Below are 57311 nucleotides of genomic sequence, written 5' to 3' on the forward strand. Positions count from 1 at the left end.
GTGGGGTCAACCGAGCAGATGGCGGGCTGGCTGGCGGAAATGCGCCCCGATCTGAGCTTCCCGCAGCAGGTTGGCGAAGCGGCGGACGTCAATATCGCCTACTGTCCGGAGCGCGTGTTGCCGGGGCAGGTGATGGTTGAGCTGATTAAAAACGATCGCGTGATTGGCGGCATGTCGCCGGTTTGCTCAGCCCGCGCCAGCGAGCTGTATAAAATTTTCCTCGAAGGCGAATGCGTGGTGACCAACTCGCGCACCGCCGAAATGTGCAAGCTGACTGAAAACAGCTTCCGCGACGTTAATATCGCTTTTGCCAATGAACTTTCGCTAATTTGCGCCGATCAGGGGATCAACGTCTGGGAACTGATTCGTCTGGCGAATCGTCATCCGCGCGTCAATATCCTCCAGCCGGGGCCGGGCGTTGGCGGCCACTGCATCGCGGTCGACCCGTGGTTTATCGTGGCGCAAAACCCGCAGCAGGCGCGGCTTATCCGGACCGCGCGTGAAGTCAACGACCACAAACCAGAATGGGTGATTGATCAGGTCAAAGCGCGGGTCGCCGACTGCCTCGCCGCCAGCAACAAACGCGCCAGCGAGCTAAAAATCGCCTGTTTTGGCCTCGCGTTTAAGCCGAATATTGATGACCTGCGCGAAAGCCCGGCCATGGCCATTGCCGCGCAGATCGCCCGCTGGCACGGCGGCGAAACCCTGGTCGTTGAGCCAAATATTCATCAGCTGCCGAAAAAGCTCGACGGACTGTGCGCTCTGGCGTCGCTGGACGAGGCGCTGGCGAGCGCCGATGTGCTGGTGATGCTGGTCGATCATAAAGAATTTAAAGCGGTTGGCGGGGAGAGCGTTAGCCAGCAGTTTATCGTCGATACCAAAGGGGTGTGGCGGTGAGAGAGCGTCTGGTAAAAGATGAAAGTGTTCGCAGCTTCGCGCGCTTTCATCGTGACCAAAACTTAACAGATCTATTTTATGTTCGCCCGCGCCAGTATTGAGCCCCTTGAGTGGGAAAACCGCTTCTTCGGCGTCAATAGCGCCATTCTCCGCTTTGGCGACGATGCGCCGCCGCTGACGGTGCAAGCGCTGGCGGGATGGTCGCGGGTGCAGGCGAAAGTCGCGGCGGATGATGCCGCGCGCCTGGATGCGCTGCAGGCATTAGGCTTCCGGCTGGTGGAGGGCGAGGTCGATCTTGCGCTTTCGCCCGCGGCTTCTGATGATATCGGCGCCGAGCCGGCGACTGAGGTGGATATCCCCCGGCTGCGCGAACTGGCGGCGCTGGCCTTTGCGCAGAGCCGTTTTCGCGCCCCGTGGTATTCCGACGATGCCAGCGGTCGTTTCTATGCCCAGTGGATTGAAAATGCGGTGCGCGGAACCTTCGATCACCAGTGTCTGGTGCTTCGCGCCCCTGACGGCGATATTCGCGCGTTTGTCTCCCTGCGCCAGCTCAGCGAGCGCGAGGCGAGGATTGGCCTGCTGGCCGGACGCGGCGCCGGAGCGGAATTAATGCAGGCGGCGCAGCGCTGGGCCGCGCTGCGCGAGCTGACGACGCTGCGGGTGGCGACCCAGATGGGCAACACCGCCGCGCTTAAACGTTACATTCTTAGCGGTGCCAATGTCGAAAGCACCGCGTACTGGTTATACAGGTGACATGATGATTCCATTTAACGCGCCGCCGGTGGTGGGTACCGAGCTTGATTATATGCAGTCCGCGATGGGGAGCGGCAAGCTGTGCGGCGATGGCGGTTTTACCCGCCGCTGCCAGCAGTGGATGGAGCAGCGTTTCGGCACCGCGAAAGCGCTGCTGACGCCATCCTGCACCGCTTCGCTGGAAATGGCCGCGCTGCTGCTGGATATTCAGCCGGGCGATGAAGTGATTATGCCGAGCTATACCTTCGTCTCCACCGCCAACGCCTTTGTGCTGCGCGGCGCGAAAATCGTCTTCGTTGATATTCGTCGCGATACCATGAATATCGATGAAACGCTGATTGAAGCGGCCATCACCGAGAAAACCCGCGCGATTGTACCGGTCCACTACGCCGGCGTGGCCTGCGAGATGGACACCATTATGGCTATCGCCAGCAAGCATAATCTGTTTGTGGTGGAGGATGCCGCTCAGGGCGTGATGTCGACCTATAAAGGCCGGGCGCTCGGCACTATCGGCCATATTGGCTGCTTCAGCTTCCATGAAACCAAAAACTACACCGCGGGCGGTGAAGGCGGCGCAACGCTGATTAACGATCGCACGCTGATAGAGCGCGCGGAGATCATTCGTGAAAAAGGCACCAACCGCAGCCAATTTTTCCGTGGCCTGGTGGATAAATATACCTGGCGCGATATCGGCTCCAGCTACCTGATGTCCGATTTACAGGCGGCCTATCTGTGGGCGCAGCTGGAAGCGGCGGAGCGGATTAACCAGCAGCGTCTGGCGCTGTGGCAGAACTACTACGACGCCCTGCTGCCGCTGGCGCGCGCCGGGCGTATCGATCTGCCCATCGTGCCTGCCGACTGCGGGCAAAATGCGCATATGTTCTATATCAAGCTGCGCGATATTGACGATCGCAGCAAGCTGATCGCCTGGCTGAAAGAGGCGGAAATTCTGGCGGTATTCCACTATATCCCGCTGCACAGCTGCCCGGCCGGGGAGAACTTCGGCGAGTTCCACGGGACGGATCGCTACACGACCCAGGAGAGCGAACGCCTGCTGCGCCTGCCGTTATTCTACAATTTGTCGAACGTTAACCAGCGCACGGTGATTAACTCGCTGCTGAGCTATTTCTCCTGATATGTCGCTGGCAAAAGCGTCTCTGTGGACCGCGGCGTCCACGCTGGTCAAAATCGGCGCCGGTCTGCTGGTGGTAAAACTGCTGGCCGTGTCGTTCGGCCCGGCTGGCGTGGGGCAGGCGGGTAACTTCCGCCAGCTGGTGACCGTGCTTGGCGTGCTGGCGGGGGCCGGGATATTCAACGGCGTCACGAAGCTGGTGGCGCAGCATCATGACGATCGCCGGCAGTTGAACAACGTCGTTGGCACCGCTTCAGCGATGGTACTCGGTTTCTCCACCCTGCTGGCGCTGATCTTCCTGCTGGCGGCCGCGCCAATAAGCCAGGGGCTATTCGGCCATCAACATTACCAGAATCTGGTACGGCTGGTGGCGCTGGTGCAGATGGGGATTGCCTGGGCGAATTTCCTGTTAGCGCTGATGAAAGGCTTTCGCGATGCGGCGGGTAATGCGCTGTCGCTTATCGCCGGGAGCCTGATTGGCGTGGCGGCATACTATGCCTGCTACCGTTTTGGCGGTTATCAGGGCGCATTGCTGGGGCTGGCGCTGGTGCCGGCGCTGGTGGTGGTGCCGGCTGCTATCGTACTGTGGCGTCGCGGCAATATTCCGCTAAGCGCGCTGCGCCCGCGCTGGGACAACGGCCTGGCGGGGCAGCTGTCGAAATTTACCCTGATGGCGCTGATTACCTCGGTGACGCTGCCGGTCGCCTACGTGATGATGCGTAACCTGCTGGCGGCCCACTATGGCTGGGACGCGGTGGGGATCTGGCAAGGGGTGAGCAGCATCTCCGACGCCTATTTGCAGTTTATTACCGCGTCATTTAGCGTTTATCTTTTACCGACGCTGTCCCGTCTGACGGCGAAAGCGGATATCACCCGCGAGATTGGCAAATCGTTAAAATTTGTCCTCCCGGCGGTGGCGGTAGCGAGCTTAACGGTGTGGCTGCTGCGTGATTTCGCTATCTGGCTACTTTTTTCCGACCGCTTTACGGCGATGCGCGATCTGTTTGCCTGGCAGCTGGTGGGCGATGTGTTAAAGGTCGGGGCTTATGTTTATGGCTATCTGGTGATCGCCAAAGCCTCGCTGCGTTTTTATATTCTGACGGAAATCAGCCAGTTCACGCTGTTGACCGCATTCTCGCACTGGCTTATCCCGGCGCACGGCGCAATCGGCGCGGCGCAGGCGTATATGGCTACCTATATTGTTTATTTCGCCCTCTGCAGCGGCGTGTTTTTACTTTGGCGTAAACGGGCATGACAGCACTGATACATGTACTGGGATCGGATATCCCGCACCACAACCAGACTGTGCTGCGGTTCTTTAATGATGAGCTGGCCGTGGATGACGAACAGGCTCGCCTGTTTATGGTCGTCGGTGATGCGACAGAAATTTGCGCCGCTTATCCCGCACTCTCCATTCGCTGCTATCCGGGGAAAAAGTCGCTGGCAAAGGCGGTTATCGCGCTGGCAAAGGCGAACCGGCAGCAGCGCTTTTTCTTTCACGGCCAGTTTAATACCGGCCTGTGGCTGGCGTTGCTCAGCGGCGGGATCCGCCCGGCGCAGTTTAACTGGCATATCTGGGGAGCGGATCTGTACGAGAACTCCTCCAGCCTGAAGTTTCGCCTGTTTTATCCCCTGCGGCGCCTGGCGCAGGGCCGGGTAGGTCGTGTGTTTGCGACCCGGGGCGATCTGAGCTGGTTCGCCGCTCGCCATTCTGGCGTAGCGGGAGAGCTGCTTTACTTTCCGACCCGCATGGATCCGGCGCTGAATTCGCTCGCCGATAGCGCGCCGCGCGGCGACACGCTGACTATCCTGGTGGGTAATTCCGGCGACCGTAGCAACGAGCATATCGCGGCGCTGCGTGCGATTCGCCAGCAGTTTGGCGATACGGTTAACGTTGTCGTGCCGATGGGTTATCCGGCAAATAATGGCGACTACATCAACGAAGTCCGCGCGGCCGGCGCGGCGCTGTTCAGCCCGCAGCATTTCCAGGTATTGAGCGACAAGCTGGCGTTTGATGACTACCTTGCCCTGCTGCGCCGCTGCGATCTTGGCTACTTCCTGTTTGCCCGCCAGCAGGGTATCGGCACGCTGTGCCTGCTGATTCAGGCGGGGATCCCCTGCGTGCTGAACCGGGAGAATCCCTTCTGGCAGGATATGTCGGAGCAGCATATTCCGGTACTCTTTACCAGCGATACGCTGGACGTGAGCGTTGTGCGTGAAGCGCAGCGCCAGCTGGCTGGCGTGGATAAAAATCAAATCGCCTTCTTCCGGCCGAATTACCTGACGGGCTGGCGACGAGCGTTGCGAATTGCTGCGGGGGTGGACGCATGACATTAATGCAATTTAGCGGGCTGCTGCTGGTCTGGCTGCTGTCGACGCTATTTATCGCCACCGCCACGTACTTTGAATTTCGTCGCGTACGCTTCAACTTCAACGTCTTTTTCTCGCTGCTGTATCTGCTGACGTTTTTCTTTGGCTTCCCGCTGACCAGTATTCTGGTGTTCCGCTTTGACGTCGCGGTCGCCCCGCCGGAAATTCTGCTGCAAACCCTGCTGGTTTCCGTCTGCTTTTATGCGGTTTATTACGTGACTTATAAAACGCGGCTACGGTCGGCGACGCACGGTCATCCGCATCGTCCGCTGTTTACGATGAATCGCGTGGAGACCCACCTCACCTGGGGCATTTTGCTGGGGCTGGCGCTGCTTTGCGTCGGCATCTTCTTTGCGCATAACGGCTTCCTGTTATTCAAGCTCAACTCCTACAGCCAGATCTTCTCCAGCGAAGTCTCCGGCGTGGCGCTAAAGCGCTTCTTCTACTTTTTCATCCCGGCAATGCTGGTGGTCTATTTTCTGCGTCAGGATTATAAAGCGTGGATATTCTTCCTTGTCAGCACCGTCGCCTTTGGCCTGCTGACCTACGCCATCGTTGGTGGCACCCGGGCGAATATCATCATCGCGTTTGCCATCTTCCTGTTTATCGGCATCATTCGCGGCTGGATTAGCCTGTGGATGCTGGCGGCGGCGGGCGTGCTGGGCATCGTTGGTATGTTCTGGCTGGCCCTGAAGCGCTATGGCATGAACGTCAGCGGCGATGAGGCGTTTTATACTTTCCTCTATCTGACCCGCGACACCTTCTCGCCGTGGGAGAATCTGGCCCTGCTGCTGCAAAATTACGACAAGATTGAGTTCCAGGGGCTGGCGCCAATCATCCGGGATTTTTACGTCTTTATCCCCAGCTGGTTGTGGCACGGTCGTCCGACAATGGTGCTCAATACCGCGAACTATTTCACCTGGGAAGTATTGAATAATCATTCTGGTCTGGCGATTTCGCCGACCCTGATTGGCTCGCTGGTGGTGATGGGCGGCGTCTGGTTCGTCCCGCTGGGCGCGGTGGCGGTTGGGCTGATTATTAAATGGTTTGACTGGCTGTACGAGCTTGGCAACCGGGAAACGAACCGCTATAAAGCGGCGATTCTGCACAGTTTCTGTTTTGGCGCTATCTTCAACATGATCGTGCTGGCGCGTGAAGGGCTGGATTCATTTGGCTCTCGCGTGGTTTTTTTCCTCGTTATCTTTGGGATCTGCCTGCTGGCGGCAAAACTGCTGTACTGGTTCCTGGATAGCGTGGGGCTGATTCACCGGCGGGCCAAACCGCTGACGCAACCTCAAGTCTGATAAGGGTGTACATGACTGAGACCACATCCGCGCCGTTGTACCTGCTGAGAGGGCTACAACTCATTGGTTGGCGCGATATGCAACACGCTCTGGATTATCTGTACGCCGATGGTGAGATCCGCACGGGAACGCTGGTGGCGATTAATGCAGAGAAGATGCTGGCGGTAGAAGACAGCCCCGAGGTCCGGGCGCTGATTGAAGCGGCAGAATTCAAATACGCTGATGGCATCAGCGTAGTACGTTCATTACGTAAAAAATACCCTCAGGCTCAGGTCTCGCGCGTCGCCGGAGCCGATTTATGGGAAGCCCTGATGGCGCGCGCAGGCGCTCAGGGAACGCCGGTATTTCTGATCGGCGGCAAGCCCGAGGTGCTGGCGCAGACGGAGCAGCAGCTTCGCCAGCGCTGGAACGTGAATATCGTTGGAAGCCAGGATGGCTATTTTGCCGCTGACCAGCGTCAGGCGCTATTTGAGCGTATCCGCGATAGCGGGGCGAAGATCGTCACGGTGGCAATGGGCTCGCCGCGTCAGGAGATCCTGATGCGCGACTGTCGGGACGTTTATCCGCAGGCGCTGTATATGGGCGTGGGCGGCACCTACGATGTCTTTACCGGCCACGTCCAGCGGGCGCCGAAGTTCTGGCAGGACCTGGGTCTGGAGTGGTTCTATCGCCTGGTTTCGCAGCCGAGCCGCATAAAAAGGCAGGCGCGCCTGCTGCGCTATTTACGCTGGCATTACACCGATAAGCTGTGACATTCCACTGCAAGCGGGCGGGTTTACCTGGGTATTCTGTGTAATGTCTTCACTCGCCTGATACTTTATTTGCCATTTCCCTCAAATTCATTAACCATTCGCATGCTTAAAACGCGACGGTCAGTTTACCGTCGCGCAGGCAGGGCTATTTATTCAATAAAAATAACCGGCATAGACACATCCCTGTTGGGATGCGCTTAAACCCGGAGCAGGGCAAACACAAGAGGCTATATGACTGAGAAAAAAGCGGAACTTCAGCGGGGACTGGAGGCGCGGCACATTGAGCTAATCGCTCTTGGTGGGACAATTGGCGTCGGGTTATTTATGGGCGCGGCCAGTACGCTGAAGTGGGCCGGACCTTCGGTTCTGCTGGCGTATATTATCGCCGGGCTCTTTGTCTTCTTCATCATGCGTTCGATGGGCGAAATGCTGTTCCTCGAACCGGTAACCGGATCGTTCGCCGTTTACGCACACCGCTATATGAGCCCATTTTTCGGCTATCTCACCGCCTGGTCCTACTGGTTTATGTGGATGGCGGTCGGGATATCGGAGATTACGGCTATCGGGGTTTATGTGCAGTTCTGGTTCCCGGATATGGCGCAGTGGATACCGGCGCTGATTGCCGTCGGGCTGGTGGCGCTGGCGAACCTCGCGGCGGTACGGCTGTACGGCGAAATTGAATTCTGGTTTGCCATGATTAAGGTCACCACCATTATTGTGATGATCGTGGTGGGGCTGGGCGTTATTTTCTTTGGCTTTGGCAACGGCGGGCACGCCATTGGCTTTGGCAATCTGACCGAGCACGGTGGCTTCTTCGCCGGCGGCTGGAAGGGCTTCCTGACGGCGCTGTGCATCGTGGTCGCGTCTTATCAGGGCGTCGAGCTTATCGGGATTACCGCCGGTGAAGCGAAGAACCCGCAGGTTACGCTGCGTAGCGCGGTTGGCAAGGTACTGTGGCGAATCCTGATTTTCTATGTAGGGGCGATTTTTGTGATCGTCACTATTTTCCCGTGGGATCAAATTGGCTCCAACGGCAGTCCGTTCGTACTGACCTTTGCCAAAATCGGCATCACCGCGGCGGCGGGCATTATCAACTTTGTGGTGCTCACGGCGGCGCTTTCCGGCTGTAACAGCGGTATGTACAGCTGCGGCCGCATGCTCTACGCGCTGGCAAAAAACCGTCAGCTGCCCGCGGCCATCGCCAAAGTCTCGCGCAACGGCGTGCCGTCAGCGGGCGTGGCGCTGTCGATCCTGATTCTGCTGGTCGGCTCGTGCCTGAACTACATTATCCCTAATCCACAGCGAGTTTTCGTCTACGTTTACAGCGCCAGCGTGCTGCCGGGGATGGTGCCGTGGTTTGTGATTCTGATTAGCCAGCTGCGTTTTCGTCTCGTGCATAAAGAAGCGATGGCCAGCCATCCGTTTCGCTCGCTGCTGTTCCCGTGGGCGAACTATTTGACCATGGCGTTCCTGATTTGCGTGCTGATAGGGATGGGATTTAACGACGATACGCGTATGTCGCTCTTTGTCGGAATGATTTTCCTCGCCGCCGTGACGCTTATTTATAAGGTATTTGGCCTTGGCCGACGCGGAAATGTTGATAATGTGGCGCAATAAGCAACAAAACGCACAAAGCATGAGCAAACAATAATTTTCTTTAAAAAGGCACTAGACAGCGGGGTAGGAAGTCCGTATTATCCGACCCCGCAACGGCGCTAAGCGCCCGTAGCTCAGCTGGATAGAGCGCTGCCCTCCGGAGGCAGAGGTCTCAGGTTCGAATCCTGTCGGGCGCACCATTTACCCGGTGCTGGAGCTGCGGTGGTTTCAATACCGCGTAAAAGATTTGCAGTGGTGGCTATAGCTCAGTTGGTAGAGCCCTGGATTGTGATTCCAGTTGTCGTGGGTTCGAATCCCATTAGCCACCCCATTATTTAGAAAGTTGTGATATTGCGAAGGTGGCGGAATTGGTAGACGCGCTAGCTTCAGGTGTTAGTGTTCTTACGGACGTGGGGGTTCAAGTCCCCCCCCTCGCACCACGACTTTATAAAGAATTGAACTAAAAATTCAAAAAAGCAGTACATCGGCGAGTAGCGCAGCTTGGTAGCGCAACTGGTTTGGGACCAGTGGGTCGGAGGTTCGAATCCTCTCTCGCCGACCAATTTTGAACCCCGCTTCGGCGGGGTTTTTTGTTTTCCGCTTTTGCAAAAACGTTCCTATCTCCCTGATATCGCAAAAAATATCTCGCTAATCAGCATGCGATTTATTGTCCAGAATAGTCCCAATTCCTTGTGCGGATAGATGCATTTTCTACCGATCCTGTGCGATAATAAACGGGTAGATGCTCATTCCATCTCTTATGTTCGCCTTAGTGCCTCATAAACTCAGGAATGATGCAGAGCCGTTTTACGGTGCTTATCGTCCACTGACAGATGTCGCATTTTATATGCTAAATCATTCATGATGTGTCGAGACGGCCAGCACGGGAATCCCCCGGAGCTTACAAAGGTAAGTGACTGGGGTGAGCGTGTGCAGCCAACGAAGAGACAGCGTGAAGGATGAAGCATATAGCCTCATCAAACACCATGGACACTACGTTGAGTGAAGCACCCAATTTGTTGTCAAACAGACCTGTTTTAACGCCTGCCCTGGTTTCAGAGCAGGCGTTTTTTTCTTTTCAGGGATAGAGAAACGCTCAGGCGGGAAGAGAAGAGATTCTCGCCCCCGATGGAGGCGAGAAGGGCATTACTGCTGCGGGTTGTTTTGCAGGGTTAACAGCAGGCCGTCGCGACGCATCGTCGCCGCTTCTTCCGGCTGATGCAGGCGGTCAAGTGTATCGGCCAGCCACGCGTAGTCAAACGCATCCGGGCGCTGCTTGAGCGCTGCGCGGAACGCGATGCTGGCTTCCTGCCACTCGCCGTGACGCATGAGCGATTGTCCCAGCGTACTCCACAGCAGCGGACGGTCGCCGACCATTTTGATCTGCTGGCGCAGCACCTTTTCCAGCTGTTCCGGATTATTCGTTTTCAGCCGCGGGATCGGCATCACCAGACGATCGTCGTAGTGCTTTTTCAGACCTTCGATAATAATCTGCTGCGCGGTATCATGGTCGTCGCTTTCGATAAGGCGATTAGCCATTGCCACCTGTAGCGCCACCTGGCTGCGGGTTTTTCGGTTCTGGCTTTTCCACCAGTCGCGCAGACCTTCGCTGCCGCCGTCGGCCAGCGTTTTATCCATCAGGCCAATCCACGCCAGCTGTTCCAGTTCGGCACGGTGCTCCTCATCGCTGACGTTGGCTTTCGCCATTGATGGAATGATATCCAGCAGCGAATTCCAGGCGCCGGTACGAATGTAGGCCTGCTCGGCGAGGCGCAGGACCTCCGGATGACGCGGCGTGATCTCCAGCAGCTTGTCGATGCCGTGGCGGGCGGCGTGGTTTTCATTACGCGCCAGCTGCAGGCGTACGCGGGTGATTTCGACAGGTATCAGGTCGTCGCCGGCGAGCTCTGTCGCGCGCTCCAGATGCTGGTTGGCGCGGGCTTCATCGCCACGCTGCTGGGCGGCTTCTGCCGCCAGCAGGTAGTTCACAACGGGCTGCTCAGCGTGATCGGCATTTTTCGCCATCAGCTTCTCAACCTGCTGATAATCGCCCTCCGCCAGCTTCAGCAGCGCCTGCTCGGTTTGCTTACGCGCGCGGCGACGCTTGCGGCCCACGAACCAGCCGCGGGTATGCGCGCCGGTGCGGAAAATGCGCCGCAGCAGCCACTCAATGGCAAACAGCACCACCATGGTGAGGATCATGATGATCGCTAACCCGGTGACGCTGGTTTCAATGTTGTAATTATCGGTCTGGATCAGGACGTAGCCCTGATGACCCGCGATCATCGGACCGACCACGATCCCGGCAAGCAGCAGCGCGAAGAGTAAGAGAATTTTCAACATGCGTTACTCTCCTTGTGGCGCAGGCGTTGGCGCGTGGGCAGCAGGTGCCGGCGCGGGAGCCGGGGCGCTGGCCTGGGTTTCAGCCGGCTGCGCCATCAGATTACGTACCCGCGTTTGCATCAGTTTCTCAAGCAGCGCCTGGCTCTGCAGGCTCTCCGGTACGTTCATGGTGATGCTTTGCTGGCTGAGCTTATCCACGTCCTCAAGGAAGGCTTTGGTGGTGGCATCTTCAGTGTCGTAGTAAGCACGAACCCACGTCGAGACGTTATCCAGCGCCTGTTTGTAGGTTTCTTCCTGATGACGCGGAACCGCCTGCGCCGCGACCAGCAGACGGGAGCGGATGTTTTCGCGCAGATAGACGTCCTGGTTTGGCGCCAGCAGCGGCACGGCGGTCTCATCGCGGCGGCGAACGGTAATAAAGCTGTCCATAAAGTTCTGCCAGCTTTTTTGCAGGTTTACCCGCCACTCGCTAATGGAGCTGGATAGCTCATCGCTATCGGAATCCATCGGGGTGTCATCGTCGTTGTTGTCCGCCAGGCGTAAATTATCGATCTGGTTGGCGAGCTGGTTCACTTTCAGAATGATGCCGTCGTAGTCGACCTGACTCACGGCGGAAAGCGAAGCAATATCGTCGGTAATGGCGCGACGGGCGGAAATCAGGCTCGGATCGTTCATATCGGCGAGGCTGGCATCAGCGCTTTTCAGCAGTGCGGCGGCGGTCGTCACGTCCTGATCGCTCCACAGCTTACGTCCGGCCAGTTTTACGAGGAAATCAGCCTGCGCGAGCAGCCAGGTTTTTGCATCGCTGCCGGAAATGACCGCGACCTTCTCCTGCACTTCTTCCAGCTTCTTCGCCAGAGAATCCTGCTGACGCTGCGCTTCCGTCAGCTGGTCGGCCTGCTGCTTGATGATGCCTTCAAGCACGCTTTTTTGGCTCTCCTGCGCTTTTTGCAGCGCGGCGATCTGGCTGGATAGCCCGGCGCTGGCTTCGCTCTGGCGGGTTGCCTGAGTCTTCGTCAGACCATAAAGGCCTACGCCAGCGGCGAGGGCGATAGCGATAGCTATAGCGCTCAGGGCGAGGCTGGTTTTACTGCCGCCGTTTTTCTTTTCGACATTCTTCTCTGGCTGTGGCGTCGTTTCCACGGCCTCCCTGGTCTCTTCAACCACGGCGGATTGATTCTGTTGTTCCGTCATTATGGCTTCCAATGTTGAGAGTTATTGTAATGCGCGTAGCAGCGCATCGTTGTCGGCGCTATCGGCAACCTGGATATCCTGCCAGCCCAATTCCCTGGCCTGCTCGGCCAGACGTTCACTGACAACGAAAATGCGACAGATCAGGAGCCAACGTTCGCGATACCACTGTGGTATTAGCGTCCAGAGCTGCTGCAGCATCTCGCCGCTGGTGATGACCAGCGTCGAAACCCCGCGAGACTGCCAGCGCATTGCTTCTTCTGCGCCATCGTAGTGCCTTGCACTACGTTGATAACATTCACAAAAAGTGACATCAGCACCGCGTTCGCGAAGCGTGTCACCGAGTAATTCCCGCCCGCCGTTGCCGCGCAGGATGAGCGCTTTTTTCCCCGCAATGTTTTGTAATTCAGGTAATTGTAGCAAGACTTCGCTGATTTCCCGATCTAACGGGTAGCGAACTTGTCGATTACTGACCTTATGCAGGGCCAGCGCGGTGGTGCGGCCAATGGCAAAATAGTCGGGCGCCGTGGGCCAGCGCAGCCCCTGCTGCTGGAGGCGAGCGTGGGCAAACTCGACGGCATGCTGAGATAGCGCGAAGAGCAAATCGCCTGCGGCGAGGCTTGCCAGCTGGCCGCCCAGCTCAGGGAGCTGACGGCCCGGGGTAAACTCAATGAGCGGAAAGCTCCAGGCCACGCGTCCCAGCGCGCGCAGGCGGCTGACTAACTCTTCGCCTTGCGGCAGCGGACGGGTAACCAGAATGCTCATTGAGGCGCTTCTCCTGCGTAGACGACGGCGAGAATGTCGCGAGCGCCGTTATCCAGAAGTTCTTCGGCAAGGGCGACGCCCAGCGTTTCGGCATCTTCCGGGCGACCGCGCCGCTCGCCGCGTACCGTGTGTGAGCCATCCGGCGCGCCAACCAGCGCGCGCAGCCATAGCTCACCGTCGATCAGTTCGGCATAGCTGCCGATAGGTACCTGACAGCCGCCTTCAAGCCGGGTGTTCATCGCCCGTTCAGCGCGGACGCGGATGGCCGTTTCCGTATGATTCAGCGGGGCCAGCAGCGTTTTGGTCCATTCGTCGTCAAGGCGACACTCAATGCCGACCGCGCCCTGGCCGACGGCGGGCAGAGATTGCTCCGGGGACAGCGGTTGACGAATACGCGCCTCAAGGTTCAGGCGCTTAAGCCCTGCGGCGGCCAGAATAATGGCGTCGTACTCGCCGCTATCAAGCTTGCCCAGACGCGTGCCAACGTTGCCGCGCAGGGAGCGGATCGTGAGATCCGGCCGCGCGGCGGCCAGCTGACACTGACGGCGTAAACTTGAGGTGCCAACGATGCTGCCGTGGGGGAGTTCATCAATGGAAGCGTAGTGATTCGAGACAAAGGCATCGCGCGGATCTTCGCGTTCACAGATGGTCACCAGCCCCAGCCCTTCGGGAAACTCCACCGGCACGTCCTTCATAGAATGGACGGCAATGTCGGCGCGACCTTCCAGCATGGCCAGCTCTAACTCTTTCACAAAGAGGCCCTTACCGCCCACTTTTGCAAGGGGCGTATCAAGGATCACGTCGCCGCGGGTGACCATAGGCACCAGCTCAACGGAAAGCCCCGGATGACAGGACTCCAGGCGCTCTTTCACATAATGTGCCTGCCATAGCGCAAGCGGGCTTTGCCGTGTGGCAATTCTCAAAACTTTGTCTAACATGCTTGTTACCGTCATAGTCGACCACTAACCATCCTAACATTGTTGTCTTAGGGATGTTAGTTTTGTGGGGTTAAGGGTCGCGGCCATTTTTTTAGCCTTTCATGCGTTTGCGGGTTGCCGCAAACGTAGTGAAGAATTTACACGTAGTAAAGGGTGCTACACTTGTATGTAGCTCATCTTTCTTTACGGTCAATCAGCAAGGTGTTAGATTGATCACGTTTTAAACCATTTGTCAGTCAGCAGTTCATCACAACCACACCGACGACGAATGGTGACGGTTTTTGTTGAAATACTGAAACTCTCCGTACTATTGTACGTCGGGTTTTTGAACATCAGGCGATATGTCTTGTACCTCTATATTGAGACACTGAAACAGAGACTGGATGCCATCAACCAATTGCGCGTGGATCGCGCCCTTGCTGCCATGGGACCCGCTTTCCAGCAGGTTTACAGTCTACTGCCGACATTACTACATTATCATCATCCGCTGATGCCGGGTTACCTTGACGGTAACGTTCCCCGTGGCATTTGCCTCTACACGCCTGATGAAACCCAACGTCACTATCTTGATGAACTCGAGCTCAACCGTGGAATGCTGGCCAAAGAGCCGCCGAAAGGTGAGCTGCCGATCACCGGCCTTTACTCTATGGGCAGTACTTCTTCCGTCGGCCAAAGCTGCTCTTCCGACCTGGATATCTGGGTTTGCCACCAATCATGGCTGGATAGCGAAGAGCGCCAGCTGCTGCAGCGCAAATGTAGCCTGCTCGAGAGCTGGGCGGCGTCGCTGGGCGTTGAGGTCAGCTTCTTCCTGATCGACGAAAACCGCTTCCGCCATAACGAAAGCGGCAGCCTGGGCGGTGAAGACTGCGGCTCAACTCAACACATCCTGCTGCTGGATGAGTTTTACCGTACCGCGGTGCGCCTTGCCGGGAAACGTATTCTGTGGAATATGGTGCCGTGCGATGAAGAAGAGCATTACGACGATTACGTGATGAGCCTCTACGCGCAGGGCGTGCTGACGCCGAACGAATGGCTGGATCTCGGCGGCCTGAGCTCCCTCTCGGCAGAAGAGTACTTCGGCGCCAGCCTGTGGCAGCTGTATAAAAGTATCGACTCGCCCTATAAGGCCGTGCTGAAGACGCTGCTGCTGGAAGCGTACTCCTGGGAGTACCCCAACAACCGTCTGCTGGCGAAAGATATCAAGCAGCGCCTGCATGATGGTGAAATTGTCTCGTTTGGCCTTGACCCTTACTGCATGATGCTGGAGCGCGTCACGCTCTATCTGCAGGCCATCGAAGATGAAACGCGCCTCGATCTGGTGCGTCGATGTTTCTATTTAAAAGTGTGCGAGAAGCTGAGCCGCGAGCGCGCCTGCGTCGGCTGGCGCCGTGAAGTCGTCAGCCACCTGGTGAAAGAGTGGGGCTGGGATGAAAAGCGTCTGATGATGCTCGATAACCGGGCCAACTGGAAGATTGACGAAGTCCGTAAAGCGCACAACGAACTGCTTGATGCGATGATGCAGAGCTATCGCAACCTGATTCGCTTTGCGCGCCGTAATAACCTGAGTGTTTCCGCCAGCCCGCAGGATATTGGCGTGCTGACGCGTAAGCTGTACGCCGCCTTTGAAGCCCTGCCGGGGAAAGTGACCCTGGTAAACCCGCAAATTTCGCCGGATCTGTCTGAGCCGAATCTGACTTTCATCCACGTGCCGCCGGGCCGTGCCAACCGTACCGGCTGGTATGTCTATAACCGCGCGCCGGACATGGAATCGATCATCAGCCATCAGCCGCTGGAATATAACCGTTATCTTAATAAGCTGGTGGCCTGGGCCTGGTTTAACGGCCTGCTGACGTCACGCACTCGCCTGTTTATTAAGGGCAACGGGATTGTCGACCTGGCGAAACTGCAGGAGATGGTGGCCGATGTGGCGCATCACTTCCCGCTGCGCCTGCCGTCTCCGACGCCGAAAGCGCTGTATAGCCCCTGCGAAATTCGCCACCTGGCGATTATCGTCAACCTCGAATATGACCCGACGGCGGCCTTCCGCAATCAGGTGGTGCATTTCGACTTCCGCAAGCTGGATGTTTTCAGCTTCGGCGAAGAGCAAAAGTGCCTGATTGGCAGCATCGATCTGCTGTACCGCAACTCGTGGAACGAGGTGCGTACGCTGCACTTTAACGGCGAGCAGGCGATGATCGAAGCGCTGAAAACCATTCTTGGCAAGATGCACCAGGACGCCGCGCCGCCGGATAGCGTGGAAGTTTTCTGCTATAGCCAGCATCTGCGCGGCCTGATCCGCACTCGCGTGCAGCAGCTGGTGTCTGAATGCGTTGAGCTGCGTCTTTCCAGCACCCGTCAGGATACCGGCCGTTTTAAAGCGCTACGCGTTTCCGGGCAGACCTGGGGACTCTTCTTCGAGCGTCTTAACGTCTCGGTACAGAAGCTGGAAAACGCCATCGAATTCTACGGCGCGATTTCGCATAACAAACTGCACGGCCTGTCGGTGCAGGTGGAAACCAACCACGTCAGGCTGCCGCAGGTGGTGGATGGTTTTGCCAGCGAAGGGATTATTCAGTTCTTCTTTGAAGATGCGGATAACGATAACGGATTTAACATCTATATCCTTGATGAGAGCAACCGCGCCGAGGTGTATCACCACTGCGAAGGCAGCAAAGAAGAGCTGGTACGCGACGTCAGCCGCTTCTACTCTTCGTCGCATGACCGCTTTACCTACGGCTCCAGCTTTATCAACTTTAACCTGCCGCAGTTTTATCAAATCGTCGACGTCGACGGCCGCGAACAGGTGATCCCGTTCCGCAGCCAGGTGATTGCCGCGGCCACCCTTGCTGCAGGTGAGGATTCCGCGACATCATCGATGTTGCAGCACTACTCATGACCCGCCGCGTAGACCTGTCATTCGGCGCAGGTAAATTTCCCGGGGGCGCTTCGCTTGCCCGGGCTTCGGGGTGATATGGGTTTTGTCGCCCGGATACGGCGTTAGCCGCAATCCGGGGAACTCGAATCACGCGCGTTTAGCGAAAACTCACCGCTTCACCGGCCTGCGCGGTCGCCGCCTGTTCCAGCAGATCCCAGAAGGTTTCGCCGCTGCGGTCGCATACCCACTCGTCGCCTTTCAGGTCGAAATGGTAGCCGCCTTGTTTTGTCGCCAGCCACACCTGGTGCAGCGGCTCCTGGCGGTTGATAATAATTTTGCTGCCGTTTTCAAAGCTGATAGTCAGCACGCCGCCGTTGATTTCGCAGTCGATATCGCTGTCGCCATCCCAGTCGTCGAGACGCTCTTCGATGGTCATCCACAGGGTATCGGCCAGGCGATGGAATTCACTGTCGTTCATGGTTCTTTCCCGCTTTTTTGATCGTGGCGGCAGTATAGCGCAATCTACGATGACTTCGGCAGATGGCGAAGGCGGATCAGCAGTAGAGACGTCACGATCGCCATCGCCAGCAGCCCGTAACGCGCGCTCAGCATCCGGCTCTGTTGATAATGCTGAAGAAGGCCAGAGAGATCGCCGGGCGCCAGGTTTTGTGTCTGGATAAGCTGATGGAAAGTCCGATCGCTCGTCCAGGGGATAAACGTGAGATGGCCGATGACCTGTCGGGCGGCCAGGCCCATTGCCAGGTCGTGCTGTACCTGATATTTCATCAGGAAGGTCAACACCGTGAGCATGACGGTACTGATTAACGCCATTCCTAATGCCTGCCCGATATCGCGCGAGGCGGCCTGAACGCCGCCGGACTGTTCGGCGTGCCGATTCCCTGCGCCAGTGGTGACCAGTATCGGGGCATTGGCCGCGATGGTGCCCATCCCTGCGCCGATTAAACAAAGCCCTGACGCCATCAGTACAGGGGTAAACCCCGTCACGTGCAGCGCCGCGGCGGCAACCAGAGCGCCGGCGATTCCCGCCGTCAGCCCCATCTGGCACTGGCGGCGAGGGTTTCGCTGCTGAATAAACAGCGGCAGGCCCAGCGAACAGGCGGCGAGACATATCGCAAAAGGGAGTATCAGCAGCCCTGTTTCCATCGCCGATACGCTTTTAACAATCTGCGCAAAACTCACCACGGTAAAAATAGCCGAACTGTAGGCAAAAAATATCCAACCGGTGAGATAGAGCCCGTGGCGCACCAGGCGGGTTTTCAGGAAAACCGCGGGGAGCAGAGCGTGGCCGGTAGTGGCTTCAAAATGACGTTCCCAGCGCAGCATCATCACCAGCACCATCAGGCCGCAGAGAATAACGAAAGGGGCGGGGCTCAGGCCGAGAACGCTCACTGCCGGGTCGAAGGGCATAACCAGCCCCCAGACCGGGATGCGCAGAATACCGAAAATCGTCAGGAACAGCCCCAGGGTGCCTAACAGAAAGCCCGGGGTATCGAAGGCGATAGCGGCGCGTTTGTTTTCTGATGCCGGGATGATGACGGAGCAGAGCAGGATAAGCAGCGCCAGCAGGCCAAGCGAGGCAAACGCGATGCGCCAGCCGACGTGGTCCAGCAAATATCCGCATACAATTGGACCACAGGCGAATGAAATGCCGCTGGAGGCGCCCAGAGCGCCAAAGGCGGCAACCCGTCGTCGCTGCTGATACAGGGCAGAGATCAGGCCAAAAACGGCGGGGATCATCAGGCTACCGCCTATCCCGGCGGTCAGACGCGCGCCCCAGGTGAAGAGCGCGATCGATGGCGAAAAAAAGGCGCAGGCTTCGGCGAGGATAAAAATCAGGCAGCCGATGCGAAACAGCATTCGCCAACCCCAGATACACCCCAGCATTCCGCCTGCCACCATAAACGTGCCCGCAATCAACGGATACATGGTATTCGCTGTACTGACCTGCCCAAGCGTGGCGTGCAGATCGTTCATTAGCGCCTGCGTGGCGATACTTAACGTCACGTTATCGGCGGAAGCCAGAAACTGTGCGCAGCATAAGACAACCAAAGGTAACCAGTTTGTCGGTGTAGGGTTGGTGGTCACAGCGTGTTCCTTTTTGATAGAAACGACAAAACGCGCCCTTCCTCGCGGGAGGGGCGCGTTATTGTTAGTTATCTTTCGATCTTAACTCAGATTTTCGACTTCTTCGCACGCGGCTCTTCTCCTGCTGCGTCATCAGAACCCCTGGCGCGGACGGGAAGATTGCGCGTCCCGAATAAAAACAGCAGCGTCATGACCGCGGTGGCGACCATACCCGCTCGCGTGGCTTTCAGGCGGGCGGTTTTATAGACCTGGTTGAGTTCCGTTACATCCTTCTGATTCACGCCCTGGTCCAGCATCAGCGTTGAGAAACCCGTATCGCTGAGATAAGGAATAACGGAAAGATTTGCCACCTTCTGCTGTGTATCCTGGCTTAGCGAAGCGTCGTGGCTGGCCATATCCTGTACCGTCATGGTGACCGCCGTCAGCATCACCATACCGCAAACCGCCACGCCGATTGCCTGGCCGACGTTACGCGAAGTCGCCTGCACGCCGCCGGACTGCTGCGCATCGCGCGCCGGCAGGGCGCTGGTAACAATATAGCTGGAATAGGCGGAAACGATGCCCATACTGACGCCAATCAGACACATCCCTACCGGCACGATCATGCTGAAATCGGACGGGCCAAAGCCGAAGATGCACAACACGGAGCCCAGCGTGCCGATGAGCAGCGCGCTCTGGCACATCCGTTTCGGATTCGCGTTTTTCCAGACGATCGGCAGCCCCAGCGAAAAGACCACGACGCCCAGCGCAAACGGCAGAATGAGCAAGCCGGTTTCAATACCGTTCAGCCCGGCAACCACCTGTACAAAGCTCACGGTCACAAAAATACCGGAACCGTAGGCAAGGAAGATAAACGCCGTCAGATAGAGACCGTTACGCACCTGCGGCGTTGCGAGGAACGACAGCGGGATCAGCGCGCTGCCGATGGTGGCTTCGCGATGGCGCTCCCACTTCAGCATAATCGCCAGCACGATCAGGCCAAACAGGACGAGGAACGGCGCCGGGCTAAGACCCATGACGGTGAACGGCGCGTTAAACGGCGTAAACAGACCCCAGCTCGAGACTTTCAGGAAGCCGAGGATCACGCTGAACAGGCCGATAACCGTCAGGACGACGCCCGGCAGATCGAACACCACTTTGCGTTCAGGTTTTGCCGGCGTAGGGACGAGGAAAGAGCCGCTGAAGATCACGATGCACAGGCCGGCGATAGCGGCAAACGCGGCGCGCCAGCCGAGGTGGTCAACCAGCAGGCCGCAAATCAGCGGGCCGGCGGCGAAGGAGACGCCGCTAGCTGCGCCGATAGCGCCAAAGGCGATCGCCTGCTGGCGGCCTTTATAGTTACTGGCGATAAGCCCCAGCACCGAAGGGATCATAAAGCTTCCGCCAATACCGGAAAGCAGACGGGCGCCGTAGGTGAAGACCAGCATGTTCGGTGAGAAATAAGCGGTCAGCTCGGCAAGAAACAGCAGCGCGCAGCCGATGCGGAAGGTTTTCTTCCAGCCGACGATAAGTCCGGCCATCCCGGCGGCGACCATCAGAGAGCCCGCGGCCAGCGAATACATCGCGTTGGCGATGCTGATGAGATCCATTGACGCGTGCAGGTCTTTGACCAGCGCGCCGGTAGCGATGCTCAGCGTGGCATTATCGCCGGATGTCGAAAGCTGAGCGAGGCACAGCACCAGCAGCGGCAACCATTTCATCGCCGTATCGGCGGCCGCGTTGCGCGACATGCCGGGAGAGTTAATTACTGAATTTGTCGTCATGATCGTGTTCTGTGGTTAATTTCAGGCAATCTACACATCATCCTTCAAGCTGCCTCTGTGCTGGCTGCCTGCGTTCACCCCGGTCGCTTACTGTAATAAGTGACCGAGGATTCTCTCAGGTGCCGCCTTGATGCAATGTGAATGATTTTGTGCAATAGCTATCCGCCCGACGTCGCCGCCGGGTGGATAATGTTCGCAACAGGATTACTGGATTTGCTGTTTCTTACCGCCCAGCACGGTGCCCCAGACCTTCACATCTTTAAGCTGAACCGGCTCGATGGCCTGCGGATCCTCTTCCAGCACGGTGAAGTCGGCATATTTACCGCATTCGATGCTGCCGATCAGATGGTCCATTTTCATGGTCCACGCTGCGCCGAGGGTCATCGCGTGCAGCGCTTGATCGACGGAGATTTTTTCCGCTTCGCCCAGTACGCGCCCGGATGCCGTCAGGCGGTTCACCGCGCACCAGCCGGTGAACAGTGGGTTGATGGGGGTGATGCCGCAATCGCTGTGGAAGGCGAAAGGAATACCGTGGCGCACCGCGCTGCCGCAGGCGTCCATACGCATTGCGCGCTCCGGGCCCATGGTTTTGCTGTAGTGCTGATCGCCCCAGTAATAGATGTGGTTGCTGAAAAAGTTCACGCCCATACCCATCTCTTTGATGCGTTTGAACTGATCTTCACGCAGCATCTGCGCGTGCTGCATCACCGCGCGGTGGTTCACTGCCGGAATACGATTCAGGGTTTTCTCGACGGCTTTAATGAACGCTTCCGAGGCCTCGTCGCCGTTACAGTGGCAGTGAACCTGGTAGCCGCGGGACATGATGTCGTAGACCTGCTGCTCCACCTCTTCCGGCGTAGCGTTCCACGCGCCGTTGTGGCCATCCAGATAATAGAAGGGCTCCAGCATCCGTCCTGACCCACCCTGGATAGAGCCGTCGAGGAAGATTTTCATCGGGCCGAAGTGCATTTTTTCGTGCCCGTGACGCATAACGTCCGGGGCGAAATCCAGCGCTTCCTGGAAGGGTTTTTTGACGAAAGGAGGACCGTAGGCCACCAGCAGACGAATCGGGAAGTCCTCTTCACGGGTCATGCGGATGTAGTTGGTCATCAGCTCGGGATTGCTGAAATCGGTCAGACCCATATCGGCTGCGCTGGTGCAGCCTGCGCGAAACGCTTCCTGGCCGAAATTGGCGATGGCGATTTCGGTGGTGAGTTCGTCCCAGAAACCATATTTATTCAGGATTGGCCCCATGGCGGCGAACTCCACCAGCTCGCCGTGCAGCGTACCGTCCTGATTTTTCACCACGCCTTCGATCTGGCAGTCGTCAAATATTCCGCAGTCGTGCAGCGCGGCGGTATTGGCGCCCATCAGGTGGATGCTCATATGGATAACCGCGACCGGACGGGTGGTTGAGACGCGGTCCAGATGTTCGCGGCCCAGCTTTTCGCTGCCGAAATAAATGGGATCAACGCCCCATGCGATCAGCGGCGCGTGCGGATCGGTCATCTCACGTTCCACCGCCTGCAGCGCGCTGACGACGTCGTCAAAAGAGCGGCAGCCTTTCCAGACTTTACCGGTATGGTCCGGGCGATCGTAGTAACCCACATAGGGGAATTGCCACATACCGCCGCCGGTGACGTGCGAGTGGGCTTCAATCAGGCCGGGCATTAACACTTTATCGGCAAAGGTCTCGTCCAGCTGGTATTCGCCAAAGCCGGTGAGTTCTTCAAGCGTGCCGGTGCCTAAAATACGGTCGCCGCGCACCGCGACATGGGTGGTCTCCGGGCGGTTCGGGCACATCGTAATGATTTTTTTAGCGGCAAAAATCGTGATTTCTGATGCTGACATAGTAGGCTCAATCATTCAGGGTTCAGAGAGCGATGAAAGGCGTCGCTTTCATCATGAGTATTAATGCGCCTATGCTAATTGTCATATTGGATGTATAACAGGACCAAAAACCCACGATATTAAGGTGCCAATTTGTCGGTTGCTCTGCCTTTTGATTTAACGGGTATAAAGCTGGATGCTGGCAGAAAGCGTAGCGAGCAGCTTTATCGCGCCCTGAGAGAGAAGATGGTGAATACGCCCGGTCTTCACGGGGCTAAACTACCCGCGACGCGTGAGCTGGCGCGGCTGCTGGGGGTTTCTCGCAATACGGTGGTCTCGGTCTACGAGCGTTTATATGCCGATGATTTAATTGAAACCCGACAGGGCGACGGCACCTATATACGTTATCGCGGGCAGGAGGTTGACGAAGGCCCCGACGTCCCTGAAATCCCTGCCTTACGCGTCGACTCGCGCCTGCCGCTGACGGCGCGGTTTAATCGCCATTTTGTGCACGATGGCCCGCCGAAGGCTTTTCGCATCGGCATGCCCGCGATTGACCATTTCCCGTTTGATACCTGGTCGCGCCTGCAAAACCGCTTCTGGCGGCGGCGACCCATTGCGCAAATGGGTTACGGCGTTCCGGCGGGCGATTTACAGCTGCGCGAGCTTATCGCCAGCTATCTGCATACCTCGCGCGGCCTGAAGTGCGATCCGGCTCAGGTGATTATTACCCTTGGCGCACAACAGGCGATAATGCTCTGTTCCGCGCTGCTGCTGCGCGTCGGGCAGGACGTCATTATGGAAAACCCCTGCCACTGGGCGGCGGCGGGCGTATTCTCCTGCCTTGGTTTGAATATTAAAGCGATTAACGTTGATGATGAGGGGCTTCAGACGGCGCAGTTGACGGATTATCCCGACGCCCGGATGGTCTACGTGAGCCCGTCATGCCAGTACCCGACGGGCGCGACGCTCTCGCTATCGCGGCGGATGACGCTGCTGGAGTGGGCCAGAAAGCATCAGGCGTGGATTATGGAGGATGATTACGACGGCGAGTATCGCTATAACGGCACGCCGCTGATGCCGCTCGCCGCGCTGGATAACCGCCATCGGGTGATTTATATCGGTTCGTTTTCCAAAGTGATGTATCCCGCGCTACGCCTGGGCTACATGGTGGTTCCGCAACAGCTGGTGGAACCGCTGAACCTGCTGCGTACGCTATCCACCCGCCAGCCGCCAATGAACGACCAGCAGGTGATGGCGAGCTTTATTTCGGAGGGTCATTTCCAGCCCCATATCCGGCGAATGCGCAGAATTAGTAAAAGCCGTCGCGATCTGCTGCTGGCCGAATGGAATCAGCATCTGAGCCATATTGGCGTGATGCCGGAAGTGGCCTCGGGGCTACATGCGGCGATTACGCTGGATGATGCTGAAACAGAAACCCGTCTCGTTAGCCAGGCCCAGGCGGCAGGCGTGGAAATTACGCCGCTGAGCGCATTGTGGATCCCCGGTACGCCTGAAAGCCGCCATCATTACGGCGTGGTGCTGGGATTTGCCGGCGTGATGGAAGCGGATATTGTGCAGTCGATACAGGTGCTAAAAAAATGCTGGCAGTGAACCTGCTAAAATGAATACTCAGCGTATATCCACCAACGCGTTTGCGCTGTAACCCTGGTGGAAAGCCGCTTTTCAGATGTCATAAAGCTGCCCTAAACGCTTGCTTTTACGTCTTCTCCTGCGATGATAGAAAACAGAAAGAATGAATTACGGGCTACTATCCATGAAAAACGTTTTCCCAGCGCTTGCCGTTTTATTTGCGGTCCTCAGCCTCACCGGCTGTGGTCTGAAAGGGCCGCTCTATTTCCCGCCAGCGGATAAAACGGCGCCTCCGCCGACTAAACCGGTTGATAGCGGTATCCAGAGCTCTACGCCGGATCGTAACGATCGCGGTGATAGCGGTGGTCCGACCCAGGTGAATTACTGACAGTTCCGCGCTGCTGGAGTAGATGATGCAGTTCTCTAAAATGCATGGCCTTGGCAATGACTTTATGGTTGTTGACGCGGTAACTCAGAATGTTTTTTTCTCACCGGAACTGATTCGTCGTCTGGCGGATCGGCATCTTGGCGTGGGATTCGATCAGCTGCTGGTGGTTGAGCCGCCCTACGATCCGGAGCTCGACTTCCACTATCGCATCTTCAATGCCGACGGTAGCGAGGTGGCGCAATGCGGCAACGGCGCGCGCTGTTTCGCCCGCTTTGTGCGGCTGAAAGGCCTGACCAATAAACGTGACATCCGCGTCAGTACCTCGAACGGCCGTATGGTATTAAGCGTAACGGAAGACGATCTGGTGCGCGTGAATATGGGTGAGCCAAACTTCGAACCGTCGCAGGTGCCGTTCCGCGCCAACAAAGCGGAAAAGACCTATATCATGCGCGCCGCTGAACAGACAGTATTGTGCGGCGTGGTGTCGATGGGCAACCCGCACTGCGTTATCCAGGTCGATGATGTGGAAACCGCGACGGTGGAAACGCTCGGCCCGGTGATGGAAAACCACGAGCGCTTCCCGGAGCGGGCGAACATCGGCTTTATGCAGGTGGTCAGCCGCTCCCATATTCGCCTGCGCGTGTATGAACGCGGCGCGGGTGAAACGCAGGCCTGCGGCAGCGGCGCCTGCGCGGCGGCGGCAGTCGGTATCCAGCAGGGGTTACTGGGCGAGGAGGTCCGCGTGGAATTACCCGGCGGGCGTCTTGATATCGCCTGGAAAGGTCCGGGCCAACCGCTGTATATGACTGGCCCGGCGGCACATGTCTATGACGGATTTATTCATTTATGAAACAAGTCGGGGAAGAACAGCAGGAACTCGCCAGCGAGCTGAACGATCGCGCAGTGGTGGACTATCTGTTGCAACATCCTGAATTCTTTATTCGTAATGCGGCGCTGGTGGAGCATATGTCGGTGCCGCATCCGGTACGTGGTTCGGTCTCGCTGGTGGAATGGCACATGGCGCGGGCGCGGAACCATATCAACGTGCTGGAAGAGAATATGACGCTGCTGATGGCCCAGGCGACGGCTAACGAAAGCCTGTTTCAGCGCCTGTTTGATCTCCAGACGCGGCTGGCGGCGGCCGATAGCCTTGATGAAATGCTGAACCGCTTTCATCGCTGGGCGCGCGAGCTGGGCCTGGCGGGCGCCACGGTGCGCCTGTTTCCCGACAGCTGGCGGCTCGGCGCGCCCTCCAAATTCACTCATCTGGCGATAAGCCGTCAGGCGTTTGAGCCTATTCGCATTCAGCGTCTTGGGCAACAGCGCCATTATCTTGGCCCATTAAACGGCCCGGAACTGCTGGTGGTGCTGCCGGAAGCAAAAGCTGTGGGTTCGGTGGCGATGTCGCTGCTGGGAGGGGATGAAGCGCCCGGCGTGATGCTGTTCAGCAGTCGCGACCCTCAGCACTATCAGCAAGGTCAGGGAACGCAGCTTTTGCAGGAAATTGCGTCGATGCTCCCGGGGTTGCTGGAGCGCTGGATCGAGCGCGCATGACCGACTCGCCGCTGTTTACGCCCGTAGAACGCTTTTTACGCTATCTCGGCGTGGAGCGTCAGCTGAGCCCGATAACGCTGCTGAACTACCGCCGCCAGCTTGAGACGCTTATCGCGCTGGCGGATAGCGCCGGGCTGAAAAGCTGGCAGCAGTGCGATGCTGCCCAGGTCCGTAGCCTGGCGGTGCGCAGCCGTCGCCAGGGGCTGGGGCCAGCCAGCCTGGCTTTACGTCTCTCCGCCTTACGCAGCTTCTTTGACTGGCTGGTGAGCCAGGGCGAACTGGCCGCGAATCCGGCGAAGGGGATTTCGGCGCCGAAAACACCGCGCCATTTACCGAAAAATATCGACGTCGACGACGTTAACCGACTGCTGGATATCGATCTTAACGATCCGCTGGCGGTACGCGACAGGGCGATGCTGGAAGTGATGTACGGTGCGGGACTGCGTCTCTCGGAGCTGGTTAATCTCGACATTAAGCACCTCGATCTGGAATCCGGCGAGGTGTGGGTGATGGGCAAAGGCAGCAAAGAGCGCCGCCTGCCGATTGGCCGCAACGCGGTGGTGTGGATTGAGCACTGGCTCGACCTGCGCGGCCTGTTCGGCGCTGATGAAGACGCCCTGTTCTTATCAAAGCTGGGTAAGCGAATTTCCGCGCGTAACGTGCAAAAGCGCTTTGCCGAATGGGGCATTAAGCAGGGCCTCAACAGCCACGTGCATCCGCATAAGCTGCGCCACTCTTTCGCGACCCATATGCTGGAGTCGAGCGGCGATCTGCGCGGGGTGCAGGAGCTGCTGGGTCATGCGAATCTGTCCACCACTCAAATTTATACCCATCTTGATTTTCAACACCTTGCGTCGGTGTACGATGCGGCGCATCCGCGCGCCAAACGGGGGAAATAATGCGTTTTTACCGACCTCTGGGCCAGATTTCAGCACTGACATTTGACCTGGACGATACCCTTTATGACAACCGTCCGGTGATTGACCGAACGCTGCATGAGTCGCTGAGCTTTGTGCGCAGCTACCACCCGTCGCTGAGTCAATTTGACGCCAGCGAACTCAACCGGCTGCGCCAGACGCTGCTGGCGTCAGAGCCGGAAATTTACCACGATGTCACCGAGTGGCGCCGCCGCGCGCTGGAGCTGGGGATGATCAACGCCGGGCTTTCTGCGGCGATGGCGAAAACGGGGGCCGAGGAAGCGATGGCGAACTTCGCCCACTGGCGCAGCCTGATCGATGTCCCGCAGGAGACGCACGATACGCTGGCGCAGCTGGCGGAAAAGTGGCCGCTGGTGGCCATTACCAACGGTAATGCCCAGCCGGAGCTTTTTGGCCTGAGCGACTACTTCCGCTTCGTGCTGCGCGCCGGTCCGGACGGGCGCTCTAAGCCTTTTGCCGATATGTATCATCTCGCAGCCGAGCGGCTGGCGCTGCCGCTGGGGCAGATTCTGCACGTCGGGGACGATCTGACGACCGACGTGGCGGGCTCCATTCGTTGCGGCATGCAGGCCTGTTGGATCAAACCGCAGGGCGCAGACCTGATGCGCACCGCCGACAGCCGCCTGTTACCGCACATCGAAATTTCACGGTTGGCATCTCTGACCTCGCTGATATAATCGTCAGTAGTTCTGTATAAATTAACAGTAGCCCGGTGGACTGAACGTTGCCGGGCGTCTCATTTCCGGCGGTGCCAATGGACGTTTCTTATCTGCTCGACAGCCTTAATGACAAACAGCGTGAAGCCGTTGCGGCATCACGTACGAATATGCTGGTTCTGGCAGGCGCGGGCAGCGGTAAGACGCGCGTGCTGGTACACCGCATCGCCTGGCTGCTGAGCGTTGAGCACTGTTCCCCTTACTCCATTATGGCGGTGACCTTTACCAATAAAGCGGCGGCGGAAATGCGCCATCGTATTGGCCAACTGATGGGTACCACCCAGGGCGGTATGTGGGTCGGCACTTTCCACGGATTGGCGCACCGGCTGCTGCGCGCTCATCACCTTGACGCCAACCTGCCGCAGGACTTCCAGATCCTCGACAGCGAAGACCAGCTGCGCCTGCTCAAGCGTCTGATTAAGGCGATGAATCTCGATGAGAAGCAGTGGCCGCCGCGTCAGGCGATGTGGTACATCAACGGCCAGAAAGATGAAGGGCTGCGCCCGCACCATATACAGAGCTACGGTAACCCGGTTGAGCAGACCTGGCAGAAGGTTTATCAGGCCTACCAGGAGGCCTGCGATCGGGCGGGGCTGGTGGATTTCGCCGAACTGCTGCTGCGCGCCCACGAACTGTGGCTCAACAAGCCGCACATTCTTCAGCACTACCGCGAGCGCTTTACCAATATCCTGGTGGACGAATTTCAGGATACCAACAACATTCAGTACGCGTGGATCCGCCTGCTGGCGGGCGATACCGGCAAGGTGATGATCGTCGGCGATGACGATCAGTCCATTTACGGCTGGCGCGGCGCGCAGGTGGAGAACATCCAGCGCTTCCTCAACGATTTCCCCGGCGCGGAAACTATCCGCCTCGAGCAAAACTATCGCTCGACCAGCAATATCCTCAGCGCGGCCAACGCCCTGATTGAAAACAACAGCGGGCGTCTGGGGAAAAAGCTGTGGACCGACGGCGCCGACGGCGAGCCGATTTCGCTCTACTGCGCGTTTAACGATCTTGATGAAGCGCGCTTTGTCGTCAACCGCATCAAAACCTGGCAGGAAAACGGCGGGGCGCTGGAGCAGTGCGCGATTCTGTATCGCAGCAACGCCCAGTCGCGCGTGCTGGAAGAGGCGCTGCTGCAGGCCAGCATGCCGTATCGTATTTATGGCGGCATGCGCTTCTTCGAACGCCAGGAGATCAAAGATGCGCTCTCCTATCTGCGCCTGATCGCCAATCGTAATGACGACGCGGCCTTTGAGCGCGTGGTGAATACCCCGACGCGCGGTATCGGCGATCGCACGCTGGACGTGGTGCGCCAGACCTCGCGCGACCGTCAGCTGACGCTGTGGCAGGCCTGTCGCGAGCTGTTAAAAGATAAAGTGCTTGCCGGACGCGCCGCCAGCGCCCTGCAGCGTTTTATGGAACTCATTGACGCCCTGGCGCAGGAAACCGCCGATATGCCGCTGCACGTGCAGACCGATCGGGTGATTAAAGACTCCGGCCTGCGCATGATGTACGAGCAGGAGAAAGGCGAGAAAGGCCAGACGCGCATTGAAAACTTAGAGGAGCTGGTGACGGCAACGCGCCAGTTCAGCTACAACGAAGAAGATGAAGATTTGATGCCGCTGCAGGCGTTCCTCTCGCATGCGGCGCTGGAAGCGGGAGAAGGGCAGGCGGATACCTGGCAGGATGCGGTACAGCTGATGACCCTGCACTCGGCGAAAGGGCTGGAGTTCCCGCAGGTCTTTATCGTCGGCGTGGAAGAGGGGATGTTCCCGAGCCAGATGGCGCTTGATGAGGGCGGCCGCCTGGAAGAAGAACGCCGTCTGGCCTACGTCGGCGTCACCCGCGCGATGCAGAAGCTCACGCTGACCTATGCGGAAACCCGCCGCCTGTATGGCAAAGAGGTTTATCACCGTCCGTCGCGCTTTATCGGCGAGCTGCCGGAGTCGTGCGTGGAAGAGGTGCGGCTGCGCGCCACGGTGAGCCGTCCGGTCAGCCATCAGCGGATGGGGACGCCGATGGCGGAAAACGACACCGGCTATAAGCTGGGCCAGCGCGTGCGCCATGCCAAGTTTGGCGAAGGCACGATCGTGAACCTCGAAGGCAGCGGCGAACACAGCCGCCTGCAGGTTGCGTTTCAGGGGCAGGGGATTAAATGGCTGGTCGCGGCGTATGCCCGGCTTGAAACAGTGTAACAGTAAGAAAAGTATCATTATTTTGTAATATTCTGCTACCTTTATACGTTAAGGAGCTTGATTTGCTCTTTAGCGTTCCGTTGCGTGTTGACGCCGTTTTTGCGCTGGCGTAACATGCGCGCACGATTACGCTAAGAGGACATTCGCCTTGGACACACCCAGTAGATGCTGGCTCAATTTCCTGCCCATCAGGAACAACTCCTAAGGCTATCCTCTTATGCTGATAGCCTTAGCGGTTGTCGGCGACCCGTTCTATTCCCGTCGCTCTGAGTCAGGCTTAATGGTCTGAAACCCAAATTGTTTCTGTGTGCCCACCGAACTGTCCGATAATTTTTTGCATTGGGAGTCCCGGTCATGCTGAGCGCATTTCAACTGGAAAACAATCGTTTAACGCGTCTGGAAGCCGACGAGATCAAGCACCTCGCCAGTTCGGTGTGGGTCGATCTGGTCGAGCCTGACGACGATGAACGAAGCCGCGTGCAAACGGAATTGGGCCAGAACCTGGCGACGCGCCCGGAGCTGGAAGACATCGAAGCGTCAGCGCGTTTCTTTGAGGATGAAGACGGCCTGCATATCCACTCATTTTTCTTTTTTGAAGATGCTGAGGATCACGCCGGTAACTCTACCGTCGCGTTTACTATCCGCGAAGGGCGTCTGTTCACCCTGCGCGAACGGGAGCTGCCCGCTTTCCGCCTCTATCGCATGCGCGCCCGCAGCCAGTCGATGGTGGACGGCAACGCTTACGAGCTGCTGCTGGACCTGTTCGAAACCAAAATCGAGCAGTTGGCGGATGAAATTGAAAACATCTATAGCGACCTGGAAAAGCTCAGCCGGGTGATCATGGAAGGCCGTCAGGGCGATGATTACGATGAGGCGCTCTCGACGCTGGCGGAGCAGGAAGATATCGGCTGGAAAGTCCGCCTGTGTCTGATGGATACCCAGCGTGCGCTGAACTTCCTCGTGCGCAAAGCCCGCCTTCCGGCCGGTCAGCTGGAGCAGGCGCGTGAGATCCTGCGCGACATCGAATCCCTGCTGCCGCACAACGAGTCGCTGTTCCAGAAGGTTAACTTCCTGATGCAGGCGGCGATGGGTTTTATCAACATTGAGCAGAACCGCATCATCAAGATCTTCTCGGTGGTCTCCGTGGTGTTCCTGCCGCCGACGCTGGTGGCTTCCAGCTATGGGATGAACTTTGAGTTTATGCCCGAGCTGCACTGGAGCTTTGGCTATCCCGGCGCGATTGTCTTTATGATGCTCGCCGGCCTGGCGCCGTATCTGTACTTTAAGCGTAAAAACTGGCTGTAAAAAAAGGAGCTTCGGCTCCTTTTTTGCGTACCAGCTTGGCTTTATGCCCTACGCGTACGGCGTATTGTGTAAACCGCATCCATCACGAAAATCGCCAGCGCCACCCAGATAAAGGCGAAGGTTATCATTTTATCTGCGCCCGGCGCTTCGCCGTAGAAGGTTACCGCCAGCAGGAACATCAGCGTCGGGCCGATATACTGGAAAAATCCCAGCGTGGAGAGGCGCAGACGCGTCGCCGCTCCGGTAAAGCACAGCAGCGGGATGGTGGTGACCACGCCCGCCGCCATCAGCAGCAGGTTCAGCGACCACGGATTCTGCCCCATGTGGCTGGTCGGGCTATCGGCAATACCAAACAGATAAATCGCGGCGACCGGCAGCAGCCAGAGCGTCTCAAACAGCATCCCGGTTTGCGCATCCACGGCGATCTTTTTACGCAGCAGGCCGTAAAAAGCGAAGCTGAACGCCAGGCCCAGCGCGATAATCGGCAGCGAGCCGAAGGTCCAGAGCTGTACCAGCACGCCGCAGGCGGCCAGCAGCACCGCCAGCCACTGCATCCGGCGAAAGCGCTCCCCGAGGAAGATCATCCCCAGCAGAATATTCACCAGCGGATTGATAAAATAGCCCAGGCTGGCTTCCAGCATATGATGGTTATTCACCGCCCAGATAAACAGCAGCCAGTTGCCGCCCACCAGCACCGCAGAGAGCGCCAGCAGGAACACCTTTTTCGGCGTTTTCAGCAGCCTTTTGACCTGCGGCCACTGACGGCTGATGCTGATCAGCGCGACCATGAAGAAGAAGGACCAGATCACGCGGTGAGTCAGAATTTCATCGGCGGGAACATAGTAGATAAGCTTGAAGTACGCCGGCGCGATACCCCAGATAAAATAGGCGGCCAGGGCCAGAAGAATCCCCACCCGCGTTTGTTTAGCGTCCATCGGTACAAATCCATTGCCAAAGAGAGAGATGTTACTCGATTTAGGCCGATCAACCCACCATATACGTCGCCGTGGCGCTGGCGATATACACCTGCTCTTCGTTATGCAGCTCGACGCGGGCCACCGCCACTTTATTACCGGCGCGCAGCAGGCTGCTGGTGGCGGTAAAGCGTTCCCCGCGGCCCGGACGCAGGTAGTCGACGCGCAGATCGATAGTGCCCATCCGCGACAGGCGCTGGCGCAGCTCTTCTTCATTGATGGTGTCGTGGCGAGTCAGCGTGCTGCCGACGCATACCAGCCCCGCAGCGACGTCCAGCGCTGAGGCGATCACGCCGCCATGTAAAATGCTCTGCGCCCAGTTGCCCACCATCATCGGCTGATTGTTGAAACTCAGCTGGGCAAACTCCTTTTCGTAGCGCTCCAGCTCCAGCCCTAAGGCACGATTAAACGGCATATGGTAGACGAAGATCTCTCCCACCAGCTTCAGGGCGGCGGCGGCGGTCAGTTCAGACATAACAACACTTCCATAAGTTAATGAAATGTTGATTTTATGCTTCTAAAATATTGATTTCTACTTTAAGAACGGATAACAGGTCAGATGCCGCATAAATAGGTAGAATGCTGCCTGGGTTAAACAGAAATAATAAATATCCATCCAGGAGAACAGCAATGCGTATCTCTTTGGCCTGCCTGCTGGCGCTTGTTGCGCTTCCGGCCGGCGTTCTGGCGCAGGACGCGCCGGTGAATAAACAGGTCCACGACGCTCCGGTCGTTCGCGGGAGCATTATCGCCAACCTGTTACAGGACCATGATAATCCGTTCCTGCTCTATCCCTACGAGAGCAACTATCTGCTCTATACGTGGACCAGCGATCTCAATAAAGAAGCGATTCGTAGCTACGACTGGGCCGAAAATGCGCGTAAAGATGAAGTGAAGTTCCAGCTCAGCCTGGCGTTTCCGCTGTGGCGAGGGATCCTCGGCGAGAATTCGCTGCTGGGCGCTTCTTATACGCAAAAATCCTGGTGGCAGCTCTCCAACAGCAAAGAGTCCGCGCCGTTTCGCGAAACCAACTATGAACCGCAGCTGTTCCTCGGGTTTGCGACCGATTACTCGTTCGCCGGCTGGACGCTGCGCGACGTTGAGATGGGTTATAACCACGACTCTAACGGCCGTTCCGATCCCACCTCCCGCAGCTGGAACCGCCTCTATACCCGGCTGATGGCGCAAAACGGCAACTGGCTGGTTGAGGTGAAGCCCTGGTACGTGATTGGCAGCACCGACGATAACCCGGATATCACCAAATATATGGGGTATTACCGGCTGAAAGTGGGCTATCAGCTGGGCGACGCCATCCTCAGCGCCCAGGGGCAATATAACTGGAATACCGGCTACGGCGGCGCCGAGCTTGGGGTGAGCTATCCGATCACCAAACACGTGCGCGTCTATACTCAGGTCTATAGCGGTTATGGCGAGTCGCTCATCGATTATAACTTCAATCAGACCCGCGTCGGCGTCGGGCTGATGCTCAACGATCTGTTTTAATCGTTGCACTCTGGCTCTCAGGCGCTGAAAATAGCGCCTGTTTTCTTTTCAGGCATATGGGGTCAACGTGGCGCAGGCGGAAGTATTGAATCAGGAATCGCTGGCTAAGCAGGTTTTACAAGAGACCTTCGGCTACCAGCAGTTTCGCCCGGGCCAGGAAACCATTATCGATACGGCGTTGGCCGGGCGCGATTGCCTGGTGGTGATGCCAACCGGCGGCGGCAAGTCGCTGTGTTATCAGGTTCCGGCGCTGGTACTGGGCGGTCTCACCGTCGTGGTGTCGCCGCTTATTTCCTTGATGAAGGACCAGGTCGATCAGCTGCTGGCTAACGGCGTGGCGGCGGCGTGCCTGAACTCAACCCAGAGCCGGGAGCAGCAGCAGGAGGTGATGGCCGGCTGCCGCAGCGGGCAGATTCGCCTGCTGTATATCGCCCCGGAGCGCCTGATGCTGGATAACTTCCTTGAGCATCTTACGCACTGGAATCTGTCGATGGTGGCGGTGGACGAGGCGCACTGTATTTCCCAGTGGGGGCACGATTTCCGTCCGGAATACGCCGCGTTAGGGCAGCTGCGCCAGCGGATACCGCAAATCCCGTTTATGGCGCTGACCGCCACCGCCGATGACACGACGCGTCGCGACATTGTTCGCCTGCTGGACCTAAACGACCCGCTCATTCAGGTCAGCAGCTTCGACCGACCCAACATCCGCTATATGCTGATGGAGAAGTTTAAGCCGCTGGATCAGCTGATGCGCTACGTGCAGGACCAGCGCGGTAAGTCGGGCATTATCTACTGCAATAGCCGCTCAAAAGTGGAAGACACCGCCGCTCGCCTGCAAAGCCGCGGTATCAGCGCCGCGGCCTATCACGCCGGGCTGGAAAACCATATCCGCGCCGACGTGCAGGAAAAATTCCAGCGCGACGACCTGCAAATCGTGGTGGCGACGGTAGCCTTCGGTATGGGTATCAACAAACCGAACGTCCGTTTTGTGGTGCATTTCGATATCCCCCGCAATATTGAATCCTATTACCAGGAGACCGGGCGCGCCGGGCGCGATGGGCTGCCTGCCGAGGCGATGCTGTTTTACGATCCGGCGGATATGGCGTGGCTCCGACGCTGCCTTGAGGAGAAACCCGCCGGGCCGCTGCAGGACATTGAACGCCATAAGCTCAACGCGATGGGGGCCTTTGCCGAAGCGCAAACCTGCCGCCGTCTGGTGCTGCTCAACTACTTTGGCGAGGGGCGCCAGGAGCCCTGCGGCAACTGCGATATCTGCCTCGAACCGCCGAAACAGTACGACGGTTTAATGGACGCGCGTAAGGCGCTGTCGACGATTTACCGCGTCAATCAGCGCTTTGGTATGGGCTACGTGGTGGAAGTGCTGCGCGGCGCCAATAACCAGCGTATTCGCGATATGGGGCACGACAAGCTGCCGGTCTACGGCATTGGGCGCGAACAGAGCCACGAGCATTGGGTCAGCGTGATCCGTCAACTTATTCATTTAGGCCTGGTTACGCAGAATATAGCCCAGCACTCTGCGCTACAGCTTACCGAGGCCGCGCGTCCGGTCCTGCGCGGCGACGTGACGCTACAGCTTGCCGTGCCGCGTATTGTGGCGCTGAAGCCGAAAGCGATGCAGAAATCCTTTGGCGGTAATTACGATCGCAAGCTGTTCGCCAAGCTGCGCAAACTGCGTAAGGCGATTGCCGACGAAGAGAATATCCCGCCCTACGTGGTGTTTAACGATGCGACGCTAATTGAAATGGCTGAGCAAACGCCGCTGACGGCCGGGGAGATGCTCAGCGTCAACGGCGTTGGCACGCGTAAGCTCGAGCGTTTTGGTAAAGAGTTTATGGCCCTGATTCGCGCGCACGTGGATGGCGATGATGAGTAGTCAGCCAGACGAAAAAGTGTAAATATAGTTTTCGTCCTGACTATTTCCCTGCGAGTTAATTATGTTGACGCTTTTTTTCACCGTGGCGCTGGTGCATATCATTGCGCTGATGAGTCCTGGCCCGGACTTCTTCTTTGTTTCACAAACCGCCGTTAGCCGCTCCCGCAAAGAGGCGATGATGGGCGTGCTGGGGATCACCTGCGGAGTAATGATATGGGCGGGCGTAGCGCTGCTCGGCCTGAACCTGATTATCGAGAAGATGGCCTGGCTGCATACCATTATTATGGTCGGCGGCGGCCTGTATCTGTGCTGGATGGGTTTCCAGATGCTGCGCGGCGCGCTGAAAAAAAGCGAAGCGGCAGCGGCGGTAGAGCCTCAGGTCGAACTGGCGCGCAGCGGCCGGAGCTTCCTGAAAGGGCTGCTGACCAATCTGGCTAACCCAAAAGCGATTATCTATTTTGGCTCCGTGTTCTCGCTGTTTGTCGGCGACAGCGTCAGTTCCGGCGCGCGCTGGGGGATTTTCCTGCTGATTGTTCTGGAGACGCTGGCCTGGTTTACGGTGGTCGCCAGCCTGTTCGCCCTACCGGGCATGCGCCGCGGCTATCAGCGGATGGCGAAGTGGATAGACGGCATTGCCGGTACTCTGTTTGCCGGGTTTGGTATTCACCTGATTATTTCGCGCTAAGCGTTCTGCGGCCCGCCCAAGGGTTATGGGCGGGCCGGATATTAATGACGCAGCTGCTGCAAATCGTCGGACGTCAGACCGGTCATTTCCATAACCGCAGTAGTATCAATGCCCCGCTCGAGCATGGCCTTTGCGACGTTAAGAAGCGCAGCGCGTTTGCCCTCTTTTATGCCTTCCTTAATGCCCTTCTGCATACCTTCCTCAAGCCACTTTTCTGCCAGAGTCATCAGTACACCTCCATGTTGCGGCACCCGCTGTGCCAGCTCATATAATAGCGGCCGAACATCCTGCTCTTCTCCCGCCTGGGCCATATATTTTATCAGTACGGTAATTTGTTGTCTGCTCATCTGTTCCAGCAACAGCAGGCTGGTGAGCTTGTCGACGAGCTCGGCCATATCGCGCTGCCATATATGCTTTTATACCAGCGTCAGGGCCGCCATACTCCGGTGCTCCATGATTTCGTCATCGGGAATAACGGTGATGTCCACCAGCGGAAAGGCGGTGGAGTAAATCTGGCGCGCAGTATCCGGATCGGCAAAGTTCTCCAGCCAGTCCAGCGACCAGGGATAGGGGCTTCGCCGTCCCTGATAAAAAAGAATCGGGATCACCAGAGGTAGCGTTTTATGCCCTTCTTCTATGTGCCGCTGCATAGCAGCGATGGCATAGCGCATTAAACGAAACGCCATTAATTTATCTGGCGAACTTTGATGTTCAATCAGAACGTGAACATAGCCGCAACCACTGGTCGTTTCCAGAGAATAGAGGATATCGCTGTAGTAGGGGCGCAGATCATCTTCAATAAAGCTTCCTGACTCAAGGCGTAGGGTATCCAGTTTGCAAATTTGCATGAGTGAGGGGGGCAGATGGATCTCGATAAAATCCCGTGCGGTTTCCACACGGGAGAGAAAAGTTCTGAATACCGCATCGTGAGGGGTTGCCGCTTCCGCCATCGTTTTCGTCCATGAAGAAGAGAATCTGGCGGCATTCTGGCACTGGCGCTGCGAGTTCAACAGCGGGCAAAAAAATTATCTTTGTTCTTTGCCCGCCTGCTCGGCTGAGGATGTCGCTATACCCGCAAAGCTAACGATAATTTGCGAGCGTGCTTCCATCCATCAGGCGTGGCGCTCGGAGGCCAGCAGGGCGCCGACCAGCATAAACAGCGATCCAAAAACCTTGTTTAGCGCCTTCATCTGTTTGGGCCCTTTGATCCACGCGGCGATGCGCTGCGCCAGCGTGGCGTAGCCAATCATCACGATAATATCGACCACGATGGTGGTGACGCCGAGCACGAGGTACTGCATCACCTGGGGCTCATTCGGTACGATAAACTGCGGGAAGAGCGCGGCGAGGAACACGATGCTTTTTGGGTTGGTCAGGTTGACGAACACCGCGCGCTTAAAGAGTTTGCCGCGGCTCTGCGCTTGCGCAAGGGTATTCAGATCGAGAGAACCCGCGGCTCGCCACTGCTGAATGCCGAGCCAGATAAGATAAGCGGCGCCCGCCCATTTCAGGATTTCAAAGGCCAACAGCGAACGGGAAAAAAGCGTACCCAGGCCAACGCCCACCAGCACGATATGAATGCCGAGCCCGGTCTGTAGCCCGGCAATAGAAGCCGCCGCGCCGCGATAACCGTGGTTGATTGAGGTGGTCATGGTATTTATCGCCCCGGATCCCGGCGACAGGCTGAGAATAAGAGATGTCAGCAGATAGGCAAACCACCACTCGAACGTCATGAGAAACTCCCTGATTGTCTGTTTTTATGCCACAATACGCTATTGTGTAAGCATTGTGTGATGCACGATAAAAAAACGATTTTCAGCGGTTATCAGGGGTGTAAGCCCGATGTTTTTGCAGCAAAAGGACTGGGAAACACGAGAAAACGCGTTTGCGGCCTTTACCATGGGGCCACTGACCGATTTCTGGCGTCAGCGGGAAGAGGCTGAATTTACGGGCGTGGATAACGTTCCGGTGCGCTTTGTTCGCTTCTGCGCCAAAAGTCATGACCGGGTCGTGGTTATTTGTCCGGGTCGCATTGAAAGCTACGTTAAGTACGCCGAACTGGCTTACGATCTTTTCCGCAGCGGTTTTGACGTGATGATTATCGATCATCGCGGCCAGGGGCGCTCCGGACGCATGCTTTCAGATACCCACCGCGGGCACGTCGTTAATTTCAGCGATTACGTCGACGATCTCGCCGCGTTCTGGCAGCAGCAGGTGGCGCCCGGACGCTGGCGGAAACGGTTTATACTGGCCCACTCCATGGGCGGCGCCATTGCGACGCTATTTTTGCAGCGCTACCACCAGCATTGCGACGCGATGGCGCTCTGTGCGCCGATGTTCGGCATCGTTATGCGCCTGCCTGACTGGATGGTGCGCCATATTCTCGATTGGGCTGAGGGCCATCAGCGCATTCGTGAAGAGTATGCCCTCGGTACCGGCCGCTGGCGGGCGCTGCCCTTTGCGGTTAACGTACTGACGCACAGCCGTCAACGCTATCGCCGCAACCTGCGCTTTTACGCCGATGAGCCGCAGCTGCGGGTCGGCGGGCCGACGTTCCACTGGGTGCGCGAGGGGATCCTCGCCGGCGAAGAGGTGCTGGCCGGTGCGGAGAAAGACGTCACGCCAACATTATTGCTCCAGGCGGAAGAAGAGCGGGTGGTCGATAACCGTATGCACGATCGCTACTGTGAACTTCGCGCCGCTGGCGGTCATCCCTGTGAAGGGGATAAGCCGTTTGTCATAGAAGGGGCATACCATGAGATCCTTTTTGAAAAGGACGCAATGCGCTCGGTCGCGCTAAACGCTATCGTCGATTTTTTTGGTCGACACACTTAATCCGGCGAAACGCTCGTCGCCCTGCTTAGAGGTTAAAATTTTTATGTACCAGGTTGTTGCGTCTGATTTAGATGGCACGCTGCTTTCTCCCGATCACTGCTTAACTCCTTACGCCAAAGAGACGCTGAAGCTGCTTACCGCACGCGGTATCAACTTCGTGTTCGCGACCGGCCGCCACTACATCGATGTTGGGCAAATTCGCGATAATCTCGGCATTAAATCCTATATGATCACCTCGAACGGCGCTCGCGTGCACGATAGCGAAGGGAAGCAGATCTTCGCCCACAACCTTGACCGCGATATCGCCGCCGACCTGTTCGAAATGATGCGTAACGATCCGGCGATTGTGACCAACGTCTATCGTGAAGATGAGTGGTATATGAATCGCCATCGTCCGGAAGAGATGCGCTTCTTCAAAGAGGCGGTGTTTAACTACAAGCTGTACGAGCCGGGCGAGCTGGATCCTGAAGGGATCAGCAAAGTCTTTTTCACCTGCGATAAGCATGAGCATCTGCTGCCGCTGGAGCAGGCGATCAACGCCCGCTGGGGCGATCGGGTGAACGTGAGCTTCTCTACCGTTACCTGCCTCGAAGTGATGGCGGGCGGCGTGTCGAAAGGGCATGCGCTGGAGGCCGTGGCGAAGATGCTCGGCTATAGCCTGAAAGAGTGTATCGCCTTCGGCGACGGTATGAACGATGCGGAAATGCTGTCAATGGCGGGCAAGGGCTGCATTATGGCCAACGCGCACCAGCGGCTGAAAGACCTGCATCCTGAGCTGGAAGTGATCGGCAGCAACGTCGATGACGCCGTTCCCCACTACCTGCGTAAACTCTATCTTGACTAAAAAAGATTGACGATTGTTTAATTAATGAGCAGTCGTCAACCTATCACTCCGCTACAATGCGTGTTCTTTACTCTATGAGACATTCATTGTGGCGCTACTGATTATCACCACCATTCTGTGGGCCTTTTCCTTTAGCCTGTATGGCGAATACCTGGCAGGCCACGTCGACAGCTATTTTGCGGTGCTGGCGCGCGTTGGCCTGGCGGCGCTGGTGTTTTTGCCCTTCCTGCGCACCCGCGGGCAGAGCCTGTCAACCATCGGCCTGTATATGCTGGTGGGGGCGATGCAGCTCGGCATTATGTATATGCTGAGTTTCCAGGCCTATCTGTACCTGACGGTATCGGAGCTTCTGCTGTTTACCGTCCTGACGCCGCTCTATATCACGCTGATTTACGATGTGATGAGCCGCCGTCGCCTGCGCTGGGGCTACGCCTGCAGCGCGCTGCTGGCGGTAATCGGCGCGGGCATCATCCGTTATGACCAGGTGACCAACCATTTCTGGACCGGTTTGATCCTGGTTCAACTCTCCAATATCAGCTTCGCGATTGGCATGGTGGGGTACAAGCGCCTGATGGAAACGCGTCCGATGCCGCAGCATAACGCCTTCGCCTGGTTCTACATCGGGGCGTTTCTGGTGGCGGCGGTTGCCTGGTCGATGCTGGGTAACGCGCAGAAAATGCCGGAAACTTCGCTACAGTGGGGCATCCTGGCCTTTCTTGGCGTGGCGGCATCCGGGATTGGTTACTTTATGTGGAACTACGGCGCCACCCAGGTGGATGCCGGTACGCTCGGCATCATGAACAATATGCACGTGCCTGCCGGGCTGCTGGTAAACCTGGCCATCTGGCAGACGCAGCCCCGCTGGCCGAGCTTTATTATTGGCGCTCTGGTGATCCTGGCCTCGCTATGGGTCCATCGACGCTGGGTCGCTCCGCACTCCGCACAAACGGTAAATGATCGCAAGCGTGGTTCCGCGCTGAGCGAATAAACGCCTCGGTAACCGGCTGGCGCTGCTCGCCGTCGCGCACCGCGGCGTACAGTCGGCTCCACAGTCCCTCGCCCAGGGTTTTGGTCACCACCAGGCCCTGGCGCTCAAAGCTTTCCACGACCCAGTGCGGCAGGGCGGCGATGCCCATTCGCGCCGCCACCATCTGAATTAACAGCAGCGTATTGTCGACGCTCTTCAGCTGCGGGCTAATCCCGGCAGGCTGCAGGAAGTGACGCCAGATATCCAGACGTGCGCGCTGGACCGGATAAATCAGCAGCATTTCAGTCGCTAAATCCTCGGGCGCGATGCGCGCCTTTGTCGCCAGCGGATGATCCGGCGCCATCACCAGGCGTACTTCGAAATCAAACATTGGCGAATAGTGCAGTCCGCTGCGCGGCAGGATATCGGAGGTCATCACTAGATCCAGCTCGCCCTGCTGCAGGCCCGGCTGCGGGTCGAAGATCACCCCGGACTGAAAGTCCACCTCCACATGCGGCCAGCGGGCGCGGAAACTCTCCAGCGCCGGCGTGAGCCACTGAATACAGCTATGGCATTCGATGGCGATACGCAGCCGGGTTTGCTGCGGCTCATTGCAATCCTGCAGGGCGCGGCTGATTTGCGGCAGGACCTGATTGGCCAGCTGCAGCAGGATCTCTCCCTGCGGCGTAAAGCGCAGCGGCTGACTTTTACGTACAAACAGACGGAAGCCGAGGCGCTGTTCCAGATCGCTGAACTGGTGGGACAAGGCGGATTGGGTCTGGTGCAGGGCCGCCGCCGCGCCTGCCAGAGAGCCGCTATTCCGCAACGCCTGGAGCGTTTTCAGGTGTTTAATTTCGATCATGAAAGTCCTTCACTTCGGCATGAATAATTTGCGCTTGAGGAATATACAGTAACTGCCAATTATGGATGTGTAAACATCTGGACGTCTAAATCCTTTATCTTTCGAATTTATGGCAGTGTTGGCTGCACTTCCTCACCCCCGTCACTTACTTCAGTAAGCTCCTGGGGATGAGCAAGTTTGCCGCCTTCCCTAAATCCGAAATCTTTCGGATTGCAATTATGAGGCTCAAAAAATGACAATTATTAACCACACCCTCGGTTTCCCTCGCATTGGCCTGCGCCGCGAGCTGAAGAAAGCGCAAGAAAGCTACTGGGCGGGCAATACCAGCCGCGAAGAACTGCTGGCCGTTGGCCGCGAACTGCGCGCTCGCCACTGGGAACAGCAGAAGCAGGCGGGCATTGACCTGCTACCGGTGGGCGATTTCGCCTGGTACGACCATGTTCTGACCACCAGCCTGTGGCTTGGCAACGTGCCGGCTCGTCATCAGAACAAAGACGGCTCCGTTGATATCGATACCCTTTTTCGCATAGGCCGCGGCCGCGCGCCGACCGGCGAACCGGCCGCGGCGGCGGAAATGACCAAATGGTTTAACACTAACTACCACTACATAGTGCCGGAATTTGTGAAGGGCCAGCAGTTCAAACTGAGCTGGAACCAGCTGTTGGATGAGGTGGACGAAGCGCTGGCGCTGGGCCACAAAGTGAAGCCCGTCCTGCTTGGGCCAGTCACCTATCTGTGGCTCGGTAAGGTGAAAGGCGAGCCGTTCGACCGCCTGAACCTGCTGCACGATATTCTGCCTGTTTACCAGCAGGTGCTGACTGAACTGGCAAAACGCGGCGTTGAGTGGGTGCAGATTGATGAACCGGCGCTGGTGCTCGAGCTGCCGCAGGCGTGGCTGGATGCCTTCAAACCGGCTTACGCGGCCCTTAGCGGTCAGCTTAAGCTGCTGCTGACTACCTACTTTGAAGGCATTACCGATAACCTCGACACCATTACCGCACTGCCGGTACAGGGCCTGCATGTGGATCTGGTCCACGGCCAGGACGATGTCGCCGAACTGCATAAGCGCCTGCCTGCCGACTGGCTGCTCTCCGCGGGGCTGATCAACGGCCGCAACGTCTGGCGCGCCGATCTGAGCGAGAAATACGCGCAGGTTAAAGATATCGTCGGCAAACGTGAACTGTGGGTAGCCTCTTCCTGCTCCCTGCTGCACAGCCCGATCGATCTGAACGTGGAAACGCGGCTCGATGCCGAAGTGAAGAGCTGGTTTGCCTTCGCCCTGCAAAAATGCCGGGAGCTGGCGCTGCTGCGCGATGCGCTGAACAGCGGCGACACCGCGGCGATTGCTGACTGGAGCGCGCCGATCCAGGCACGTCGCCAGTCAACCCGCGTGCACAACGCTGCGGTAGAGAAGCGTCTGGCGGCCATTACCGCTCAGGACAGCCAGCGTCAAAGCGTCTACGAAGTTCGCGCCGAAGCGCAGCGCGCCCGCTTTAAGCTGCCGGCCTGGCCAACCACCACCATCGGCTCCTTCCCCCAGACCACCGAGATCCGCGGCCTGCGCCTGGACTTCAAAAAGGGCAATCTCGATGCTAACCGCTACCGCACCGGCATCGCCGAACACATTAAGCAGGCGATCGTTGAGCAGGAGCGACTGGGGCTGGACGTGCTGGTACACGGTGAAGCCGAGCGTAACGATATGGTGGAATACTTCGGCGAACACCTGGACGGCTTTATTTTCACGCAGAACGGCTGGGTACAGAGCTACGGCTCCCGCTGCGTCAAACCGCCGGTGGTCATCGGCGATATCAGCCGCCCGGAGGCGATCACCGTCGAGTGGGCAAAATACGCTCAGTCCCTGACCGACAAACCGGTAAAAGGCATGCTGACCGGCCCGGTGACCATTCTTTGCTGGTCCTTCCCGCGTGAGGACGTCAGCCGTGAAACGATTGCGAAACAGATAGCCCTCGCGCTGCGCGATGAAGTGGCGGATCTGGAAGCCGCCGGTATCGGTATCATCCAGATCGACGAACCGGCCCTGCGGGAAGGCCTGCCGCTGAAGCGTAGCGACTGGGATGCGTATCTGGCATGGGGGGTGGAAGCTTTCCGTATCAATGCCGCGGTGGCGAAAGACGACACGCAGATCCACACCCATATGTGCTATTGCGAGTTCAACGACATCATGGATTCCATCGCCGCGCTGGATGCGGACGTGATTACCATCGAAACCTCGCGTTCTGATATGGAGCTGCTGGAGTCGTTCGAAGCGTTCGACTACCCGAATGAAATCGGGCCGGGCGTGTACGACATTCACTCCCCGAACGTGCCGAGCGTGGAGTGGATTGAAGGGCTGCTGGAAAAAGCCGCGCAGCGTATCCCGGCAGAGCGCCTGTGGGTGAACCCGGACTGCGGCCTGAAAACCCGCGGCTGGACGGAAACGCGCGCCGCGCTGGCCAACATGGTCAAGGCCGCGCAAAACCTGCGCCAGGCGTAATATAAATCACACTTGTGGGAGGCCCCGGCCTCCTTTTTTGGTTTCTTCTCTTCGCTGGCAAAACCGAATGTGAAGAACTGTTCGGCGTGAAGCGGCAGCGTCTGGATAACGTCCACCCGCTCCCGGCTGTTGCTCAGGACGGATGTCTTTGACTACAGTTAAGCGTTCCCTGAACCGAAGCTGTGATAACTCTCCTGAGGTGAAAGATGATTGAACACCACGATCAAAAAGGGTATTTGCGTTTTGCCATTAATCTGGGTAATCCGGTGCTTACGACACTGCTGCCGGATGGGTCTCCGGGGGGGATTACCGTCGAGCTGGCAAAGAAACTGGCTGCAGAGAGCCAGCGCGAAGCGCGGTTTGTGACCTGGCCGACGGCCGGGCAGGTAGTGGACGCGGCGCTGCAGGATCAATGGGATATCGCCTTTCTGGCTATCGACCCGGCGCGGGAAGATAAGCTTCGCTTTACGCCATCCTACGTCACTATCGAAAGCTCGCTGATGGTGAAAAAAGAGAGCCAGATTCAATCGGTTCAGGAGATGGACCGCGCAGGCGTGGTAATTAACGTGGGCAAAGGCGCGGCCTACGAGCTGTATCTGATTCGCACGCTGCAGCATGCGACGATGCGCCAGTACGCCACCTCACAGGAGGCTATTCAGGCGTTTATCAACGGCGAAGGCGATTGGGTGGCCGGTATTCGCCAGCCTCTGGAGAAAGCCGCGCAGGAGAATCCGCAGTTTCGCGTTCTGCCCGACAGCTTTAGCCAGATACACCAGGCGATATGCGTACCGCGCAATGCGACGCAGCACTATGAATTTATTTGCCGCCGCCTCTCTTCCTGGATAGCGGACGGTACTATTGCCGGGATGGTGAGCCGCCATATCGGCAATAGCTGATCGTTAACCGCGCTTACCGCCATACTGCGCAAACCAGGCCAGCATCCGCTGCCAGCCGTCTTTTGCCGACTCTTCATGATAGCTGGCGCGATAGTCGGCATTAAAAGCGTGGTCGGCGTGCGGGTAAACCACGATTTCCGCCGTGGCGTTGGCCGCCCGCAGCGCCTGACGCATCGTTTCCACCGTGTCCTGCGGGATGCTGTCATCTTTCGCGCCATAAAGCCCTAACACCGGCGCGTTAAGATCGACGGCAATATCGACCGGATGCTTCGGCGAATTCAGCGTTTTCTCGCCGACCAGCTTGCCGTACCAGGCGACGGCGGCTTTTAACTGCGGATTATGTGCAGCGTACAGCCAGGTAATACGCCCGCCCCAGCAGAAGCCGGTAATCAGCAAGCGATGGGCATCGCCGCCGTGGCGGTAGGCCCAACTGGCCACGTGATCGAGGTCGGCCAGCACCTGAGAATCCGGCACCTTTTTGACCAGTCCCTGGAACAGAGAAGGGATGTCGCTGTAATCATTAGGATCGCCCTGGCGGAAGTAGAGCTCCGGTGCGATAGCCAGATACCCCTCCTTTGCCAGACGGCGGCAGATATCGCGGATATGTTCATGCACGCCGAAAATTTCCTGGACCACGATAACGACCGGCAGCGGACCGTCGACGCCGCGCGGGCGAGCATGGAACGCCGGCATGTTGTCTCCCTGTGAAGGGATGGATGTCTCCCCGGAGACGATGTTCTCATCTGATGTGTGAACGGCAGTTGAGGCGTGCGGCGTGGCTGCAGGTGCAAAGCCGGTTTGCTTAATTGTCGTCATGGTATTCTCCGTACCCTCAATTTATTAGCGCATCAATAACTATAGCTGCTCTGGACAGGACGTTAATCAAACACAGTGCCCGAAACAGGCTATCTTTTGTTCAGGCTTCTGCGATTTAGCTTGTTAATGTGATGTATATCACTCTTTTATGGAAAGTTATTGCAATGAATTTCATTCATGGTGATTGTGGTCACAAAATTGAGCCGACAGCTTCTGTAAAGTACCGTTTTGCTTCTGCTGATAATTCGACCCACAGAGGAGTTTTTTATGTCCAAGTCTGATGTTTTTCATCTCGGCCTCACCAAAAACGATTTACAAGGGGCTACGCTGGCTATCGTCCCTGGCGATCCGGAGCGTGTGGAAAAGATCGCCGCGCTGATGGATAAGCCGGTTAAGCTGGCATCTCACCGTGAATTCACCACCTGGCGCGCTGAGCTGGATGGTAAAGCAGTGATTGTCTGCTCTACCGGTATCGGCGGCCCATCGACCTCTATCGCCGTGGAAGAGCTGGCCCAGCTGGGCATCCGTACCTTCCTGCGCATCGGCACCACCGGCGCCATTCAGCCGCATATTAGTGTCGGCGACGTTCTGGTGACGACCGCGTCCGTCCGTCTGGACGGCGCAAGCCTGCACTTTGCGCCAATGGAGTTCCCGGCGGTGGCTGACTTTGAATGTACTACCGCGCTGGTTGAAGCGGCGAAGTCTATCGGCGCGACCACCCATATCGGTGTCACCGCCTCTTCCGACACCTTCTATCCGGGCCAGGAACGTTACGATACCTTCTCCGGCCGCGTTGTTAGCCGCTTTAAAGGCTCGATGGAAGAGTGGCAGGCGATGGGCGTGATGAACTATGAAATGGAATCCGCCACGCTGCTGACGATGTGCGCCAGCCAGGGCCTGCGCGCCGGGATGGTTGCCGGAGTTATCGTCAACCGTACCCAGCAGGAAATTCCGAACGCGGAAACCATGAAGCAAACCGAAAGCCACGCGGTGAAAATTGTCGTGGAAGCGGCGCGCCGCCTGCTGTAGTTACCCTTTCTTCTGCCAGGGGTCGGACTCTCCGGCCCTTCTTTTTTGCGTAGCGCCTCGCAGGAAAACCCTTTCAAACTGGACGTTTGTACAGCACAATTCTATTTTGTGCCGTAAGTCGTTGCCGCAGGGGGCGTTGTGGATATCTCAATTATTATTAGTGCCGTTGTGGCGCTGGCCGTCGGGCTGATTGTCGGCTGGCTGGCGACCAAAGCGCACGCCGATCAAATTCGCGCCGATCTTATCGATGAGCGGCGCGAGCTGGATATTGAGCTGAGCGCGGCCCGCCAACGTCTGGTGCAGGAGTCACACTGGCGAGAAGAGTGTGAACTGCTCAATAACGAACTGCGCAGCCTGCGCGATATCAACGCCTCGCTGGAAGCCGATCTTCGCGAAGTGACCACCCGACTTGAATCCACTCAGCTGCATGCGGAAGACAAAATTCGCCAGATGGTGAACAGCGAGCAGCGTCTTAGCGAACAGTTTGAGAATCTGGCAAATCGCATTTTTGAGCACAGCAACCGGCGGGTGGATGAGCAGAATCGCCAGAGCCTGCACGGCCTGCTGACGCCGCTTCGCGAACAGCTGGATGGCTTTCGTCGGCAGGTGCAGGATAGCTTTGGTCAGGAAGCGCGGGAGCGCCATACTCTGGCCCATGAAATCCGCAATCTTCAGCAGCTGAATGCGCAAATGGCCCAGGAGGCGCTAAACCTGACGCGCGCGCTCAAAGGCGATAACAAAACCCAGGGCAACTGGGGCGAGGTGGTGTTGACCCGCGTGCTGGAAGCGTCCGGACTGCGGGAAGGATATGAATATCAGACCCAGGTCAGCATCGAAACGGACAACCGCGCGCGGATGCAGCCCGATGTGATTGTCCGTTTACCGCAGGGGAAAGACGTGGTGATCGATGCCAAGATGACCCTGGTGGCCTATGAGCGCTATTTCAACGCCGAAGATGATTACACCCGTGAAGCGGCGCTGCAGGAGCATATCGCTTCGGTACGCAACCATATGCGCCTGCTGGGGCGTAAAGACTACCAGCAGCTGCCGGGGCTGCGTTCGCTCGACTACGTTCTGATGTTTATCCCGGTGGAGCCCGCCTTCCTGCTGGCTATCGATCGTCAGCCTGAACTCATTAGCGAAGCGCTGAAGAACAACATCATGCTGGTGAGCCCAACCACGCTGCTGGTGGCGCTGCGGACTATCGCCAATCTCTGGCGCTATGAGCATCAGAGCCGTAACGCGCAGAAAATTGCCGAAAGAGCGGGGCGGCTGTATGACAAGATGCGCCTGTTTGTCGATGATATGTCCGCCATCGGACAGGGCCTGGATAAAGCTCAGGATAACTACCGCCAGGCGATGAAAAAGCTCGCCTCCGGACGAGGTAACCTGCTGGTACAGGCGGAATCATTCCGTGAGCTGGGCGTGGAGGTTAAGCGTGAGATTAATCCTGAGTTAGTTGAACAGGCGACGGCCCAGGATGAAGAATACCGCCTTGCGCAGGAGGGTAACCCGCCGGAAGATAACGATATTTCATCCGATCCTACGGCTACTGCCATGTTTGGGGGCGGCTCCCGGCCACGTTGAAGCGTATGGGAAGTGCGCTAAACCTGTTACACTCAACGAACATTTTCTTGATAAGCAAGCAGGCATTGAGATGGTTGAGGATTCACAAGAAACGACGCATTTTGGCTTTCAGACTGTCGCCAAAGAGCAGAAAGCTGACATGGTGGCGCATGTATTTCATTCTGTGGCCGCAAAATATGACGTAATGAACGACCTGATGTCGTTCGGTATTCATCGTTTGTGGAAGCGTTTCACCATCGACTGCAGCGGCGTCCGCCGCGGGCAAACCGTATTGGATCTAGCTGGTGGTACCGGCGATCTGACGGCGAAATTCTCTCGCCTGGTGGGTGAAACCGGCCGCGTGATGCTGGCGGACATCAACGACTCTATGCTGAAAATGGGCCGCGAAAAGCTGCGTAACATTGGTATTGTCGGCAACGTGGAATACGTCCAGGCAAACGCTGAAGCGCTGCCTTTTGCAGACAACACCTTTGATTGCATTACGATTTCTTTCGGTCTGCGTAACGTGACCGACAAAGAAAAAGCGCTGCGCTCAATGTATCGCGTATTAAAGCCGGGCGGCCGCCTGCTGGTGCTGGAATTCTCAAAACCGATTATTGAGCCGCTCAGTAAAGCCTACGACGCCTATTCCTTCCATATCCTGCCGCGCGTGGGTGAGCTGGTTGCTAAAGATGCCGAAAGCTATCGTTACCTTGCTGAATCTATTCGAATGCATCCCGATCAGGACACGCTGAAAGGCATGATGCAGGACGCAGGGTTTGAAAGCGTCGACTACTACAACCTGACGGCAGGTATCGTTGCGCTACACCGCGGATATAAGTTCTGACAGGAGGGACGCTATGCCTTTCAAACCACTGGTTACCGCCGGTCTTGAGACGGTCCTTAACACCTTCCTCTGGCGCGATCGGGCGCTGAAACCCGCGCGCCAGCGCCTGCTGGGGAAAGTGCTGCGCATCGAGCTGCAAGAGCTTTCCGATCCTGTGGTGCTGGTTTTTAGCGAACGTCAGCTGGACGTGCTGGGCGCGTGGGAAGGTGAGGCTGATTGCACCGTACGTACCCGCCTTAGCGTGCTTCCGCAATTGCGCAATCGCCAGCAGCTTACCGCGCTGATTCGTAGCGGCGATCTTGAAGTGCAGGGCGACCTGCAGGTGGTGCAAAATACCGTCACGCTGTGCGATCTGGCAGAGTTCGATCCGGCTGAACTGCTTGCCCCGTATACCGGTGATGTGGTTGCGGAAGGCTTTAGTAAAGTATTCCGCGGCGGCGCTCGCTTTCTTCTGCATGGCGCTCAACGCCAGCAGCGCTATGTCGCGGAAGCGATTACCGAAGAGTGGCGCCTGGCGCCGGGGCCGCTGGAGCTGGCCTGGTTTGCAGAGGAAACCGCTGCGGTAGAACGAACCCTGGCCGCGCTGGAAAAACGGCTGGACACGCTGGAGGGCAAATGACGCCAGGAGAATTACGGCGCCTGTATTTTATCGTCCACACCTTTTTGAGCTACGGGCTTGATGAGCTCATTCCCAAAATGCGTATCACGCTGCCGCTGCGAATCTGGCGGCGGATGCTGTTCTGGATGCCCAACCGCCATAAAGATCGTCCTCTTGGCGAGCGACTGCGCCTCGCATTACAAGAACTGGGGCCGGTGTGGATCAAGTTTGGTCAGATGCTCTCGACCCGTCGCGACCTGTTTCCGCCGCACATTGCCGATCAGCTGGCCATGCTGCAGGATCGCGTCGCGCCCTTTGACGGTCTGCAGGCCAAAAAGCAGATTGAGCAAGCCATGGGCGGCCTGCCGGTAGAAGCCTGGTTTGATGACTTCTCTGTTGAACCGCTCGCTTCCGCTTCTATTGCCCAGGTGCATACCGCGCGTCTGAAAGAGAACGGTAAAGAGGTGGTCATTAAGGTGATCCGCCCGGATATCGTGCCGGTTATCAAAGCGGATATGAAGCTTATCTACCGTCTTGCCCGCTGGGTGCCGCGTCTGTTACCGGACGGCCGTCGCCTTCGCCCGCAGGAAGTGGTTCGCGAATATGAAAAAACGCTGCTGGATGAGCTCAACCTGCTGCGTGAATCGGCTAACGCTATCCAGCTTCGCCGCAACTTCGACGAGAGCCCAATGCTTTATGTCCCGGAAGTTTATTCGGACTACTGTAGCGAAGGCATGATGGTGATGGAGCGGATTTACGGGATCCCGGTGTCCGACGTCGCCGCGCTGGAAGCGCAAGGGACTAACATGAAGCTGCTGGCCGAGCGTGGCGTGCAGGTCTTCTTTACGCAGGTTTTCCGCGACAGTTTCTTCCATGCCGACATGCATCCGGGCAATATTTTTGTCAGCCGTCATCATCCGGAAGATCCGCAGTACATTGGTATTGACTGCGGTATTGTCGGTTCGCTGAACAAAGAAGATAAGCGCTATCTGGCGGAGAACTTCATTGCCTTCTTCAACCGCGATTATCGCAAAGTTGCGGAGCTGCACGTTGATTCCGGCTGGGTTCCCGCGGATACCAACGTCGAAGAGTTCGAGTTTGCTATTCGTACCGTCTGCGAGCCTATCTTTGAAAAACCGCTGGCGGAAATCTCGTTTGGCCACGTGTTGTTGAACCTGTTTAATACGGCGCGACGTTTCAATATGGAAGTGCAGCCGCAGCTGGTTCTGCTGCAGAAGACATTACTTTACGTAGAAGGTGTAGGTCGCCAGCTCTATCCTCAGTTAGACTTGTGGAAAACGGCGAAACCGTTCCTTGAGTCGTGGATCAAAGATCAGGTGGGCATTCCGGCTCTGGTGCGGGCGTTTAAAGAAAAAGCGCCGTTCTGGATCGAAAGAATGCCGGAAATACCGGAGCTGGTTTACCAGAGCCTGCAGCAAAGCAAGCAGTTGCAGAATAGCGTCGATACCATCGTGCGCGACATCCAGGTGCGGCACGTGCGCCAGGGTCAGTCCCGCTATTTGTTCGGTATAGGCGCGGTTTTATTACTGAGTGGTACGCTGCTATTCATTCATCGTCCCGAGTGGGGCATGATGCCAGGCTGGCTGATGGCCGCTGGGGTCGTAACCTGGCTTATCGGCTGGCGAAAGACGAACTGACGGCGGCCGCCTTTATCACTGCGCATAATGTGTATAATGCGTCCTAATAATTAATCATCTGTCATAGGGGAATGTGTATGGGTGGTATCAGTATTTGGCAGTTACTCATTGTTGTCGTCATCGTGGTTCTGCTTTTTGGGACAAAAAAGCTGAGCTCGCTCGGTTCAGATTTAGGGGCGTCGATCAAAGGCTTTAAAAAGGCCATGAGCGACGAAGAGAAACCGGAAAAATCCTCCGCGCCGGATGCAGATTTCGCGGCGAAGACCCTTGCTGATAAGCCGGATGATGCAAAGAAAGACGAGACTAAACGCCACGACAAAGAGCAGGTGTAATTCGTGTTCGATATCGGTTTTAGTGAGCTGCTGCTGGTATTCGTGATTGGCCTCATCGTTCTGGGGCCACAGCGACTACCGGTAGCGGTAAAGACGGTGGTGAGCTGGATCCGCACGCTGCGGTCGCTTGCGGCTACCGTACAAAATGAAATTACCCAGGAATTAAAACTGCAGGAGTTTCAGGAAAGCCTTAAAAAGGTGGAAAAGGCCAGCCTGGACAACCTGACGCCCGAGCTAAAAGCTTCAATGGATGAACTGCGTGAAGCGGCTGAATCTATGAAGCGATCCTACTCCGCCCACGATCCTGAAAAAGCCAGCGATGAAGCCAATACCATTCACAACCCGGTCGTAAAAGGGAGTGAAGAGCAGCGCAAGGACGTGACGCCAGCGACGGCTGAACATCAGGCCAGTGCGCCAGAGCATGCGCCTGACTCCGTGTCTGAAGAACTCCCCGCTTCGCAGAGTGAAATCCCGGCAGCGAAAGTGAAAGCTGCCGTGTCGGCTTCCGATTCCTCCTCCCCTGTACCGAGTGATAAACAGTAAAAATGGGCGTAGACGATACTCAACCGCTAATTACGCATCTGATTGAGCTGCGCAAGCGCTTGATCAACAGCATTCTTGCGATTCTGGTGATTTTCCTGGCGTTAGTCTATTTCGCCAACGATATCTATCAGCTGGTTTCCGCGCCGCTGATTCGGCAGATGCCGGTCGGTGCGACCATGATCGCCACGGATGTGGCCTCGCCTTTCTTCACGCCGATCAAGCTGACCTTTATGGTATCGATAATTTTGTCGGTCCCGGTCATTTTGTATCAGGTCTGGGCCTTTGTGGCGCCAGCGCTGTATAAGCATGAACGTCGGCTGGTTATGCCGCTGCTGGTCTCCAGTACGCTGCTGTTCTATATCGGCATGGCCTTTGCCTACTTCGTCGTTTTCCCGCTGGCGTTTGGTTTTCTGACCCACGCGGCGCCGGAAGGCGTACAGGTCTCTACCGATATTCGCAGCTACCTCGACTTTGTGATGGCGCTGTTTATCGCCTTTGGCGTCTCATTCGAGGTTCCGGTGGCCATAGTCCTGCTGTGCTGGATGGGCGTCACCACGCCGGACGACCTGCGTAAGAAACGCCCCTACGTACTGGTTGGCGCATTCGTTGTCGGGATGCTGCTGACCCCGCCGGACGTGTTCTCGCAAACCCTGCTGGCGATTCCGATGTACTGTCTGTTTGAGGTCGGGGTCTTCTTCGCGCGGTTCTACACCGGTAAACGCCTGACGCGTGATGAGGATGCCGCTGCCGAAGAGGCGCAGGGCAAAGAAGAATAACGCTCAACCGCCCGTCAGGGCGGTTGCCGTATGGGAGCGATAATGTTTGATATCGGCGTAAATCTGACCAGTTCGCAGTTTTCCCGCGATCGCGACGAGGTGGTTTCCCGGGCCCGGGCGGCGGGCGTCAGCGGGATGCTATTGACGGGAACCAACCTGCATGAAAGCGCGCAGGCGCAGCAGCTGGCGCGCCGTTATTCCGGGTGCTGGTCAACGGCCGGCGTTCATCCCCACGACAGTCGCAGCTGGACGGACTCGGCGGCGGCAGCGGTCTATGCGCTGGCTCGCGAGCCGGAAGTCGTTGCGGTGGGTGAGTGCGGGCTGGATTTCAACCGCAATTTTTCGACGCCTCAGGAGCAAGAAGCGGCGTTTAGCGCTCAGCTGGCGCTGGCCGCGGAGCTGTCGATGCCGGTATTTCTGCACTGCCGCGATGCGCACGAGCGCTTCCTGGCCCTGCTGGTGCCCTGGCTTGATAAGCTCCCGGGGGCCGTTGTGCATTGTTTTACCGGTAGCCGCGAAGAGATGCGCGAATGCGTGGAGCACGGTTTATTTATTGGTATCACCGGCTGGGTATGCGATGAGCGTCGGGGGCTGGAGCTGCGAGAGCTGCTGGTCGATATTCCGGCAGAGCGCCTGCTGATTGAGACCGATGCGCCGTACCTGTTGCCGCGAGATATGCTGCCAAAACCCGCTTCTCGCCGCAATGAGCCCGCCTACCTGCCGCATATTCTGACCCGCATCGCGCAATGGCGTGGGGAGGAGGCGCAATGGCTGGAAGACGTGACTGATGCTAACGTCAGAAGACTTTTTGGCGTGGGTTTTTAAGCGCCGTCAGATTTTATAAAAGTCAGTATTTTTAACGCTCTGGAGCACCTGCTTGTTAAGCAGATTCAGCAGCAGCATCGAGCGGGCTTCGCCGTCCGGTTCGGTAAAAATAGCCTGCAGACCCTCAAAAGCGCCATCGGTAATCAGCACGCTGTCGCCTTCGTGCGGCGTTTCAGGATCGGTGATACCTTCCGGTTTGTAGATGGAAAGCTGATGAATGACGGCAGATGGCACGATAGCGGGCAGCGCGCCGAAACGCACAAAACTGTTCACACCGCGCGTGGCGCTGATGGTAGTGGTATGAATCACTTCCGGGTCGAACTCGATAAACAGATAATTTGGGAACAGGGGCTCGCTGACCGTCGTGCGTTTACCGCGGACGATTTTTTCCAGCTCGATCGTTGGCATCAGGCAATTGACGGCCTGCCGTTCAAGGTGTTCCTGGGCTCGTTCAAGCTGCCCACGTTTGCAATAAAGTAAGTACCAGGCTTGCATAATGACTCTTTCCAATGCTACTAGCTGCAAGCATAACAAAAGCCCGGTACGATCGCGAAATCATTGCGGGTGAAAACTAAATTTCAGCGTTCTTTCACGCTAATTTAACAAAAATACAGCATAGCTCCGGCGAACGCCGTATAATCACCCGCCTGTATAGAGGTCAATAACAACTCCATGAAATACCACGATCTACGCGAATTTCTGACATTACTGGAGCAGCAGGGGGAATTGAAACGGATCTCCCTGCCGGTCGATCCTCACCTGGAAATCACCGAAATTGCCGACCGCACTTTGCGAGCTGGCGGTCCGGCGCTGCTATTCGAAAATCCCAAGGGCTACGCCATGCCGGTGCTGTGTAATCTTTTCGGCACGCCGCGGCGAGTCGCGCTGGGGATGGGGCAGGAGGATGTCAGTTCTCTGCGGGAAGTGGGTAAGCTTCTGGCATTCCTGAAAGAGCCGGAACCCCCAAAAGGCTTCCGCGATCTGTTTGATAAGCTGCCGCAGTTCAAACAGGTGCTGAATATGCCGACTAAGCGTCTGCGCGGAGCGCCGTGCCAGCAAAAAATCATTCAGGGTGATGAAGTTGATTTGACCCGTATCCCGATCATGACCTGCTGGCCGGAAGATGCCGCGCCGCTGATCACCTGGGGTCTGACGGTGACCCGCGGCCCGCATAAAGAGCGGCAGAATCTGGGCATTTATCGCCAGCAGCTGATTGGCAAGAACAAGCTGATTATGCGCTGGCTATCGCATCGCGGCGGCGCGCTGGACTTCCAGGAGTGGTGCGCGGCGCGTCCTGGCGAGCGTTTCCCGGTCTCCGTCGCGCTGGGTGCCGATCCGGCAACCATTCTCGGGGCGGTGACTCCGGTTCCGGATACTCTTTCCGAATACGCTTTTGCCGGGCTACTGCGCGGCACCAAAACCGAAGTCGTGAAGTGCATCTCTAACGATCTTGAGGTGCCCGCCAGCGCGGAGATCGTGCTGGAAGGGTATATTGAAGCCGGAGAAATGGCGCCGGAAGGCCCCTATGGCGACCATACTGGCTACTACAATGAAGTGGATAACTTCCCGGTCTTTACCGTTACCCACATTACTCAGCGTGAAGATGCCATCTATCACTCGACCTATACCGGGCGTCCGCCGGATGAGCCGGCGGTACTGGGCGTTGCGCTGAACGAAGTGTTCGTCCCCATTCTGCAAAAGCAGTTTCCTGAAATCGTGGATTTCTATTTGCCGCCTGAAGGCTGTTCCTATCGCCTGGCGGTCGTCACGATGAAGAAGCAGTACGCCGGTCACGCGAAACGCGTCATGATGGGCGTCTGGTCGTTCCTCCGCCAGTTCATGTATACCAAGTTCGTTATTGTCTGCGATGACGATGTCAACGCGCGCGACTGGAATGATGTGATTTGGGCGATTACTACCCGTATGGACCCGGCGCGTGATACGGTACTGGTAGAAAATACGCCAATTGATTATCTGGATTTTGCCTCACCGGTTTCCGGTTTGGGTTCAAAAATGGGGCTGGATGCCACAAATAAATGGCCTGGAGAGACCCAGCGCGAGTGGGGTCGTCCGATCAAGAAAGATCCTGAGGTGACGGCGCGCGTCGACGCCATCTGGGATGAACTGGCTATCTTCAAATAACAGTAAGCGGGGCTACGCCGCTGTTTTGCACAATAGACCCGACAGAGGGGACGCATGACAACCTTAAGCTGTAAAGTGACCTCAGTGGAGGCGATTACCGATACTGTGTATCGCGTTCGATTAGTGCCGGAAGCGGCGTTTTCCTTCCGTGCCGGTCAGTATCTGATGGTCGTGATGGACGAACGCGATAAGCGCCCATTCTCGATGGCCTCCACGCCGTCGGAACAGGAGTTTATCGAGCTGCATATCGGTGCATCTGAACTTAATCTGTATGCGATGGCAGTGATGGATCGGATCCTGAAAGAGCGTCAAATCGAGGTCGATATGCCGCATGGCGAAGCCTGGCTGCGCGATGACGAAGAACGCCCGCTGATTTTAATCGCCGGGGGAACGGGCTTCTCTTACGTGCGTTCGATTCTGCTCACCGCGCTGGCGCGCAATCCGAATCGCGATATCGCCATCTACTGGGGCGGGCGCGAAGCGAAACATCTCTATGACCTGGCCGAGCTCGAAGCGTTAAGCCTGCAGCATCCGGGCCTGCGCGTCGAACCCGTTGTTGAGCAGCCTGACGCCGAGTGGCGTGGCCGTACCGGAACCGTACTCACGGCGGTTCTGCAGGATTACGGTACGCTGGGCGAGCATGATATCTATATCGCTGGCCGCTTCGAGATGGCGAAAATTGCCCGCGACCTGTTCTGCAACGAGCGCGGCGCGCGCGAAGATCGCCTGTTTGGCGATGCCTTTGCGTTTATCTGATAGCCGCTCTGCCGGCATCCGGGCTTTTGGCCCGGATGCTGTTGTTACCGGGCATCGCTGAAGTAAACGTACAGCGGTCGCTCGTTTTCCAGCAAACAGAGCATTTTCCCTACCGGGTTCCCTTCTTTTTCCAGCGTGGCGGCTAGCTGCGTCGCGATA

The 57311-nt window shown here is 57.3% G+C and carries 52 protein-coding genes, 4 tRNA genes and 1 pseudogene (2 of these 57 running past the window's edge); 41 read left to right on the plus strand and 16 right to left on the minus strand.

All coding sequences use genetic code 11. From position 1 onward, the window contains the following. The 12 genes from wecC to MKleb_RS01110 form a co-directional block, all read left to right on the plus strand. Window positions 1-897: the 3' portion of a UDP-N-acetyl-D-mannosamine dehydrogenase gene (gene wecC / locus MKleb_RS01055; protein ID WP_014837068.1), read on the plus strand. It extends 366 nt beyond the left edge of the window; 897 of the gene's 1263 nt are visible here — the last part of the coding sequence; the start codon falls outside the window, past its left edge; it ends in the stop codon at window positions 895-897. A 78-nt stretch (window positions 898-975) separates the two neighbouring features. Next, on the plus strand, window positions 976-1650 hold the full coding sequence (gene rffC / locus MKleb_RS01060) for a dTDP-4-amino-4,6-dideoxy-D-galactose acyltransferase (protein ID WP_025108413.1): 675 nt from the start codon (window positions 976-978) through the stop codon (window positions 1648-1650). Window positions 1651-1654: 4 nt separating this feature from the next. Then, window positions 1655-2785 carry a dTDP-4-amino-4,6-dideoxygalactose transaminase gene (gene rffA, locus MKleb_RS01065; RefSeq protein ID WP_004097526.1) on the plus strand — a complete coding sequence of 377 codons (1131 nt, stop codon included), beginning with the start codon at window positions 1655-1657 and terminating at the stop codon, window positions 2783-2785. A 1-nt stretch (window position 2786) separates the two neighbouring features. Further along, window positions 2787-4037 (plus strand): lipid III flippase WzxE, encoded by a 1251-nt coding sequence (wzxE, locus tag MKleb_RS01070; protein ID WP_025108412.1) that lies wholly within the window; start codon window positions 2787-2789, stop codon window positions 4035-4037. Then, a complete protein-coding gene (locus MKleb_RS01075; protein WP_025108411.1) occupies window positions 4034-5113 on the plus strand; it encodes a TDP-N-acetylfucosamine:lipid II N-acetylfucosaminyltransferase in 1080 nt (359 codons plus the stop codon). Before wzxE ends, MKleb_RS01075 begins: the two co-directional genes overlap by 4 nt. After that, a complete protein-coding gene (wzyE, locus tag MKleb_RS01080; RefSeq protein ID WP_014227459.1) occupies window positions 5110-6456 on the plus strand; it encodes an ECA oligosaccharide polymerase in 1347 nt (448 codons plus the stop codon). Before MKleb_RS01075 ends, wzyE begins: the two co-directional genes overlap by 4 nt. Window positions 6457-6467: 11 nt before the next feature. Beyond that, window positions 6468-7208 (plus strand): lipopolysaccharide N-acetylmannosaminouronosyltransferase, encoded by a 741-nt coding sequence (gene wecG, locus MKleb_RS01085; protein ID WP_014227460.1) that lies wholly within the window; start codon window positions 6468-6470, stop codon window positions 7206-7208. A gap of 231 nt (window positions 7209-7439) precedes the next feature. Beyond that, window positions 7440-8825, plus strand: a complete 1386-nt coding sequence (gene thrP, locus MKleb_RS01090) for a bifunctional threonine/serine APC transporter ThrP (RefSeq protein WP_014227461.1) — start codon at window positions 7440-7442, stop codon at window positions 8823-8825. 102 nt (window positions 8826-8927) lie between these two features. Next, window positions 8928-9004: transfer RNA gene (locus MKleb_RS01095), tRNA-Arg, on the plus strand. 55 nt (window positions 9005-9059) lie between these two features. Further along, window positions 9060-9135, plus strand: a tRNA-His gene (locus MKleb_RS01100). A gap of 22 nt (window positions 9136-9157) precedes the next feature. Then, a tRNA-Leu gene (locus MKleb_RS01105) sits at window positions 9158-9244 on the plus strand. 45 nt (window positions 9245-9289) lie between these two features. Then, window positions 9290-9366, plus strand: a tRNA-Pro gene (locus MKleb_RS01110). Window positions 9367-9950: 584 nt separating this feature from the next. Here the strand turns inward: MKleb_RS01110 and hemY are convergent. The 4 genes from hemY to hemC are packed head-to-tail and all read right to left on the minus strand — an operon-like array spanning window position 9951 to window position 14041. Further along, the gene (gene hemY, locus MKleb_RS01115) at window positions 9951-11147 is read right to left on the minus strand and encodes a protoheme IX biogenesis protein HemY (protein ID WP_108703561.1); all 1197 of its coding nucleotides are present in this window, start codon (window positions 11145-11147) and stop codon (window positions 9951-9953) included. A 3-nt stretch (window positions 11148-11150) separates the two neighbouring features. Continuing rightward, entirely contained in the window at window positions 11151-12341 is a 1191-nt protein-coding gene (gene hemX / locus MKleb_RS01120) for a uroporphyrinogen-III C-methyltransferase (protein ID WP_217076404.1), read from the minus strand. A 21-nt stretch (window positions 12342-12362) separates the two neighbouring features. After that, window positions 12363-13103, minus strand: coding sequence for a uroporphyrinogen-III synthase (hemD, locus tag MKleb_RS01125; protein WP_217076405.1), 741 nt, complete (start codon window positions 13101-13103; stop codon window positions 12363-12365). Further along, window positions 13100-14041, minus strand: coding sequence for a hydroxymethylbilane synthase (gene hemC / locus MKleb_RS01130; RefSeq protein WP_025108409.1), 942 nt, complete (start codon window positions 14039-14041; stop codon window positions 13100-13102). Before hemC ends, hemD begins: the two co-directional genes overlap by 4 nt. 346 nt (window positions 14042-14387) lie before the next feature. Here hemC and cyaA point away from each other — a divergent pair, with 346 nt between their 5' ends. After that, window positions 14388-16937 (plus strand): class I adenylate cyclase, encoded by a 2550-nt coding sequence (cyaA, locus tag MKleb_RS01135; RefSeq protein WP_009651720.1) that lies wholly within the window; start codon window positions 14388-14390, stop codon window positions 16935-16937. 136 nt (window positions 16938-17073) lie between these two features. Here the strand turns inward: cyaA and cyaY are convergent, their stop codons facing one another. The 4 genes from cyaY to MKleb_RS01155 all read right to left on the minus strand — a co-directional run bounded on the left by cyaY (window position 17074) and on the right by MKleb_RS01155 (window position 22636). Further along, window positions 17074-17394: an iron donor protein CyaY gene (gene cyaY, locus MKleb_RS01140; RefSeq protein WP_004097546.1), complete on the minus strand. Its 321-nt coding sequence runs from the start codon at window positions 17392-17394 to the stop codon at window positions 17074-17076. 44 nt (window positions 17395-17438) lie between these two features. Further along, window positions 17439-19022: an MFS transporter gene (locus MKleb_RS01145; RefSeq protein ID WP_025108408.1), complete on the minus strand. Its 1584-nt coding sequence runs from the start codon at window positions 19020-19022 to the stop codon at window positions 17439-17441. Between the two features lie 86 nt (window positions 19023-19108). Next, complete coding sequence (locus MKleb_RS01150; RefSeq protein ID WP_051586045.1) at window positions 19109-20785, minus strand: MFS transporter; 1677 nt, start codon at window positions 20783-20785, stop codon at window positions 19109-19111. Between the two features lie 204 nt (window positions 20786-20989). After that, entirely contained in the window at window positions 20990-22636 is a 1647-nt protein-coding gene (locus MKleb_RS01155) for an amidohydrolase (protein ID WP_025108406.1), read from the minus strand. Window positions 22637-22768: 132 nt separating this feature from the next. Here MKleb_RS01155 and MKleb_RS01160 point away from each other — a divergent pair, with 132 nt between their 5' ends. From MKleb_RS01160 to corA, 9 genes are all read left to right on the plus strand, one after another. Then, the gene (locus MKleb_RS01160) at window positions 22769-24229 is read left to right on the plus strand and encodes a MocR-like pyridoxine biosynthesis transcription factor PdxR (protein WP_025108405.1); all 1461 of its coding nucleotides are present in this window, start codon (window positions 22769-22771) and stop codon (window positions 24227-24229) included. A 163-nt stretch (window positions 24230-24392) separates the two neighbouring features. Beyond that, on the plus strand, window positions 24393-24596 hold the full coding sequence (gene lptM / locus MKleb_RS01165; protein ID WP_009651708.1) for an LPS translocon maturation chaperone LptM: 204 nt from the start codon (window positions 24393-24395) through the stop codon (window positions 24594-24596). Window positions 24597-24621: 25 nt separating this feature from the next. Next, the gene (dapF, locus tag MKleb_RS01170; RefSeq protein WP_004127458.1) at window positions 24622-25446 is read left to right on the plus strand and encodes a diaminopimelate epimerase; all 825 of its coding nucleotides are present in this window, start codon (window positions 24622-24624) and stop codon (window positions 25444-25446) included. Continuing rightward, a complete protein-coding gene (locus MKleb_RS01175) occupies window positions 25443-26150 on the plus strand; it encodes a DUF484 domain-containing protein (RefSeq protein WP_025108404.1) in 708 nt (235 codons plus the stop codon). Before dapF ends, MKleb_RS01175 begins: the two co-directional genes overlap by 4 nt. Continuing rightward, complete coding sequence (gene xerC / locus MKleb_RS01180) at window positions 26147-27049, plus strand: tyrosine recombinase XerC (protein WP_009651718.1); 903 nt, start codon at window positions 26147-26149, stop codon at window positions 27047-27049. The genes MKleb_RS01175 and xerC overlap by 4 nt, the downstream gene beginning before the upstream one ends. Beyond that, window positions 27049-27765 carry a 5-amino-6-(5-phospho-D-ribitylamino)uracil phosphatase YigB gene (gene yigB / locus MKleb_RS01185; RefSeq protein WP_025108403.1) on the plus strand — a complete coding sequence of 239 codons (717 nt, stop codon included), beginning with the start codon at window positions 27049-27051 and terminating at the stop codon, window positions 27763-27765. The genes xerC and yigB overlap by 1 nt, the downstream gene beginning before the upstream one ends. A 77-nt stretch (window positions 27766-27842) precedes the next feature. Further along, on the plus strand, window positions 27843-30005 hold the full coding sequence (gene uvrD, locus MKleb_RS01190) for a DNA helicase II (RefSeq protein ID WP_014227469.1): 2163 nt from the start codon (window positions 27843-27845) through the stop codon (window positions 30003-30005). A gap of 148 nt (window positions 30006-30153) precedes the next feature. Beyond that, window positions 30154-30210, plus strand: coding sequence for a YsgD/CorL family protein (gene ysgD, locus MKleb_RS30265; RefSeq protein ID WP_349817343.1), 57 nt, complete (start codon window positions 30154-30156; stop codon window positions 30208-30210). Window positions 30211-30359: 149 nt separating this feature from the next. Next, on the plus strand, window positions 30360-31310 hold the full coding sequence (gene corA, locus MKleb_RS01195) for a magnesium/cobalt transporter CorA (RefSeq protein ID WP_004097564.1): 951 nt from the start codon (window positions 30360-30362) through the stop codon (window positions 31308-31310). Window positions 31311-31351: 41 nt separating this feature from the next. On the opposite strand, the gene rarD is transcribed toward corA, so the two are convergent. Both rarD and yigI read right to left on the minus strand, forming a co-directional pair. After that, entirely contained in the window at window positions 31352-32245 is an 894-nt protein-coding gene (gene rarD, locus MKleb_RS01200; RefSeq protein WP_025108402.1) for an EamA family transporter RarD, read from the minus strand. Window positions 32246-32294: 49 nt separating this feature from the next. Beyond that, window positions 32295-32759, minus strand: coding sequence for an acyl-CoA thioesterase YigI (gene yigI / locus MKleb_RS01205; RefSeq protein WP_004097567.1), 465 nt, complete (start codon window positions 32757-32759; stop codon window positions 32295-32297). 155 nt (window positions 32760-32914) lie between these two features. Here yigI and pldA point away from each other — a divergent pair, with 155 nt between their 5' ends. The 3 genes from pldA to rhtC all read left to right on the plus strand — a co-directional run bounded on the left by pldA (window position 32915) and on the right by rhtC (window position 36366). Continuing rightward, window positions 32915-33787 (plus strand): phospholipase A, encoded by an 873-nt coding sequence (gene pldA, locus MKleb_RS01210; protein ID WP_004097569.1) that lies wholly within the window; start codon window positions 32915-32917, stop codon window positions 33785-33787. A 67-nt stretch (window positions 33788-33854) separates the two neighbouring features. After that, window positions 33855-35681 carry an ATP-dependent DNA helicase RecQ gene (gene recQ / locus MKleb_RS01215; RefSeq protein ID WP_025108401.1) on the plus strand — a complete coding sequence of 609 codons (1827 nt, stop codon included), beginning with the start codon at window positions 33855-33857 and terminating at the stop codon, window positions 35679-35681. A gap of 61 nt (window positions 35682-35742) precedes the next feature. Beyond that, window positions 35743-36366, plus strand: coding sequence for a threonine export protein RhtC (gene rhtC / locus MKleb_RS01220; RefSeq protein ID WP_025108400.1), 624 nt, complete (start codon window positions 35743-35745; stop codon window positions 36364-36366). A 41-nt stretch (window positions 36367-36407) separates the two neighbouring features. Here rhtC and MKleb_RS01225 read toward each other — a convergent pair. Together MKleb_RS01225 and rhtB are read right to left on the minus strand one after the other, a co-directional pair. Then, window positions 36408-37316, minus strand: a pseudogene (locus MKleb_RS01225) (Rpn family recombination-promoting nuclease/putative transposase). 162 nt (window positions 37317-37478) lie between these two features. Further along, the gene (gene rhtB, locus MKleb_RS01230; protein ID WP_025108398.1) at window positions 37479-38099 is read right to left on the minus strand and encodes a homoserine/homoserine lactone efflux protein; all 621 of its coding nucleotides are present in this window, start codon (window positions 38097-38099) and stop codon (window positions 37479-37481) included. Window positions 38100-38208: 109 nt separating this feature from the next. On the opposite strand from rhtB, the gene pldB reads away from it, so the two are divergent. From pldB to MKleb_RS01245, 3 genes are all read left to right on the plus strand, one after another. Continuing rightward, window positions 38209-39201, plus strand: coding sequence for a lysophospholipase L2 (gene pldB / locus MKleb_RS01235; RefSeq protein ID WP_004097574.1), 993 nt, complete (start codon window positions 38209-38211; stop codon window positions 39199-39201). A gap of 43 nt (window positions 39202-39244) precedes the next feature. Then, the gene (gene yigL, locus MKleb_RS01240; RefSeq protein ID WP_025108397.1) at window positions 39245-40045 is read left to right on the plus strand and encodes a sugar/pyridoxal phosphate phosphatase YigL; all 801 of its coding nucleotides are present in this window, start codon (window positions 39245-39247) and stop codon (window positions 40043-40045) included. A gap of 88 nt (window positions 40046-40133) precedes the next feature. Continuing rightward, the gene (locus MKleb_RS01245) at window positions 40134-41033 is read left to right on the plus strand and encodes a carboxylate/amino acid/amine transporter (RefSeq protein ID WP_025108396.1); all 900 of its coding nucleotides are present in this window, start codon (window positions 40134-40136) and stop codon (window positions 41031-41033) included. Here the strand turns inward: MKleb_RS01245 and metR are convergent. Then, window positions 40921-41874: an HTH-type transcriptional regulator MetR gene (metR, locus tag MKleb_RS01250; protein ID WP_004097578.1), complete on the minus strand. Its 954-nt coding sequence runs from the start codon at window positions 41872-41874 to the stop codon at window positions 40921-40923. The two genes, MKleb_RS01245 and metR, sit on opposite strands and share 113 nt — an antisense overlap. A gap of 232 nt (window positions 41875-42106) precedes the next feature. On the opposite strand from metR, the gene metE reads away from it, so the two are divergent. Next, window positions 42107-44368, plus strand: a complete 2262-nt coding sequence (metE, locus tag MKleb_RS01255) for a 5-methyltetrahydropteroyltriglutamate--homocysteine S-methyltransferase (protein WP_025108395.1) — start codon at window positions 42107-42109, stop codon at window positions 44366-44368. 206 nt (window positions 44369-44574) lie between these two features. Continuing rightward, on the plus strand, window positions 44575-45264 hold the full coding sequence (locus tag MKleb_RS01260) for a transporter substrate-binding domain-containing protein (protein ID WP_025108394.1): 690 nt from the start codon (window positions 44575-44577) through the stop codon (window positions 45262-45264). Window positions 45265-45267: 3 nt separating this feature from the next. On the opposite strand, the gene MKleb_RS01265 is transcribed toward MKleb_RS01260, so the two are convergent. Further along, window positions 45268-46080 (minus strand): dienelactone hydrolase family protein, encoded by an 813-nt coding sequence (locus MKleb_RS01265; protein ID WP_004097582.1) that lies wholly within the window; start codon window positions 46078-46080, stop codon window positions 45268-45270. 267 nt (window positions 46081-46347) lie between these two features. Here MKleb_RS01265 and udp point away from each other — a divergent pair, with 267 nt between their 5' ends. The 9 genes from udp to tatD all read left to right on the plus strand — a co-directional run bounded on the left by udp (window position 46348) and on the right by tatD (window position 54254). After that, window positions 46348-47109, plus strand: a complete 762-nt coding sequence (gene udp / locus MKleb_RS01270; RefSeq protein ID WP_163586379.1) for a uridine phosphorylase — start codon at window positions 46348-46350, stop codon at window positions 47107-47109. Window positions 47110-47247: 138 nt separating this feature from the next. Then, entirely contained in the window at window positions 47248-48696 is a 1449-nt protein-coding gene (gene rmuC / locus MKleb_RS01275) for a DNA recombination protein RmuC (RefSeq protein WP_025108393.1), read from the plus strand. A 70-nt stretch (window positions 48697-48766) separates the two neighbouring features. Further along, complete coding sequence (gene ubiE, locus MKleb_RS01280; RefSeq protein WP_004097585.1) at window positions 48767-49522, plus strand: bifunctional demethylmenaquinone methyltransferase/2-methoxy-6-polyprenyl-1,4-benzoquinol methylase UbiE; 756 nt, start codon at window positions 48767-48769, stop codon at window positions 49520-49522. A gap of 13 nt (window positions 49523-49535) precedes the next feature. Then, window positions 49536-50141 carry a ubiquinone biosynthesis protein UbiJ gene (ubiJ, locus tag MKleb_RS01285; protein ID WP_014227479.1) on the plus strand — a complete coding sequence of 202 codons (606 nt, stop codon included), beginning with the start codon at window positions 49536-49538 and terminating at the stop codon, window positions 50139-50141. Further along, window positions 50138-51778, plus strand: coding sequence for a ubiquinone biosynthesis regulatory protein kinase UbiB (gene ubiB, locus MKleb_RS01290; protein ID WP_025108392.1), 1641 nt, complete (start codon window positions 50138-50140; stop codon window positions 51776-51778). Before ubiJ ends, ubiB begins: the two co-directional genes overlap by 4 nt. Window positions 51779-51855: 77 nt before the next feature. Then, window positions 51856-52110: a Sec-independent protein translocase subunit TatA gene (gene tatA, locus MKleb_RS01295; protein ID WP_025108391.1), complete on the plus strand. Its 255-nt coding sequence runs from the start codon at window positions 51856-51858 to the stop codon at window positions 52108-52110. Between the two features lie 3 nt (window positions 52111-52113). Beyond that, entirely contained in the window at window positions 52114-52653 is a 540-nt protein-coding gene (tatB, locus tag MKleb_RS01300; RefSeq protein ID WP_014227481.1) for a Sec-independent protein translocase protein TatB, read from the plus strand. A gap of 2 nt (window positions 52654-52655) precedes the next feature. Beyond that, window positions 52656-53429 (plus strand): Sec-independent protein translocase subunit TatC, encoded by a 774-nt coding sequence (gene tatC / locus MKleb_RS01305; RefSeq protein ID WP_004097593.1) that lies wholly within the window; start codon window positions 52656-52658, stop codon window positions 53427-53429. A gap of 30 nt (window positions 53430-53459) precedes the next feature. Beyond that, window positions 53460-54254, plus strand: a complete 795-nt coding sequence (tatD, locus tag MKleb_RS01310; protein WP_162557327.1) for a 3'-5' ssDNA/RNA exonuclease TatD — start codon at window positions 53460-53462, stop codon at window positions 54252-54254. Window positions 54255-54260: 6 nt separating this feature from the next. Here tatD and rfaH read toward each other — a convergent pair whose 3' ends face one another. Then, a complete protein-coding gene (gene rfaH, locus MKleb_RS01315) occupies window positions 54261-54749 on the minus strand; it encodes a transcription/translation regulatory transformer protein RfaH (RefSeq protein WP_004097595.1) in 489 nt (162 codons plus the stop codon). A gap of 177 nt (window positions 54750-54926) precedes the next feature. On the opposite strand from rfaH, the gene ubiD reads away from it, so the two are divergent. Together ubiD and fre are read left to right on the plus strand one after the other, a co-directional pair. Then, on the plus strand, window positions 54927-56396 hold the full coding sequence (gene ubiD, locus MKleb_RS01320) for a 4-hydroxy-3-polyprenylbenzoate decarboxylase (protein WP_014227483.1): 1470 nt from the start codon (window positions 54927-54929) through the stop codon (window positions 56394-56396). A gap of 54 nt (window positions 56397-56450) precedes the next feature. Beyond that, window positions 56451-57152, plus strand: a complete 702-nt coding sequence (fre, locus tag MKleb_RS01325; RefSeq protein WP_014227484.1) for an NAD(P)H-flavin reductase — start codon at window positions 56451-56453, stop codon at window positions 57150-57152. 44 nt (window positions 57153-57196) lie between these two features. On the opposite strand, the gene MKleb_RS01330 is transcribed toward fre, so the two are convergent. After that, window positions 57197-57311 carry the 3' end of a hypothetical protein gene (locus MKleb_RS01330; RefSeq protein ID WP_025108389.1) on the minus strand. 197 nt of this gene lie beyond the right edge of the window, so only the last 115 of its 312 coding nucleotides appear in the window; the start codon falls outside the window, past its right edge — the gene reads right to left on this strand; its stop codon occupies window positions 57197-57199.

The sequence above is a fragment of the Klebsiella sp. PL-2018 genome, from assembly GCF_019048985.1.
In the GTDB taxonomy this organism is placed as follows: Bacteria; Pseudomonadota; Gammaproteobacteria; order Enterobacterales; family Enterobacteriaceae; genus Klebsiella; species Klebsiella michiganensis.

What these genes read in the sequence shown, in the direction of transcription:
- rarD (WP_025108402.1), bottom strand. Translation starts at nt 32,245, where the DNA reads ATGGACGCTAAACAAACGCGGGTGGGGATTCTTCTGGCCCTGGCCGCC.
- ubiD (WP_014227483.1), top strand. Translation starts at nt 54,927, where the DNA reads ATGAAATACCACGATCTACGCGAATTTCTGACATTACTGGAGCAGCAG.
- MKleb_RS01175 (WP_025108404.1), top strand. Translation starts at nt 25,443, where the DNA reads ATGAAACAAGTCGGGGAAGAACAGCAGGAACTCGCCAGCGAGCTGAAC.
- thrP (WP_014227461.1), top strand. Translation starts at nt 7,440, where the DNA reads ATGACTGAGAAAAAAGCGGAACTTCAGCGGGGACTGGAGGCGCGGCAC.
- wzyE (WP_014227459.1), top strand. Translation starts at nt 5,110, where the DNA reads ATGACATTAATGCAATTTAGCGGGCTGCTGCTGGTCTGGCTGCTGTCG.
- hemD (WP_217076405.1), bottom strand. Translation starts at nt 13,103, where the DNA reads ATGAGCATTCTGGTTACCCGTCCGCTGCCGCAAGGCGAAGAGTTAGTC.
- ubiB (WP_025108392.1), top strand. Translation starts at nt 50,138, where the DNA reads ATGACGCCAGGAGAATTACGGCGCCTGTATTTTATCGTCCACACCTTT.
- cyaY (WP_004097546.1), bottom strand. Translation starts at nt 17,394, where the DNA reads ATGAACGACAGTGAATTCCATCGCCTGGCCGATACCCTGTGGATGACC.
- MKleb_RS01260 (WP_025108394.1), top strand. Translation starts at nt 44,575, where the DNA reads ATGATTGAACACCACGATCAAAAAGGGTATTTGCGTTTTGCCATTAAT.
- MKleb_RS01265 (WP_004097582.1), bottom strand. Translation starts at nt 46,080, where the DNA reads ATGACGACAATTAAGCAAACCGGCTTTGCACCTGCAGCCACGCCGCAC.
- uvrD (WP_014227469.1), top strand. Translation starts at nt 27,843, where the DNA reads ATGGACGTTTCTTATCTGCTCGACAGCCTTAATGACAAACAGCGTGAA.
- tatD (WP_162557327.1), top strand. Translation starts at nt 53,460, where the DNA reads ATGGGAGCGATAATGTTTGATATCGGCGTAAATCTGACCAGTTCGCAG.
- wzxE (WP_025108412.1), top strand. Translation starts at nt 2,787, where the DNA reads ATGTCGCTGGCAAAAGCGTCTCTGTGGACCGCGGCGTCCACGCTGGTC.
- MKleb_RS01075 (WP_025108411.1), top strand. Translation starts at nt 4,034, where the DNA reads ATGACAGCACTGATACATGTACTGGGATCGGATATCCCGCACCACAAC.
- yigB (WP_025108403.1), top strand. Translation starts at nt 27,049, where the DNA reads ATGCGTTTTTACCGACCTCTGGGCCAGATTTCAGCACTGACATTTGAC.
- rffA (WP_004097526.1), top strand. Translation starts at nt 1,655, where the DNA reads ATGATTCCATTTAACGCGCCGCCGGTGGTGGGTACCGAGCTTGATTAT.
- fre (WP_014227484.1), top strand. Translation starts at nt 56,451, where the DNA reads ATGACAACCTTAAGCTGTAAAGTGACCTCAGTGGAGGCGATTACCGAT.
- metE (WP_025108395.1), top strand. Translation starts at nt 42,107, where the DNA reads ATGACAATTATTAACCACACCCTCGGTTTCCCTCGCATTGGCCTGCGC.
- rhtB (WP_025108398.1), bottom strand. Translation starts at nt 38,099, where the DNA reads ATGACGTTCGAGTGGTGGTTTGCCTATCTGCTGACATCTCTTATTCTC.
- MKleb_RS01155 (WP_025108406.1), bottom strand. Translation starts at nt 22,636, where the DNA reads ATGTCAGCATCAGAAATCACGATTTTTGCCGCTAAAAAAATCATTACG.
- corA (WP_004097564.1), top strand. Translation starts at nt 30,360, where the DNA reads ATGCTGAGCGCATTTCAACTGGAAAACAATCGTTTAACGCGTCTGGAA.
- yigI (WP_004097567.1), bottom strand. Translation starts at nt 32,759, where the DNA reads ATGTCTGAACTGACCGCCGCCGCCGCCCTGAAGCTGGTGGGAGAGATC.
- rfaH (WP_004097595.1), bottom strand. Translation starts at nt 54,749, where the DNA reads ATGCAAGCCTGGTACTTACTTTATTGCAAACGTGGGCAGCTTGAACGA.
- pldA (WP_004097569.1), top strand. Translation starts at nt 32,915, where the DNA reads ATGCGTATCTCTTTGGCCTGCCTGCTGGCGCTTGTTGCGCTTCCGGCC.
- ubiJ (WP_014227479.1), top strand. Translation starts at nt 49,536, where the DNA reads ATGCCTTTCAAACCACTGGTTACCGCCGGTCTTGAGACGGTCCTTAAC.
- xerC (WP_009651718.1), top strand. Translation starts at nt 26,147, where the DNA reads ATGACCGACTCGCCGCTGTTTACGCCCGTAGAACGCTTTTTACGCTAT.
- ubiE (WP_004097585.1), top strand. Translation starts at nt 48,767, where the DNA reads ATGGTTGAGGATTCACAAGAAACGACGCATTTTGGCTTTCAGACTGTC.
- MKleb_RS01150 (WP_051586045.1), bottom strand. Translation starts at nt 20,785, where the DNA reads ATGACGACAAATTCAGTAATTAACTCTCCCGGCATGTCGCGCAACGCG.
- lptM (WP_009651708.1), top strand. Translation starts at nt 24,393, where the DNA reads ATGAAAAACGTTTTCCCAGCGCTTGCCGTTTTATTTGCGGTCCTCAGC.
- hemY (WP_108703561.1), bottom strand. Translation starts at nt 11,147, where the DNA reads ATGTTGAAAATTCTCTTACTCTTCGCGCTGCTGCTTGCCGGGATCGTG.
- metR (WP_004097578.1), bottom strand. Translation starts at nt 41,874, where the DNA reads ATGATCGAAATTAAACACCTGAAAACGCTCCAGGCGTTGCGGAATAGC.
- udp (WP_163586379.1), top strand. Translation starts at nt 46,348, where the DNA reads ATGTCCAAGTCTGATGTTTTTCATCTCGGCCTCACCAAAAACGATTTA.
- yigL (WP_025108397.1), top strand. Translation starts at nt 39,245, where the DNA reads ATGTACCAGGTTGTTGCGTCTGATTTAGATGGCACGCTGCTTTCTCCC.
- hemX (WP_217076404.1), bottom strand. Translation starts at nt 12,341, where the DNA reads ATGACGGAACAACAGAATCAATCCGCCGTGGTTGAAGAGACCAGGGAG.
- rffC (WP_025108413.1), top strand. Translation starts at nt 976, where the DNA reads ATGTTCGCCCGCGCCAGTATTGAGCCCCTTGAGTGGGAAAACCGCTTC.
- wecG (WP_014227460.1), top strand. Translation starts at nt 6,468, where the DNA reads ATGACTGAGACCACATCCGCGCCGTTGTACCTGCTGAGAGGGCTACAA.
- tatA (WP_025108391.1), top strand. Translation starts at nt 51,856, where the DNA reads ATGGGTGGTATCAGTATTTGGCAGTTACTCATTGTTGTCGTCATCGTG.
- tatC (WP_004097593.1), top strand. Translation starts at nt 52,656, where the DNA reads ATGGGCGTAGACGATACTCAACCGCTAATTACGCATCTGATTGAGCTG.
- pldB (WP_004097574.1), top strand. Translation starts at nt 38,209, where the DNA reads ATGTTTTTGCAGCAAAAGGACTGGGAAACACGAGAAAACGCGTTTGCG.
- dapF (WP_004127458.1), top strand. Translation starts at nt 24,622, where the DNA reads ATGCAGTTCTCTAAAATGCATGGCCTTGGCAATGACTTTATGGTTGTT.
- hemC (WP_025108409.1), bottom strand. Translation starts at nt 14,041, where the DNA reads ATGTTAGACAAAGTTTTGAGAATTGCCACACGGCAAAGCCCGCTTGCG.
- rhtC (WP_025108400.1), top strand. Translation starts at nt 35,743, where the DNA reads ATGTTGACGCTTTTTTTCACCGTGGCGCTGGTGCATATCATTGCGCTG.